At 65.6% G+C, this 57671-nt stretch carries 48 protein-coding genes and 2 pseudogenes (1 of these 50 only partly in view); 20 read left to right on the top strand and 30 right to left on the bottom strand.

Annotated elements, in window-relative coordinates; genetic code table 11:
- Window positions 1-228 precede the first annotated feature (228 nt).
- The 7 genes from cyoE to hmpA all read right to left on the bottom strand — a co-directional run bounded on the left by cyoE (window position 229) and on the right by hmpA (window position 7483).
- The gene (gene cyoE, locus B4I46_RS05755) at window positions 229-1116 is read right to left on the bottom strand and encodes a heme o synthase (protein WP_043864408.1); all 888 of its coding nucleotides are present in this window, start codon (window positions 1114-1116) and stop codon (window positions 229-231) included.
- Window positions 1117-1127: 11 nt separating this feature from the next.
- Window positions 1128-1460 carry a cytochrome o ubiquinol oxidase subunit IV gene (gene cyoD / locus B4I46_RS05750; RefSeq protein ID WP_043864407.1) on the bottom strand — a complete coding sequence of 111 codons (333 nt, stop codon included), beginning with the start codon at window positions 1458-1460 and terminating at the stop codon, window positions 1128-1130.
- A complete protein-coding gene (gene cyoC / locus B4I46_RS05745) occupies window positions 1461-2084 on the bottom strand; it encodes a cytochrome o ubiquinol oxidase subunit III (protein ID WP_043864406.1) in 624 nt (207 codons plus the stop codon).
- Window positions 2085-2087: 3 nt separating this feature from the next.
- Window positions 2088-4106 (bottom strand): cytochrome o ubiquinol oxidase subunit I, encoded by a 2019-nt coding sequence (gene cyoB / locus B4I46_RS05740; protein WP_043864405.1) that lies wholly within the window; start codon window positions 4104-4106, stop codon window positions 2088-2090.
- A 3-nt stretch (window positions 4107-4109) separates the two neighbouring features.
- A complete protein-coding gene (cyoA, locus tag B4I46_RS05735; protein WP_043864404.1) occupies window positions 4110-5051 on the bottom strand; it encodes a ubiquinol oxidase subunit II in 942 nt (313 codons plus the stop codon).
- Window positions 5052-5613: 562 nt separating this feature from the next.
- Window positions 5614-6120: a disulfide bond formation protein B gene (locus B4I46_RS05730; RefSeq protein WP_286898993.1), complete on the bottom strand. Its 507-nt coding sequence runs from the start codon at window positions 6118-6120 to the stop codon at window positions 5614-5616.
- A 181-nt stretch (window positions 6121-6301) separates the two neighbouring features.
- Window positions 6302-7483: an NO-inducible flavohemoprotein gene (gene hmpA / locus B4I46_RS05725; protein WP_054916293.1), complete on the bottom strand. Its 1182-nt coding sequence runs from the start codon at window positions 7481-7483 to the stop codon at window positions 6302-6304.
- 155 nt (window positions 7484-7638) lie between these two features.
- Here hmpA and norR point away from each other — a divergent pair, with 155 nt between their 5' ends.
- From norR to B4I46_RS05705, 4 genes are all read left to right on the top strand, one after another.
- Window positions 7639-9186 carry a nitric oxide reductase transcriptional regulator NorR gene (norR, locus tag B4I46_RS05720; RefSeq protein ID WP_043864401.1) on the top strand — a complete coding sequence of 516 codons (1548 nt, stop codon included), beginning with the start codon at window positions 7639-7641 and terminating at the stop codon, window positions 9184-9186.
- 81 nt (window positions 9187-9267) lie between these two features.
- Window positions 9268-10167, top strand: a complete 900-nt coding sequence (locus tag B4I46_RS05715; protein WP_043864400.1) for a chemotaxis protein — start codon at window positions 9268-9270, stop codon at window positions 10165-10167.
- Window positions 10168-10333: 166 nt separating this feature from the next.
- A complete protein-coding gene (locus B4I46_RS05710; protein WP_286898990.1) occupies window positions 10334-10639 on the top strand; it encodes a hypothetical protein in 306 nt (101 codons plus the stop codon).
- Window positions 10618-11379, top strand: a complete 762-nt coding sequence (locus B4I46_RS05705) for a YkgJ family cysteine cluster protein (protein WP_078479911.1) — start codon at window positions 10618-10620, stop codon at window positions 11377-11379. The genes B4I46_RS05710 and B4I46_RS05705 overlap by 22 nt, the downstream gene beginning before the upstream one ends.
- Window positions 11380-11386: 7 nt before the next feature.
- On the opposite strand, the gene B4I46_RS05700 is transcribed toward B4I46_RS05705, so the two are convergent.
- Both B4I46_RS05700 and B4I46_RS25575 read right to left on the bottom strand, forming a co-directional pair.
- Window positions 11387-12478 (bottom strand): methyl-accepting chemotaxis protein, encoded by a 1092-nt coding sequence (locus B4I46_RS05700; protein ID WP_387517202.1) that lies wholly within the window; start codon window positions 12476-12478, stop codon window positions 11387-11389.
- A gap of 162 nt (window positions 12479-12640) precedes the next feature.
- A pseudogene (locus B4I46_RS25575) lies at window positions 12641-12970 on the bottom strand (PAS domain-containing protein); the annotation flags it as partial.
- 211 nt (window positions 12971-13181) lie between these two features.
- Between B4I46_RS25575 and B4I46_RS05695 the strand changes: the two are divergent.
- The 7 genes from B4I46_RS05695 (at window position 13182) to B4I46_RS05665 (ending at window position 23138) form a co-directional block, all read left to right on the top strand.
- Window positions 13182-14360, top strand: a complete 1179-nt coding sequence (locus B4I46_RS05695) for an efflux RND transporter periplasmic adaptor subunit (protein ID WP_286898988.1) — start codon at window positions 13182-13184, stop codon at window positions 14358-14360.
- Window positions 14357-17458, top strand: coding sequence for a multidrug efflux RND transporter permease subunit (locus B4I46_RS05690; protein ID WP_100632999.1), 3102 nt, complete (start codon window positions 14357-14359; stop codon window positions 17456-17458). The genes B4I46_RS05695 and B4I46_RS05690 overlap by 4 nt, the downstream gene beginning before the upstream one ends.
- A 9-nt stretch (window positions 17459-17467) precedes the next feature.
- Window positions 17468-18142, top strand: a complete 675-nt coding sequence (locus B4I46_RS05685; RefSeq protein WP_043864394.1) for a heavy metal response regulator transcription factor — start codon at window positions 17468-17470, stop codon at window positions 18140-18142.
- The gene (locus tag B4I46_RS05680) at window positions 18117-19499 is read left to right on the top strand and encodes a heavy metal sensor histidine kinase (protein ID WP_100632998.1); all 1383 of its coding nucleotides are present in this window, start codon (window positions 18117-18119) and stop codon (window positions 19497-19499) included. The genes B4I46_RS05685 and B4I46_RS05680 overlap by 26 nt, the downstream gene beginning before the upstream one ends.
- A gap of 208 nt (window positions 19500-19707) precedes the next feature.
- The gene (locus B4I46_RS05675; protein ID WP_043864392.1) at window positions 19708-19929 is read left to right on the top strand and encodes a hypothetical protein; all 222 of its coding nucleotides are present in this window, start codon (window positions 19708-19710) and stop codon (window positions 19927-19929) included.
- 255 nt (window positions 19930-20184) lie between these two features.
- Window positions 20185-21459 (top strand): OprD family porin, encoded by a 1275-nt coding sequence (locus tag B4I46_RS05670; RefSeq protein ID WP_231390716.1) that lies wholly within the window; start codon window positions 20185-20187, stop codon window positions 21457-21459.
- Between the two features lie 176 nt (window positions 21460-21635).
- The gene (locus tag B4I46_RS05665) at window positions 21636-23138 is read left to right on the top strand and encodes a GGDEF domain-containing protein (protein ID WP_058541380.1); all 1503 of its coding nucleotides are present in this window, start codon (window positions 21636-21638) and stop codon (window positions 23136-23138) included.
- On the opposite strand, the gene B4I46_RS05660 is transcribed toward B4I46_RS05665, so the two are convergent.
- A complete protein-coding gene (locus B4I46_RS05660; protein ID WP_043864389.1) occupies window positions 23135-23611 on the bottom strand; it encodes a PA2169 family four-helix-bundle protein in 477 nt (158 codons plus the stop codon). The genes B4I46_RS05665 and B4I46_RS05660 overlap by 4 nt on opposite strands.
- 203 nt (window positions 23612-23814) lie before the next feature.
- Here B4I46_RS05660 and B4I46_RS05655 point away from each other — a divergent pair, with 203 nt between their 5' ends.
- The gene (locus B4I46_RS05655; RefSeq protein ID WP_043864478.1) at window positions 23815-24045 is read left to right on the top strand and encodes a DUF3820 family protein; all 231 of its coding nucleotides are present in this window, start codon (window positions 23815-23817) and stop codon (window positions 24043-24045) included.
- On the opposite strand, the gene B4I46_RS05650 is transcribed toward B4I46_RS05655, so the two are convergent.
- The 3 genes from B4I46_RS05650 to ptsP are packed head-to-tail and all read right to left on the bottom strand — an operon-like array spanning window position 24046 to window position 29596.
- Entirely contained in the window at window positions 24046-25785 is a 1740-nt protein-coding gene (locus tag B4I46_RS05650) for a PTS fructose-like transporter subunit IIB (protein ID WP_286898984.1), read from the bottom strand.
- A complete protein-coding gene (pfkB, locus tag B4I46_RS05645; RefSeq protein WP_286898982.1) occupies window positions 25782-26738 on the bottom strand; it encodes a 1-phosphofructokinase in 957 nt (318 codons plus the stop codon). The genes B4I46_RS05650 and pfkB overlap by 4 nt, the downstream gene beginning before the upstream one ends.
- Entirely contained in the window at window positions 26738-29596 is a 2859-nt protein-coding gene (ptsP, locus tag B4I46_RS05640) for a phosphoenolpyruvate--protein phosphotransferase (RefSeq protein ID WP_286898980.1), read from the bottom strand. Before ptsP ends, pfkB begins: the two co-directional genes overlap by 1 nt.
- Window positions 29597-29880: 284 nt before the next feature.
- On the opposite strand from ptsP, the gene cra reads away from it, so the two are divergent.
- Both cra and B4I46_RS05630 read left to right on the top strand, forming a co-directional pair.
- Window positions 29881-30876, top strand: coding sequence for a catabolite repressor/activator (gene cra / locus B4I46_RS05635; RefSeq protein WP_054916282.1), 996 nt, complete (start codon window positions 29881-29883; stop codon window positions 30874-30876).
- Between the two features lie 2 nt (window positions 30877-30878).
- Window positions 30879-31655, top strand: a complete 777-nt coding sequence (locus B4I46_RS05630; protein ID WP_054916281.1) for a TatD family hydrolase — start codon at window positions 30879-30881, stop codon at window positions 31653-31655.
- A gap of 41 nt (window positions 31656-31696) precedes the next feature.
- Here B4I46_RS05630 and B4I46_RS05625 read toward each other — a convergent pair whose 3' ends face one another.
- From B4I46_RS05625 to B4I46_RS05610, 4 genes are all read right to left on the bottom strand, one after another.
- Window positions 31697-33715: a methyl-accepting chemotaxis protein gene (locus tag B4I46_RS05625; protein WP_054916280.1), complete on the bottom strand. Its 2019-nt coding sequence runs from the start codon at window positions 33713-33715 to the stop codon at window positions 31697-31699.
- 180 nt (window positions 33716-33895) lie between these two features.
- On the bottom strand, window positions 33896-34729 hold the full coding sequence (gene ampE / locus B4I46_RS05620) for a regulatory signaling modulator protein AmpE (protein WP_043864382.1): 834 nt from the start codon (window positions 34727-34729) through the stop codon (window positions 33896-33898).
- On the bottom strand, window positions 34726-35286 hold the full coding sequence (ampD, locus tag B4I46_RS05615) for a 1,6-anhydro-N-acetylmuramyl-L-alanine amidase AmpD (protein WP_043864381.1): 561 nt from the start codon (window positions 35284-35286) through the stop codon (window positions 34726-34728). The genes ampE and ampD overlap by 4 nt, the downstream gene beginning before the upstream one ends.
- 79 nt (window positions 35287-35365) lie before the next feature.
- On the bottom strand, window positions 35366-37537 hold the full coding sequence (locus B4I46_RS05610; RefSeq protein ID WP_286898974.1) for a DUF1631 domain-containing protein: 2172 nt from the start codon (window positions 37535-37537) through the stop codon (window positions 35366-35368).
- A gap of 249 nt (window positions 37538-37786) precedes the next feature.
- On the opposite strand from B4I46_RS05610, the gene nadC reads away from it, so the two are divergent.
- Window positions 37787-38635, top strand: coding sequence for a carboxylating nicotinate-nucleotide diphosphorylase (gene nadC, locus B4I46_RS05605; protein WP_043864379.1), 849 nt, complete (start codon window positions 37787-37789; stop codon window positions 38633-38635).
- 97 nt (window positions 38636-38732) lie between these two features.
- Here nadC and trxB read toward each other — a convergent pair whose 3' ends face one another.
- Entirely contained in the window at window positions 38733-39695 is a 963-nt protein-coding gene (gene trxB, locus B4I46_RS05600; RefSeq protein WP_043864378.1) for a thioredoxin-disulfide reductase, read from the bottom strand.
- 336 nt (window positions 39696-40031) lie between these two features.
- Between trxB and cysZ the strand changes: the two genes are divergently transcribed.
- Complete coding sequence (cysZ, locus tag B4I46_RS05595; RefSeq protein WP_054916276.1) at window positions 40032-40760, top strand: sulfate transporter CysZ; 729 nt, start codon at window positions 40032-40034, stop codon at window positions 40758-40760.
- Window positions 40761-40811: 51 nt separating this feature from the next.
- On the opposite strand, the gene B4I46_RS25570 is transcribed toward cysZ, so the two are convergent.
- Window positions 40812-41222, bottom strand: a complete 411-nt coding sequence (locus B4I46_RS25570; protein ID WP_371917309.1) for a methyl-accepting chemotaxis protein — start codon at window positions 41220-41222, stop codon at window positions 40812-40814.
- A 132-nt stretch (window positions 41223-41354) separates the two neighbouring features.
- A pseudogene (locus B4I46_RS25565) lies at window positions 41355-42038 on the bottom strand (PAS domain-containing protein); the annotation flags it as partial.
- A 265-nt stretch (window positions 42039-42303) separates the two neighbouring features.
- Between B4I46_RS25565 and B4I46_RS05585 the strand changes: the two are divergent.
- Window positions 42304-43524, top strand: coding sequence for a glycosyltransferase family 4 protein (locus B4I46_RS05585; RefSeq protein ID WP_286898971.1), 1221 nt, complete (start codon window positions 42304-42306; stop codon window positions 43522-43524).
- Here the strand turns inward: B4I46_RS05585 and B4I46_RS05580 are convergent.
- The 3 genes from B4I46_RS05580 to B4I46_RS05570 all read right to left on the bottom strand — a co-directional run bounded on the left by B4I46_RS05580 (window position 43493) and on the right by B4I46_RS05570 (window position 45895).
- Window positions 43493-44596, bottom strand: a complete 1104-nt coding sequence (locus B4I46_RS05580; protein ID WP_286898969.1) for an NADH:flavin oxidoreductase — start codon at window positions 44594-44596, stop codon at window positions 43493-43495. The genes B4I46_RS05585 and B4I46_RS05580 overlap by 32 nt on opposite strands.
- 166 nt (window positions 44597-44762) lie before the next feature.
- Window positions 44763-45245 carry a glutathione peroxidase gene (locus B4I46_RS05575; protein ID WP_043864373.1) on the bottom strand — a complete coding sequence of 161 codons (483 nt, stop codon included), beginning with the start codon at window positions 45243-45245 and terminating at the stop codon, window positions 44763-44765.
- Window positions 45246-45409: 164 nt separating this feature from the next.
- Complete coding sequence (locus B4I46_RS05570; protein WP_043864372.1) at window positions 45410-45895, bottom strand: FKBP-type peptidyl-prolyl cis-trans isomerase; 486 nt, start codon at window positions 45893-45895, stop codon at window positions 45410-45412.
- On the opposite strand from B4I46_RS05570, the gene B4I46_RS05565 reads away from it, so the two are divergent.
- From B4I46_RS05565 to B4I46_RS05555, 3 genes are read left to right on the top strand one after another with little or no spacing between them, the layout of a single operon-like run.
- Window positions 45894-46202 carry a DUF3565 domain-containing protein gene (locus B4I46_RS05565; protein WP_043864371.1) on the top strand — a complete coding sequence of 103 codons (309 nt, stop codon included), beginning with the start codon at window positions 45894-45896 and terminating at the stop codon, window positions 46200-46202. The two genes, B4I46_RS05570 and B4I46_RS05565, sit on opposite strands and share 2 nt — an antisense overlap.
- 33 nt (window positions 46203-46235) lie before the next feature.
- The gene (gene pta / locus B4I46_RS05560; protein ID WP_043864370.1) at window positions 46236-48332 is read left to right on the top strand and encodes a phosphate acetyltransferase; all 2097 of its coding nucleotides are present in this window, start codon (window positions 46236-46238) and stop codon (window positions 48330-48332) included.
- 2 nt (window positions 48333-48334) lie between these two features.
- Window positions 48335-49228, top strand: coding sequence for an acyltransferase (locus tag B4I46_RS05555; RefSeq protein ID WP_054916274.1), 894 nt, complete (start codon window positions 48335-48337; stop codon window positions 49226-49228).
- A gap of 74 nt (window positions 49229-49302) precedes the next feature.
- Here the strand turns inward: B4I46_RS05555 and B4I46_RS05550 are convergent, their stop codons facing one another.
- From B4I46_RS05550 to B4I46_RS05520, 7 genes are all read right to left on the bottom strand, one after another.
- Window positions 49303-49995 carry an OmpA family protein gene (locus B4I46_RS05550; protein WP_043864368.1) on the bottom strand — a complete coding sequence of 231 codons (693 nt, stop codon included), beginning with the start codon at window positions 49993-49995 and terminating at the stop codon, window positions 49303-49305.
- Window positions 49996-50188: 193 nt separating this feature from the next.
- Window positions 50189-50695, bottom strand: a complete 507-nt coding sequence (locus tag B4I46_RS05545) for a GNAT family N-acetyltransferase (RefSeq protein WP_054916224.1) — start codon at window positions 50693-50695, stop codon at window positions 50189-50191.
- Window positions 50696-50747: 52 nt separating this feature from the next.
- Window positions 50748-51197, bottom strand: a complete 450-nt coding sequence (locus tag B4I46_RS05540; protein ID WP_286898964.1) for a hypothetical protein — start codon at window positions 51195-51197, stop codon at window positions 50748-50750.
- A gap of 86 nt (window positions 51198-51283) precedes the next feature.
- Entirely contained in the window at window positions 51284-52591 is a 1308-nt protein-coding gene (locus tag B4I46_RS05535) for a carbohydrate porin (protein WP_286898962.1), read from the bottom strand.
- A gap of 156 nt (window positions 52592-52747) precedes the next feature.
- The gene (locus B4I46_RS05530) at window positions 52748-53440 is read right to left on the bottom strand and encodes a sensor histidine kinase (protein WP_054916226.1); all 693 of its coding nucleotides are present in this window, start codon (window positions 53438-53440) and stop codon (window positions 52748-52750) included.
- Window positions 53437-55044 (bottom strand): tetratricopeptide repeat-containing response regulator, encoded by a 1608-nt coding sequence (locus B4I46_RS05525; RefSeq protein ID WP_043864364.1) that lies wholly within the window; start codon window positions 55042-55044, stop codon window positions 53437-53439. The genes B4I46_RS05530 and B4I46_RS05525 overlap by 4 nt, the downstream gene beginning before the upstream one ends.
- Before the next feature lie 251 nt (window positions 55045-55295).
- Window positions 55296-57671 carry the 3' portion of a LuxR C-terminal-related transcriptional regulator gene (locus tag B4I46_RS05520; protein WP_286898958.1) on the bottom strand. It continues 345 nt past the right edge of the window, so the window shows 2376 of its 2721 coding nt (coding positions 346-2721); its start codon lies off the right edge, out of view — the gene reads right to left on this strand; it ends in the stop codon at window positions 55296-55298.

The following is a 57671-nucleotide window of genomic DNA, read 5'->3' as shown; positions in this document are numbered from 1 at the left end:
GCACGGGCGTCCCTGCCCGTCGGCACTTTCCGGGCCATCCATGGCCCTACACCCCACTACACGCGGGCTCCATTCGGCCTCCTGAAGGACGGAAAGATCAAAAGCAAAAGCAAAAGCAAGAGCAAGAGCAAGAGCAAGAGCAAGAGCGGGAGCGGGAGCGAAGCCGTTTCTGAAGGGCAAAAAAAACCCCGGCACCTTTCGGCCCGGGGTCTCTTTCAACACATCAGATCAATGCGCGTAGGTCAGCAGCAGCTCGGTCGGCACCTTGGTGTCCAACGACATCATCACGCTCAACGCAGTGATGGTGAAGATGGAAAACACGAACAGCTTGCGCGCCCACAGGCGATCATCCACAGCCTTGTAGCCGGTCCAGGCCATGTACAACCAGTACATGCCCATCGCCGCCGCAACAGCCATGTAGCTCATGCCGGCATAACCACCGATGGTCAGCATCAGGGTCGCTGCCAGGAACGCCACGATGTACCAGAGGATGTGTTTCTTGGCCACCAGGATGCCACGCTTGACCGGCAGTACCGGAATCGAGGCCGCCAGGTAGTCGTTGAAGCGGAAGATCGCGATCGCATAGGAATGCGGCATCTGCCACAGGCTGAACATCACCAGCAGGGTCAACGCAGCCAGGTCGAAGCTGTTGCTCACGGCGCAGTAGCCGATCACCGGAGGCATGGCACCGGACAGGCTGCCTACCAGGGTGCCGTGCACCGATTTGCGCTTCAGGTACAGGCTGTAGAAACCCACGTAGATGATGAACCCGATCAGGCCGAACAACGCTGCCAGGGCATTGGCCTGCACGTACAGCAGGCCAAGCCCGGCCACCCCGAGCAGGGTGGCGTAGGCCAGCGCGATCTTCAGCGAGACCTGCCCTTGAACCATCACACGGTTCTTGGTGCGCTCCATCTTGATGTCGATGTCACGGTCGATGCAGTTGTTGAACACGCAACCGGACGCCACCACCAGCGAAGTGCCGATCACCGTGGCCAGGAACAGCATGAAGTCCACATGCCCTTGCGCGGCAAGGAAGAAACCGCCTGCCACAGAAAGCACGTTACCGAAAATGATCCCCGGTTTGGTGATTTGGATAAAGTGCTTAAAGGACATGCCGTCTTACCTCACTTCGCCATCATGCTGGTGTGGATGCTGAACATGATCCACAGCGACAGGCCGACCAACAGTGCAATGACCAACCCGGTGAACAGGAAGGCGCTGACGTTCTCACGCTGCTCTGGCGAACGGTCCAGGTGCAGGAAGTAGTACAGGTGCACGACGATCTGGATGACCGCGAAGGCCACCACGATCAGTACGGTCATGTCTTTGGGCAAGGTCGGGTACATCACCAGACCGAACGGGATCAGCGTCAGGATCACCGACAGTACGAAGCCGATTGCGTACGACTTCACGCTGCCGTGGCTGCCCTCGGCGTGCTCGTTATGTGCGTTAGCCATTTACAGAACCCCCAGCAGATAGACAACGGTGAATACGCAGATCCAGACCACGTCCAGGAAGTGCCAGAACAGGCTCAGGCAACCCATGCGGGTCTTGGCCGAACCGGTGATGCCCTTCTTCTGGATCTGGTACATCATCACGGCCATCCAGATCAGACCACCGGTCACGTGCAGACCGTGGGTGCCGACCAGGGCGAAGAAGCCCGACAGGAAGCCGCTGCGCTGCGGGCCGAAGCCTTCGCTGATCAGCAGGTGGAACTCGTTGACTTCCATGACGATGAAGCCAAGGCCGAGCAGGAAGGTGACTGCCAGCCAGGCCAGTACACCGTTCTTGTTGCCCTTGTACATCTGCAGCATGGCGAAGCCGAAGGTGATACTGGAGAACAGCAGCAGCGCGGTTTCAGCCAGTACATACGGCAATTCGAAGATGTCGTGACCCGACGGGCCGCCGGCAAAGTTGCCGGACAGCACCGCGTAGGCTGCGAAGATCGACGCAAACAGGATGCAGTCGGTCATCAGGTACAGCCAGAAACCGAATACGGTCATCTGGCCCGAGTCGTGGTGTTCTTCGTGCCCATGGTCGTGACCATGAGCAGCATCAGCATTGATTACATGACTGGACATTGATTAAACCCGTTCAAACGATTCGACAGGCGCACCGACTGGCGAGCCGGTAGCCAGACCGAGGTGCTTCAGACGCTCACCTTCGATACGTGCCACTTCCTCGGCAGGAACCATGTAGCCCTGGTCGTCACGCGCAGCGTGAGCAACGAAGACAGCGATGGTGCCGATCAGGCCGACCGCGGCCAACCACCAGATGTGCCAGATGGTGGCGAAACCGAAGACGGTCAACAGCGCGCCCATGTACAGACCGGTAGCGGTGTTGTTCGGCATGTGGATCGGTGCGTACTGGGCCGGAGCCTTGTAGGCGATACCGGCGCGCTTGGCTTCGGTCCATGCGTCCAGGCCGACTTTTTCCGGCATGGTGGCGAAGTTGTAGAACGGCGGTGGCGACGAGGTCGACCATTCCAGGGTATGCGCATTCCATGGGTCGCCAGTGACGTCCATGTTGTCCTTGCGATCGCGGATCGACACGTACAGCTGGATCAGCTGGCAGGCGATACCGAACAGGATCAGCACGGCACCGACCACGGCCACGTACAGGTACGGTTCCCAGGCAGGGTTGTCCGAGTGGTTCAGACGACGGGTCATGCCCATGAAGCCCAGTGCGTACAGCGGCATGAAGGCCACGTAGAAACCGGAGATCCAGAACCAGAAGGCAGCCTTGCCCCACTTCTCGTTCAGGGTGAAACCGAAGGCTTTCGGGAACCAGAAGGCGAAGCCGGCAATGTAGCCGAACACCGCACCACCGATGATCACGTTGTGGAAGTGAGCGATCACGAACAGGCTGTTGTGCAGCACGAAGTCAGCACCAGGTACGGCCAGCAGTACGCCGGTCATGCCGCCGATCGAGAAGGTCACCATGAAGCCCAGGGTCCACAGCACTGGCGCGGTGAAGCGCAGACGGCCCTGGTAGATCGTGAACAGCCAGTTGAACAGCTTGACCCCGGTCGGGATCGAAATGAGCATGGTCGCCAGACCGAAGAAGGTGTTGACGCTGGCGCCCGAACCCATGGTGAAGAAGTGGTGCAGCCATACGCCGAAGCCCAGAACCGAGATCGCACCCGAGGCGTAGATCATCGACTTGTGACCGAACAGGCGCTTGCCGGTAAAGGTCGAGATGACTTCCGAGAACACGCCGAACGCCGGCAGGATCAGGATGTACACCTCAGGGTGACCCCATGCCCAGAACAGGTTGACGTACATCATCGGGTTCCCACCAAGCTCGTTGGTGAAAATGTGGAAGTCCAGATAACGGTCAACGGTCAGCAGTGCCAGGGTCGCGGTCAGGATCGGGAACGAAGCCACGATCAGGATGTTGGCCCAGGTGCAGGTCCAGGTGAAGATCGGCATGTCCATCAGCTTCATGCCAGGGGCGCGCATTTTCAGCACGGTGGCCAGGAAGTTGACACCGGTCAGCGTTGTCCCCAATCCGGATATCTGTAGCGCCCAGATGTAGTAGTCGACACCGACCCCAGGGCTGTACTGGATACCCGCCAGCGGTGGATAGGCCACCCAGCCGGTCTTGGCGAACTCGCCCACGCCCAGGGAGATGTTGACCAGCGCAACGCCGGACACCAGCAGCCAGAAGCTCAGGGAGTTGAGGAACGGGAAGGCAACGTCACGTGCACCGATCTGCAGAGGCAGGGCCAGGTTCATCAGGCCGGTGAAGAACGGCATCGCCATGAAGATGATCATGATCACACCGTGAGCGGTGAAGATCTGGTCATAGTGTTCAGGAGGCAGATAGCCCTCGGCGCCGCCAGTGGCCATGGCCAGCTGGGTACGCATCATGATGGCGTCGGCAAAGCCGCGCAGCAGCATGACCATCGCGACGATGATGTACATCACCCCGATCTTCTTGTGGTCGACCGACGTCAGCCACTCGGTCCACAAGTAGGTCCACTTGCGGAAATAGGTGATTGCAGCAACCAACGCGAGACCGCCGAGCGCGATCATGGCGAGGGTCACCATGACTATCGGCTCGTGATACGGGATCGCGTCCAGACTAAGTTTACCGAACATCTTTTACTCCTCTGCCCCAGCAGCTGAATGCATACTCACGTCCATCGCTTCGGCCGCTTCTTTGTGCTCTTTCTTCTCGTGCACCACCGGCTTGCCACGGTTCATGCCCTCGTACTTGTCGACGATGGACTGGAACATGTTTTCCGGGGCCACGCTGTAGAGCGCAACCGGGTTGTTTTCGCTAGGTTTGGCCAGAGCCTCGTAGGTGGCCTTGTCCAGTTGTTGCGGCGACTGCTTGACCTCGTTGACCCACGCCTCGAAATCTTCCTGGGACGTGGCGATCGCCTTGAACTTCATGCCGGTGAAGCCGGCACCGCTGTAGTTGGCGGAGATCCCGTCGAACTCGGCGTTCTGGTTGGCAATCAGGTGCAGCTTGGTGGTCATGCCCGCCATCGCGTAGATCTGGCCGCCCAGGCCCGGGATGAAGAACGAGTTCATCACGGCGTCGGAGGTCACGCGGAAATTGACCGGGGTGTTGGCCGGGAAGACGATCTTGTTGACCGTGGCAATACCCTGTTCCGGGTAGATGAACAGCCATTTCCAGTCCAGCGCGACCACGTCGATCTGCACCGGCTTCACGTCGGAATCCAGTGGACGGTACGGGTCCAGCTTGTGGGTGGAGAGGTAGGTGACATAACCCAGGGCGATGATGATCAGCACCGGGATGGACCATACGGCCACTTCGATCTTGGTCGAGTGCGACCAGTCAGGGGTGTAGGTGGCAGCCTTGTTGGAGGCGCGATACTTCCACGCGAACGCGATCGTCATGAAAATGACAGGAATCACCACCAGCAACATCAGGCCGGTAGCGATCAGGATCAGGTTCCTTTGCTCAATGCCGACCTGGCCCTTCGGGTCGAGCAGGGTCCAGTTGCACCCACTGAGTAAAAGCATGCCTAAAAAGGGCAGAATGCCAAACAGTCTGGGGTAACGCTTTTTACTCATCTCACGACCTCTAGAGCAGCTTGCTTCAATGCAATTTGTGTTTTGGTCGCCAACACTTCGTCCTGCCAAGCGTCAGCATTTATGGGATCGAATACGGTCACGCCGGAATTCAGCTGCGGCTGCTCGGCAGAACCGGTGTGCAACGGTGCTTATTGTTTTGACTTCGTAGGCAATCAGGCCTGTTTACAGACCAATTCCATTTGGTGCGGAAAATCACGGGAGGGGGGTCAGCCCGGCATCGCCGCAGGCGATGCTCGTCAGAGTCACGAAAGGGGCCGGAGCTCCTTTAATCCTGCAACTCGCAAGCGGTGCCGAACGGAAATTGGGGGCGATTGTAGTGACGTAACATGGCCATGACTATGACTTATTGAGCAACAGTCCTTTACAGAAAACGTAACAATAGCGCAGCAAAAATCAATTTCGCGACAGTTTGTCGCACCCCTGGCTGTAGCCCTGAAATGCCCGTACCGCAAGGGTTGGGACTTGATCCAGGTCAACCTGGAGGCGACTTCTTCGGAAAATTCTCAAGCCCTGCGCACTTGCCTCGACACGGGACTTTTGTCTAACGCTGGCGACGGTTGCGGTAGATGCCCAGCGGCACCAGCACGGCGGTCAGCACGAAGGCCAGCAGCGCCCATTGCGCCAGCGACAGCCCCAGCACCGGCGGGTACGGCGTCGAGCAGAAACCATCCACCTGGAACACCAGCGGCAGCACCGAGGCCAGCGGCAGGCCGTCGACGATCGGCTGCAGGGGGTCGATGCCGCAACTGACGGCCGGGTTGGCCAGAATGTAGGCGTGGTTGCCCGCTGCAGCAATGCCGCCGATGGCGCTCAGCACCACCAGGGCCTCGAACAGCGTGAGGCTGCGCCGCCCGGGCATGGCCGCACCGATGAAGGCGAACAGGGCGATGAACAGCAATGCATAGCGCTGCAGGATGCACAGTGGACATGGTGCCTCGCCCAGCACGATCTGCATGTACAGGGCACCGCCGATCAGCGCCAGGCAGATGGCGCCCAGCAGTACCAGAAAGCGCCGTTCCCGATTCAGGCGCTGCGTTAGATCGTTCATTCCCGTTCCCTTCACTAGATAGGTGGCTCAAGCCTGGGCGCAATTCTACACGCCGACCATGACCACAGGGAGTGAAGGTTAAACCGATTAAAAGAAGATTAAGGTCGGCAGCTTAGCCGGCGCCCACAGCACATGCGTGCACCTGCAGGCGCCGGCATTGCCGGCGAACAGGCCCCGGCCCTTACTCGAGTGCTGCCGCCGGCCCGAAGAACTCGTAGCGGCTCTGCTGCTCCGGCACCCCCAGGGCCTTGAGCTGACGCCTGATCGCCGCCATGAAGCCCTTGGGCCCCAGGAAGTACGCGTCCAGGTCACGCTCGACCGGCAGCCACTGCGCCAGTTGATCCTGGCTCAGCAGCCCCACGGCGTCGGCCGGCAGGCTCACCCCGTCATCCTCGGCGTAGCAATAGAAGCGCTTGAGCTGCGGATGACGCGCCGCGCGTTCGTCCACCCAGTCGCGAAACGCATGCACAGCACCGTTGCGCGCGCAATGAATGAAGTGCACCAGGCGACCGCTGGCCAGGGCCGCGTCGAGCATCGCCAGGGTCGGGGTGATCCCTACCCCGCCGCTGATCAGCACCAGCGGCTTGTCGCTGGCGCTCAGGGTGAACTCGCCCGCCGGCGGGAACAGCTCCAGGGTATCGCCCACCTGCAGTTGCTCATGCAGGTAGTTGGACACCTTGCCGCCCGCCTCGCGCTTGACGCTGATGCGGTACTCGCGGCCGTCACCCAGCGCCGACAATGAATAGTTGCGCCGGTGCTCCTGGCCATCGATCTGCACCTTCAGGCCCAGGTACTGGCCGGGCTCGCCCTTGAGGACCGGGCCGCCATCGAGCGGGGCGAAGTGGAACGAGACGATCTCGCTGCTCTCCTGCACCCGCGCCGCCAGCCGGAACGCCCGCGCACCGCGCCAGCCACCCGGCGCCTGGGCCTTCTGCTGGTACAGGCCCTCTTCGGCGCCGATCAGGATATCGGCCAGTTGCTGGTAGGCCGCGCCCCAGGCCGCGATGACCTCGGGGGTGGCGATCTCCTTGCCGAGCACCTCTTCGATGGCACGCAGCAGGCAGGCGCCGACGATCGGGTAATGCTCGGGCAGGATCTGCAGCGCCACGTGCTTGTTGATGATCTGGTTCACCAGGCCGCCCAGTTGCTCGAGCTGGTCGATATGGCGTGCATACATCAGTACGCCATTGGCCAGCGCCCGCGGCTGGTCGCCGCTGGCCTGGTTGGCCTGGTTGAACAACGGACGCACCTCGGGGTATTCGCTGAGCATCAGTTTGTAGAAATGCGTGGTCAGCGCCTCGCCGCCGCTTTCCAGCAGCGGAACGGTGGCTTTGACGATGGCACGATCTTGGGCATTGAGCATGGGTAACTCCCGGGCCTTATGGCTTCTGGATAATCTGCCCGGGTTGTTTCAGCTTTCGTGCCAACTATTAAATCCATATAAATCAATAGCTTGAATATTTTTGAGTCAAATTGACCACAGCCCTGCTAGAGTCATAAAGACTCGAAGGAGTCATCATGACCGCAAAATCCCTGCTTACCGCACTGCTGCCCCTGGTCAGCGACCTGTCTCGCGAGCTGCCCGAACGCGAACGCTACCGTCGCCTGCTCGAAGCCATGCGCGCCCTGTTGCCATGCGACGCCGCCGCGCTGCTGCGCCTGGATGGCGAATGGCTGGTCCCCCTGGCGGTGGACGGCCTGAGCCCCGACACCCTGGGCCGGCGCTTCAAGGTCAGCGAACACCCGCGCTTCGCCGCCCTGCTCAGCCGCAGCGAGCCGACCCGCTTTGCCAGCGACAGCCAGCTGCCCGACCCCTACGACGGCCTGGTCGAGGGCCTGCACCAGCACCTGGAGGTACACGACTGCATGGGCTGCCCGCTGTTCGTCGACGAACGGCCCTGGGGCCTGATCACCCTCGATGCGCTGGCCCCGGAGCGCTTCCAGCAGGTCGAGCTGGACGCCCTGCAGGCCTTCGCCAGCCTGGCCGCCGCCACGGTCAACGTGGCGCAACGTATCGAACGCCTGGCCCTGCGCGCCGAAGACGAACACCAGCGCGCCGAGATCTACCGCCAGGCCAGCGGCCAGCAGCACCAGGAACTGATCGGCCAGAGCAAGGCCCACAAGCACCTGCTCGAAGAGATCCGCCTGGTCGCCGGCAGCGACCTGACCGTACTGGTCACCGGTGAAACCGGAGTCGGCAAGGAGCTGGTGGCCCAGGCCATCCACCAGCAGTCGGCGCGTGCCGACAAGCCGATGATCAGCCTCAACTGTGCCGCCTTGCCCGACACCCTGGTCGAGAGCGAGCTGTTCGGCCATGTGCGCGGCGCCTTCACCGGCGCGGTGGGCGAGCGACGCGGCAAGTTCGAGCTGGCCAACGGCGGCACACTGTTTCTCGACGAAGTGGGCGAACTGTCGCTGGCCGTGCAGGCCAAGTTGCTGCGCGTGCTGCAAAGCGGACAGCTGCAGCGCCTGGGCTCGGACCAGGAGCACCAGGTGGATGTGCGCCTGATTGCCGCCACCAACCGCGACCTGGCCGAGGAAGTGCGTGCCGGGCGCTACCGCGCCGACTTCTACCACCGCCTGAGCGTGTACCCGCTGCGGGTGCCGGCGCTGCGCGAGCGCGGGCGCGACGTGCTGCTGCTCAGTGGCTACTTCCTGGAGCAGAACCGCTCGCGCATGGGCCTGAACAGCCTGCGCCTGAGCAGCGATGCCCAGGCCGCGCTGCTGGCGTACGACTGGCCGGGCAATGTGCGCGAACTGGAGCACCTGATCGGCCGCTCGTCGCTCAAGGCGCTGGGCCAGCACCCCGAGCGGCCGAAGATCCTCACCCTGGAGGCCCGCGACTTCGACCTGCCCGGCGCCGGCCCGGGGGCAGCGCCCAGCGTGGCGGCGCCACTGCCACCACCGCCCGGCACCGACCTGCGCCAGGCCCTGGACCTGTACCAGCGCCAGCTGATCGAGGCCTGCCTGGAGCGCCACCAGCACAACTGGGCCAGTGCCGCGCGCGAGCTGGGCCTGGACCGCGCCAACCTCAGCCGCCTGGCCCGCCGACTGGGGCTACGCTGAAGTGCAGTGGCGGATTAAAGCCTGGCGTGCTCGGGTCGATAACCCGGCAGATCCCTTATTCTCTTTGCCCTGAAGGTGCCTATGGCCTCGCAAAATGCCCGCGCCGACTCGCTGTCGCTGCTGCTGTTCACCCTGCGCAGCGGCAAGCTGATGGCAATCAACCTGCTCAAGGTCAGCGAGATCATCCCTTGCCCGCCCCTGACCAAGCTCCCGGAATCGCACCCGCACGTCAAAGGCGTGGCCACCCTGCGGGGCAACTCGCTGTCGGTCATCGACCTGTCGCGCGCCATCGGCGAGCGCCCGCTGGAAGACCCCAACGGCGGCTGCCTGATCGTCACCGACATCAGCCGCTCCAAGCAGGGCCTGCACGTGCAGGCGGTAAGCCGCATCGTGCATTGCCTGAGTACCGACATCAAGCCGCCGCCCTACGGGTCGAGCAGCAAGGCATTCATCACCGGGGTAACCCAGGTGGACGGCACGCTGGTGCAGGTGCTGGACATCGAAAAGGTCATTCACGGCATTGCGCCGCCGCCGCGTGAAGTGAGCAGCAGCGAGCTGAACCCCGAAGACGCCGCCGTTCTGCAGGCCACCAACATACTGGTGGTCGATGACAGCCATGTGGCACTCCACCAGTCGGTGCTGACCCTGCGCGGCCTGGGGCTGGAATGCCACACCGCCAAGAGCGCCAAGGATGCCATCGACACCCTGCTGGAGCTGCAGGGCACCGACCGGGAGATCAACGTAGTGGTCTCGGACATCGAGATGTCCGAGATGGACGGCTACGCCTTCACCCGCACGCTGCGCGAAACGCCTGACTTCCAGCACCTCTATGTACTGCTGCATACCTCGCTGGACAGCGCGATGAACAGCGAGAAAGCCCGGCTGGCAGGGGCGAACGCGGTGCTGACCAAGTTCTCCTCGCCGGAACTCACCGATTGCCTGATCGTGGCCGCGCGGGCGGTGGCTTTCGCCGAGCGCTGAGCTGGCCCCCTTCGCCGGCAAGGCCGGCTCCTACAGGCACCGCGTACCCTTGTAGGAGCCGGCCTTGCCGGCGAAAAAAACCGGACAAACGCTGAAACGCTCCCGCTCCTGCAAAAACCGATGCTCTGGCATAATCAGCGGCCTCTCCCCTCATGAGCCGCCCATCATGAAAGCCCTCACCTTCGCCCTGCTGGCCCTGTTCAGCCTCGGCGCCCATGCCTCCAGCGACCAGGCCTGGGCCGACCACGAACAAGCCCTGACCAGGGCCTGCCTCGCCGCCAGCCAGTTCAAGGATGCCCGGCCCGCCAGCAAGCCGGCCGAGTTCGACCACCGCGTCGGCTACAGTGCCCTGCTGATCAGCGGCCACTACCCGCAAAAGCACATGAAGAACCAGAAAGGCAGCGAGCTGTGCCTGTTCGACAAGCAGCGCAAGACTGCCTTCATCACCGAATGGACCCCCGCCAAACCGTGACCAGCGCTGCAACCTCACTCCAGTTCGACTGCACCGGCTGTGGCAAATGCTGCAATGGCCACCACGTTCCCCTGACCCTCGACGAAGCGCGCCACTGGGTGGCAGATGGCGGCCAGCTCATCGTGCTGGTGGAGGCCTTTCTGGCCAACGGCCTGGGCCTGCCCGACGCCCAGCGCGAGCACGCCACCCGCCGTGCCTGCGCCGTGCCCTGCGGCAGTACCCAGGCACACGTGGCCATCACCTTCGCCGCGTTCAACCCCGGCGCCTGCCGCAATCTGGATGCCGACAACCTGTGCCGCATCTATGAGCGCCGGCCGCTGGTGTGCCGCATCTACCCGATGGAAATCAACCCGCACATCCCGTTGCGCCCCGACGCCAAGGACTGCCCGACCGAAGCCTGGCAACGCGGTCCGGTACTGATCCACGGCAGCCAACTGATGGACCGCCAACTGGCCGAGCTGATCGAGCGCTCGCGCCAGGCCGACCGCGACGATATCCACGCCAAGGTGCAGATCTGCCAGCAACTGGGCATCACCACCAGCGCGCTCAAGGGCAACGGCTTCACCGCCTACCTGCCCGACACCGGGGCGCTGCACGCCGCCCTGCATGCCCCGGGCAACGCCGCGCTGGCGCCCTGGACCCTGCACGTGGAAAACCCGGCACTGGTCGAGCAACTGCATCAGGCCGGCGCCCGGGTGTGCAGCACATCGGCTGGCCACTACAGCTTCATCGGTTTCTGAGCGGCGCCTAGCGGCGCTGCCAGAACTCCTCGGCCAGGCGCCGGAGGTCTTCGGCCAGGCCGGCCACGTCGCTGGCGTTGGCATGCCCGTGCTGACCGGCCACCACGCTCTCTTCGCTGGCCTGGCGAATGCTGATGATGTTGCGGTTGATGTCTTCGCTGACCAGGCTCTGCTGCTCCACCGCCGCAGCAATCTGCAGGCTCATCTCGCTGATCTGGTTGACCTGCTGGCTGATGCCGTCCAGCGCCACCGCCGCCTGCTGCGCCTGCTCGACGCTCTGCCCGGCATGCTCGCGGCTCTCGTGCATGGCCTGCACCGCATCGCGGGTGCCGCGCTGCAAGGCGCTGATCATGCGCTGGATTTCGCCGGTGGACTCGGCCGTGCGCTTGGCCAGGCCGCGCACCTCATCGGCGACCACCGCAAAGCCACGCCCCTGATCCCCCGCCCGCGCCGCCTCGATGGCCGCGTTCAGTGCCAGCAGGTTGGTCTGCTCGGCGATGCTGTGGATAACCGACAGCACCCCGGAAATTTCCATGCTGTGGCCTTCCAGGGTGTGGATAACCTCGGTGGCAGCGCTCAGTGCGCTGGCCAGTTCGAGGATGCTGCTGCGGCTGCGGTCCACCAGCTGGTGACCATTCTGGGTGGCATCTTCGGCATGCTCGGCGGCCTCCGAAGCCTGCTGGGCATTGCTGGCCACCTCGGCCACGCTGGTGGTCATCTGGTTGATTGCCGCCGCCACCTGATCGGCCTCGCCTTGCTGGCCCAGCGTGGTGGTGTGGCTGTGCTGCAGGTGCTGGGCCAGCTCTGCGGTGTGGCCGGCCAGGCGCTGCGAGGTGTCGCCAATGCGCCCCACCACCGCCCCGATCTGCGCCTCGAGCATCAGCAGGGCGAACTCGATCTGCCCCACGGCGCCCGCCTTGCCGGTATACAGCTGCTGGCTCAACGGGTTGTCGGCAATCGACTGCGCCCGCACCCGTAGTTGTTCCAGTGGGCGCAGCAGCACCGACACCAGCAGCGCACTGAGCCCACCGGCGGCCACCAGCTCCAGCAGCCACTGCCACGGCAGCGTCGGCAACAGCAGGCGGCTGGTGCCCAGCACCACTGCCAGCACCAGGCCTGTGCCCAGCCCCAGTTGCAACGCCAGGCCAGGGCGCGGCAGGCGTTGCCACCAGGGCAACGGGCGCTGCTGGCGCAAGCGTGCATAGCAGCGTTCGGCGGCCTCCACCTGCGCCGGGGTGGGCTTGGTGCGCACCGACTGGTACTCCACCGTCTGGCCCTGGCTGGTGACCGGCGACACGAATGCGCTGACCCAGTAATGGTCGCCATTCTTGCAGCGGTTCTTCACCAGCCCCATCCACGAGCGGCCGGCCTTGAGGGTCTGCCACATCTGCGCAAAGGCCTGGGAAGGCATGTCGGGATGGCGTACCACATGGTGCAACTGGCCAATCAGCTCGTCGCGCTCGAACCCGCTGACCTTGAGAAAATCCTCGTTGGCATAGGTAATGGCGCTGGTCAGATCGGTGGTGGAAAGGATATTCGCGTCACCGGGGTAATCTACATTGCGGCCGGTCACAGGCAGATTGCTCTTCATCGAAAGCGCTCGCGTTTTTATAGGTGGAGGGGCGGCAGGGCGAGAGACTCTACGGGGCAACATTTAGTAAAACCTTGATCCAGCGCAGACTATTGGCACTTGGCCATCTGCCAGCTGACAGCGCTGACAGGTGGGCGTCACACTGCTGACCCCCAGTAGCAGCTATAACCTACTGACAGCCCTCCTTTTTCTGCCCTGGCGCCGTGCACGCATGCGAATTTCCAGCTCTCGAGTGTTTTTTTTCGGCCTGATAGCGTTGCTGCTGGGCCTGGCGCTGTACCTGACTTTCGGTCGCCACACGGCCAGCCAACCGGCCATGCCCGTGGCCACCCCGGTCAGTGTGATCCAGGTGCAGCAGCAGGATGTGCCGCACTACCTCAGCGCCATCGGCGCGGTGCAGTCGCTGCACAGCGTGCAGATCCGCCCCCAGGTGGAGGGCGTGCTGACCCGGATCCTGGTCAAGGAGGGCCAGTCGGTGCAGGCCGGCGACCTGCTGGCCACCCTGGATGACCGCAGCATCCGCGCCAGCCTCGAGCAGGCCCAGGCGCAACTGGGCCAGAGCCAGGCCCAGCAGCAGGTGGCCGAGGTCGACCTCAGGCGCTACCGCCTGCTCAGCGAAGACAATGGCATCTCGCGCCAGACCCTCGACCAGCAGCAGGCGCTCGTCAACCAGCTCAAGGCAAGCATCCTCGGCAACCAGGCAGCGATCGCCGCGGCCAAGGTGCAGTTGTCGTATACCCAGATCCGCTCGCCGGTCACCGGACGGGTGGGCATTCGCAACATCGACGAAGGCAATCTGGTGCGCACCAGCGACGCCCAGGGCCTGTTCAGCGTGACCCAGATCGACCCCATTGCGGTGGAGTTCGCCGTGCCGCAGCAATGGCTGCCGACCCTGCAGGGGCTGGTGGCCGCCGAACCCCCGGCGCCGATCCGTGCCTACCTCGAAGGCAACGGCGACAGCGGCGGCCTGCTGCTGGGTGAAGGGCACCTGAGCCTGATCGACAACCAGATCGCCGCCAACACCGGCACCCTGCGCGCCAAGGCCGCGTTCGACAATGCCCAGGCCCGCCTGTGGCCGGGGCAACTGGTGAGCCTGAAGATCCAGACCAGCATCCAGCGCGATGCGCTGGTGGTGCCCCCCGGCGTGGTGCAGCGGGGCATCGACCAGCACTTCGTGTACCGCGTCGAGGGCAACAAGGTCGCGGTGGTGCCGGTCAAGGTGCTGTATCAGGACAGCAACCTCAACGTGATCAGCGGCGTAGCGGTCAACGACACGCTGGTGGCCGACGGGCAGTCGCGGCTCAGGCCCGGCGCCCGGGTCGAGGTGCTGGCAGCCCCGCCCGCCGCGCCCGTCGGCGACGATGTTGCCGGCAGCGGTGTGCAGCCATGAGCGGGCGCAGCTCGATCAGTGCGTGGTGCATCGACCGCCCGGTGGCCACCCTGCTGCTGACCTTCGCCCTGGTGCTGCTGGGCGTGGTGGCGTTCCCGCAGTTGCCGGTGGCACCGCTGCCCGAGGCGGACTTCCCCACCATTCAGGTCAGCGCGCAGCTGCCCGGCGCCAGCCCCGAGACCATGGCCTCGTCGGTGGCCACCCCGCTGGAGGTGCAGTTCAGCGCCATCCCCGGCATGACCCAGATGACCTCCAGCAGCGCACTGGGCTCCACCAGCCTGATCCTGCAGTTCACCCTCGACAAGAACATCGACACCGCCGCCCAGGAAGTCCAGGCCGCGATCAACACCGCCTCCTCGCGCCTGCCCCAGGACATGCCGAGCCTGCCCACCTGGCGCAAGGTCAACCCGGCCGACAGCCCGGTGCTGATCATGACCGTCAGCTCCGCGCAGATGCCGGCCAACGAACTGAGCGACTACGCCGAAACCCTGCTGGCACGCCAGCTGAGCCAGATCGACGGGGTCGGGCTGGTCAACATCACCGGCCAGCAGCGCCCGGCGATTCGCGTGCAGGCCCAGCCGGAAAAACTCGCCGCCATCGGCCTGACCCTGGCCGACCTGCGCCAGGCCATCCAGCAGACCAGCCTCAACCTGGCCAAGGGCGCGCTGTACGGCGACAGCAGCGTGTCGACCCTGGCCACCAACGACCAGTTGTTCCACCCCGATGAATACGCCCAGCTCATCGTCGCCTACCGCGACGGCGCCCCGGTGCACCTCAAGGACGTGGCCACGGTCATCAACGGCGCCGAAAACGCCTATGTCAAAGCCTGGTCCGGCGACCAGGAAGGCCTCAACCTGGTGGTGTTCCGCCAGCCCGGGGCCAACATCGTCGACACCGTGGACCGGGTCATGCAGGCGCTGCCGCACCTGGAGGAAATGCTCCCGGCATCGGTGCAGGTGTCGGTGCTCAGCGACCGCACCCAGACCATCCGCGCCTCGCTGCACGAGGTGGAGATCACCCTGCTGATCGCCGTGCTGCTGGTGATCGCGGTCATGGCGCTGTTCCTGCGCCAGTGGTCGGCCACGCTGATCGTCTCCAGCGTGCTGGGGGTATCGCTGGTGGCCAGCTTCGCGCTGATGTACCTGTTCGGCTTCAGCCTGAACAACCTGACCCTGGTGGCCATCGTCATCGCCGTGGGGTTTGTGGTGGACGATGCCATCGTGGTGGTGGAAAACATCCACCGGCACCTGGAGGCCGGCGACGACAGCCGCACGGCTGCCCTCAAGGGCGCCGGCGAAATCGGCTTCACCGTGGTCTCGATCAGCTTCTCGCTGGTGGCCGCGTTCATCCCGCTGCTGTTCATGGGGGGCGTGGTGGGGCGGCTGTTCAAGGAGTTCGCCCTCACCGCCACCTCCACCATCCTGATTTCGGTGGTGGTCTCGCTGACCCTGGCGCCGACCCTGTGCGCGCTGTTCATGCGCCGCCCGCAACACCCCGAGCACGCCGCGCCGACCTTCGGCGAGCGCCTGGTGGCCGGTTACGATCGGCTGCTGGTCAGGGCCCTGGCGCACCAGCGGCTGATGCTCGGGCTGTTCTTCGTGACCCTGGCCCTGGCCATCGGCGGCTACGTGGCCATTCCCAAGGGCTTCTTTCCGGTGCAGGACACCGGCTTCATCCTCGGCACCACCGAGGCCGCAGCCGACGTGTCGTACCCGGACATGGTGCGCAAGCACCAGGCGCTGGCGAAGATCATCGAGGCCGACCCTGCGGTACGCGCGTTCTCGCACTCGGTGGGGGTTACCGGCAGCAACCAGACCATCGCCAACGGGCGCTTCTGGATCGCCCTCAAGGACCCTGCCCAGCGCGACGTGTCGGCCAGCGAGTTCATCGACCGGCTGCGCCCCAAGGCCGCCCAGGTGCCGGGCCTGGTGCTGTACCTGCGGGCCGGGCAGGACATCAACCTCAGCTCTGGGCCCAGCCGCAGCCAGTACCAGTACGTGCTCAAGAGCAACGACGGCCCGGCGCTCAACCTGTGGACCCAGCGCCTGACCGAACGCCTGCACGCCAACCCGGCGTTCCGCGACCTGTCCAACGACCTGCAGCTGGGCGCCAGCGTGACCCACATCGACATCGACCGCCAGGCCGCCGCGCGTTTCGGCCTGACCACCGCCGACGTCGACCAGGCGCTGTACGACGCCTTCGGCCAGCGTCAGATCAGCGAGTTCCAGACCGAGACCAACCAGTACAAGGTGATCCTGGAAATCGATGCACGCCAGCGTGGCAAGGCCGAGAGCCTGGCCTACTTCTACCTGCGCTCGCCCCTCAGTGGCGAGATGGTGCCGCTGGCAGCGCTGGCCAAGGTCGCGGCGCCCAGCACCGGGCCGCTGTCGATCAGCCACGACGGGCTGTTCCCGGCCGCCAACCTGTCGTTCAACCTGGCACCGGGGGTGGCCCTGGGCGATGCGGTGAGCATCCTCGAACGCACCCAGCGCGAGCTGGGCATGCCGGCCTCGATCATCGGCACCTTCCAGGGCGCGGCCCAGGCCTTCCAGAGTTCGCTGTCGAGCCAGCCGTGGTTGATCCTGGCCGCGCTGGTGGCGGTGTACATCATTCTGGGGGTGCTCTACGAGAGCTTCGTGCACCCGCTGACCATCATCTCCACCCTGCCTTCGGCGGGCCTTGGCGCACTGGCGCTGCTGTGGCTGATGGGCCAGGACTTCACCATCATGGGCCTGATCGGCGTGGTGCTGCTGATCGGCATCGTCAAGAAGAACGGCATCCTGCTCATCGACTTTGCCCTGGAGGCCCAGCGCCAGCGCGGGCTTGCGCCAGAGGCGGCGATCCACGAGGCGTGCCTGACGCGCTTTCGTCCGATCATCATGACCACCCTGGCCGCCCTGCTGGGCGCGGTGCCACTGATGCTCGGCGCCGGGGCCGGGGCCGAGCTGCGCCAGCCGCTGGGCATCGCGGTGGTGGGCGGGCTGCTGGTCAGCCAGGCGCTGACACTGTTCACCACGCCGGTCATATACTTGGCCCTGGAGCGCCTGTTCCACCGCCGCCGCAACGACCTGCCGGCGGCCCGGCCGATCGAGAACTGAGAGCCGACCATGCGCGTGCTGATTATCGAAGACGAACAGAAGACCGCCGACTACCTGCATCGCGGCCTCACCGAACAAGGCTTTACCGTGGACCTCGCCCCGGACGGCATCGAGGGCCTGCACCTGGCCCTCGAGGGCGACTACTCGGTGATCGTGCTCGACGTGATGCTGCCGGGCCTGGATGGCTACGGCGTACTGCGCGCCCTGCGTGCACGCAAGCAGACGCCGGTGATCATGCTCACCGCCCGCGAGCGCGTCGAAGACCGCATCCGCGGCCTGCGCGAAGGCGCCGACGACTACCTGGGCAAGCCGTTCTCGTTCCTCGAACTGGTGGCGCGCCTGCAGGCGCTGACCCGCCGCAGCGGCGGGCACGAGCCGGTGCAGATCCAGGTCGCGGACCTGTGGGTGGACCTGATCAGCCGCAAGGCCAGCCGCGCCGGCCAGCGCCTGGAACTGACCGCCAAGGAGTTCTCGCTGCTCAGCGTGCTGGCGCGCCGCCAGGGCGAGATCCTGTCCAAGACCGCGATTGCCGAGCTGGTGTGGGACATCAACTTCGACAGCGACGCCAACGTGGTGGAGGTCGCCATCAAGCGCCTGCGCGCCAAGCTCGACGGCCCGTTCGAGACCAAGCTGCTGCACACCATCCGAGGCATGGGCTATGTACTGGAAAGCCGTGCGCACTAACTCCATCGCCCTGCGCCTGAGCCTGCTGTTCAGCCTGGTGGCGCTGGGCGTGTTCCTGCTGATCGGCGGTGCCCTGTACAAACAGGTCGACCGCAGCCTCGACCTGCTGCCGGAGGCCGAGCTGGACGCCCGCTACAGCGTGCTGGAATCGGCGCTGACCCGCTATGGCACCCGGGAGCACTGGGCCAAGATCACCAACAAGCTCAACCTGCTGGGCGAGGAAGACCGGCGTATCCGCTTCTGGGTGGTGAGTGGCGACGCGCACTACGAGTACGGCCAGCCCGACGCCGCGCTACGCGACTTTGCCGCCGGCCCGCTGGGCATGCGCGACCTGCAGCTGGAGGGTCGGCCGTACCCGTACAAGGTGCTGGTGAGCGAGCTGCCGGCGCTAGACCGGCGCCCTGCCCTGCGCTTTCTGCTCGGCATCGATACCGAAACCTTCTGGCACACCCAGCACACCCTGCTGGGGGCATTGATCAGCCTGGCGGTGATCGGCGTGCTGCTGGCCTCGGCCCTGGGCTACTGGGCCGCGCGCATCGGCCTGCGCCCGCTGCGGGCGCTGTCGGCCGAGGCCCAGCAACTGGCGCCACCGCACCTGAGCGCACGCCTGTATGCGGCCGACCTGCCGCCAGAGCTGCAACAGTTTGCCGGCACCTTCAATGCCACCCTGGAGCGGGTCGAGCAGGCCTATTCACGCCTGGAGGGGTTCAATGCCGACGTGGCCCATGAGCTGCGCTCGCCCCTGACCAACCTGATCGGCCAGACCCAGGTGGCGCTGACCCGCGGTCGCAGCGCCGAACATTACTTCGAGGTACTGCAATCGAACCTGGAGGAACTGGAGCGGCTGCGCAGCATCGTCAACGACATGCTGTTCCTGGCCAGTGCCGACCAGGGCAACAAGGCCACCGCGCTGACCAGCAGCTCGCTGGCCGAGGAAGTGGCGACCACCCTGGACTACCTGGACTACATCCTCGAGGACGCCCAGGTACGGGTGCAGGTCAGCGGCGATGCACGGGCGCGCATCGAGAAGGCGCAGTTGCGCCGGGCGCTGATCAACCTGCTCAACAATGCGGTGCAGCACACGGCCCGCCAGCAGGTGATCCAGGTGCATATCGAGCGTCAGGGCGAGCAGGTATGCATTGCCGTGAGCAACCCGGGCCCGGCCATCGAGGCCGTGCACCTGCCTCGCCTGTTCGAGCGCTTCTACCGGGTGGATGCCGCGCGCAGCAACAGCGCCGTGGGCAACCATGGGCTGGGGCTGGCGATCGTCAAGGCGATTGCGCTGATGCATGGCGGCAGCGTGTTTGCCCGCAGCCAGGCGGGGGCCAATACCTTCGGGATTCTGTTGCCGGCCTGAAGCCCCCATCGCGGGTCAAGCCCGCTCCCACAAGGGCCAGCGAACACCCTGTGGGAGCGAGCTTGACCCGCGATGGGCCAAACGCTGCGCTCGACTGTTGCCCGAAATGCAACAGTGCATTGCCCAATCCCCTCTGTTTCAACCCCCCACCGAGGACTATCGTACCCACACCAAATAGATAGCTTGCTATGCAAGAAGGTAGCTTCAAATGTCCAACAGTATGGGTATTGCCAGTATTTTCGTCCTGTCGTCCGTATTGCTCTCGCCCCTGGCCATGGCCGAGGAGTCCCCTGCTTTCGTGGCGCAGTACGCCGCCCGCGCCGCTGCCGCGCAGCAAGGCCGCGAAGCCCTCGCCCAGCAGCAGGACCACGCCAAAAACCTGGAGCAGACCGCGTCCAAAGGTTCTGCGAGTGCCGACAAAGACAGCTGATACGCTGCCTCTGCCTCTCTCCTATTCCCTCGACTGCTGCGCTGGCGACGTGTTCGCCTGCGTGGCCGTCTTTCAAAGCCGCTGCTATCAGCGGCTTTTTTTTGGCCTGGACAAAAGGTTCTGCGGCCAGAGATGTGTCCTCACAAGAAAACACCGCTTCGCACAATAAAAAGCTGCATCCCTCACCTCAAGGAGTCCACACCGGTGATCCACGCGTTTCGCTTGACCCCGCTGTTCGTTGCGCTGGCTGCAACGATGCCCCTGCACGCCCAGGCCGACGAGGCCGAAGGCTTCGTCGAAGGTGCGCACCTCGACGTGCTCAGCCGCAACTACTACCTCAACCGCAACCAGCTGCAGCGCGGCAACCACGACAACCGTGAATGGGGCCAGGGCTTCATCGGCAAGTTCGAGTCCGGGTTCACCCAGGGCACCGTGGGCTTTGGTCTGGATGCCCATGCCATGCTCGGCCTCAAGCTGGACGGCGGTGGCGGTACGGCGGGTTCGAGCATCCTGCCCTACCACTACAAGGACGATGGCGAACTGGGCAAGGCCCCGGATTCGTTCTCCAATGCCGGCGCTGCCATCAAGCTCAAGGCCTTCGACACCGTACTGCGTGCCGGCGACCTGTTCCTGACCAACCCGGTGATCGCCGGTGGCGAGACGCGCATGCTGCCGCAGACCTTCCGCGGCGTCAGCCTGACCAACAACAGCATCGACGGGCTGCAACTGGAAGGCGGCCAGGCCAGCTTCACCAAGCTCTACAACCAGAGCGGCCACAAGCGCATCGGCGCTACCTACGGCAACCTGCCAGATGACCGCGAAAGCCGTCACCTGAACTGGGCCGGCGCAGCCTGGGCACCGGTCGAAGGTTTTACCAGCAGCCTGTACGCCGCCGAACTCAAGGACGTGTGGAACCAGTACTACCTGGACCTGGACTACACCTGGCAGCTCGCCGACGGCGTCAGCCTCAACCCCGGCCTGCACTACTACCACACCCAGGACACCGGCGATGCGCTGCTGGGCAGCATCGACAACAACACCTACAGCCTGCACCTGGCGCTCGGCGTGGGTAACCATACCGTCACTGCGGTGTACCAGCGGGTCAACGGCAACACGCCGTTCGACTACATCACCCTGGGCGACAGCGTGTACCTGGACAACTCGCAGATGTACTCGGACTTCAACGGGCCTGGCGAGCGTTCGTGGAAACTCAAGTACGCCTATGACTTCGCCGGCGTCGGCATGCCCGGCCTGACCACCGCCGTGTCGTACTCGCGCGGCAAGCTGGACCTGAGCAAGGTCGACCCGGCCAGCGCCGGCTACAGCAACTGGTACAGCGCCGACGGCGACAATGCGCGCCACTGGGAACGCGACATGGACCTGGCCTACGTCTTCCAGCAAGGCTCCCTCAAGGACCTCAGCGTGCTGCTGCGCTGGGCCTCGCACCGTGGCAGCCAGGGCTACGCCCAGGTCGACAACGATGTGGACGAATACCGCGTGATCGTCGAGTACCCGCTCAACGTCTTCTGATCCCACCGCCATGCGCGAAAGAGCTTGCAGGATGCAGGCTCTTTTCCTGCAAATAGCCCCAAGATGCCGTACATCAATCGGCACCAGCAACAGCTTGTCCGACAATCTGCACCCGCCTAGAATACCGCCGCCTCGCACCTGCCCTTTCAACGACAGCGGTACGAATCACCTCCATCATGCCTTCGCGCCTTCCGCCCCAGCGCCCGACCCTGTACAGGACTCATCCGGAGTTGATCCTTAACCTGGGCAGTTGCCTGGCGGTTCTGGCCATCATCACCATCGTGACCTTCCTGCTGGTACGCGAAAAAGCCAACGTGGGCCAGGCGGCCGCACGCTCGGCCAGCAATATCGTGCAGTTGATCGACACCGACATCGTGCGCAACGTCGAGCTCTACGACCTGTCGCTGCACGGACTGATCTGGGCCATCCAGCGCCCTGAGCTGGCCAGCGTGGCCGCGCCGCTGCGCCAGCAACTGCTGTTCAACCAGGCCTTCACCGTGCCGTTACGCGGCGACATCCTGTGGCTGGACCGCAACGGCAACGTGGCGGCCGACTCCACAAGCGTGGTGCCACGCAGCGCCAACTTTGCCGACAGCAAGGTGTTCCAGGCCCATCGCGACAACCCGGGCCTGGGCCTGGTCATCAGCCCGCCATTCAAGGCACGCCTGGGCGAGCTGGACTGGTGCATCAGTTTCAGCCGGCGTATCAACGATGCCGATGGGGCCTTCGCCGGTATCGCGTCAGGCGCCCTGCGCCTGGCCTACTTCAGCGAGCTGTTCCAGCGCCTGGACATCGGCCGCGACAGCAGCGTCAACCTGTTCAACAGCGACGGCGTGATGCTCGCCCGCCACCCTTCGCTGCCCAGCGACCCGCTGATCGGCGCCGACTTGTCCGAGCAACCCAACTTCAAGCGCGCAATGGCCCAGGGCAACGGCAGCTTCACCGCGCGTTCGAGCCTGGACGGCAAGCATCGCCTGTACACCTTTTCACGGGTGGACGACCTGCCGCTGCTGGTGGTGGTGGCCTTGTCCACCGACGAGGTCTATGGCTCGTGGCGGCGCACCGCACTGGTGGTCAGTATCGCTACCGGCCTGTTGTGCATCGGCATCCTCTGGCTGTCGTTGCTGCTGGGGCGCGAATTGCGCAGGCGCCACAGCGCCGAGCAGGGCCTGGCCGAACTGGCAGCCACCGACAGCCTCACGGGGCTGGCCAACCGTCGTCAGCTCGACCAGGTACTGCGCCGCGAATGGGCACGTGCCCAGCGCAGCCAGCGCCCGCTGGCGGTACTGATGGTGGATGTGGACCACTTCAAGGCGTTCAATGAACGCCACGGTCACCAGGGCGGAGACGAAGCGCTACGCCAGGTGGCGACGACGATCGCGCACAGCATTCGCCGCCCGGCGGACCTGGCCGCGCGATATGGCGGGGAGGAATTTCTGGTGATCGTGCCCGAGACCGACCTCAACGGCGTGCTGACCCTGGCCGAACGTATCCGCAGCAGCGTCGAGGCACTGCCGCCGTTCGGCGACGACCAGCACCCGGTGACCGTCAGCATTGGCGTGGGCCTGCAGACGCCAGAAGCCCAGCAGGATCTTTCGACCTTGCTGGGCTGTGCGGACGATGCGCTGTATTGCGCCAAGCGCAACGGGCGCAACCGGGTAGAGGTGTACGCCGGTTAGGAACGTGCGCGGGCCGCGTCGCGCAGCACCTTGACCTGGTCATGGTTGCGCTGCACGCCATGGTACTGGCGCTCGACCAGGGCATATGCCGGGTCACTTGCCGGTACATTCAGCTTGGCCAGTTTTTCCAGGGCATCCTTGTAGGCTTTGAGGGCGTGGTCTTCACCGCGCTCCACTTCTTCCAGCACCGCCTTGTCGTCGTTGCTGGTCAGCGAAGACTTGAGGTTGACCCATGCGCGGTGCATGTCACCGCTGAGGCTGGTGGTGGTTTCCGGGTCGCCGCCCAGGGAACGCACGTGCTGCTGCAGATCTGCGGCGGCGCTACGGCATTCGCCTTCACGCTGCAGGAAGAACGCCTTCAGGTCCGGGTTCTTGGCATCCTCGGCAGAAGTCTTGAAGCCCTTCTCGCCATCCTTGCTGTACTCGATGAGGTTGTTCAGAACCGAAATAACGTCTTTGTTCACGTTGGTCATGACAGTGCTCCTTTGCATGAGGGTGGTTGCGTAGTACAGGAGCAGTGTTCATGCCAGCTTTTCTGTAAAAATTAAATCTTTTAAAATCAACAACTTATAAAAATTTTGAACCTTCCCCAAGCAGCGTTTTGCATGAACGGACCTTTGGTCTCGTGCAGATTGCATGTATTGTCGGGCCTTTCCTGCACTGCTGCGCCGAGCCCATGACTCCCGAGACACTCGAACTGCTGGTCACCCGCGAAATGCCCTATGGCAAGTACCAGGGCCGGCTGATCGCCGACCTGCCCGGCCACTACCTCAACTGGTTCGCCCGCCAGGGCTTTCCCAAGGGCGAACTGGGCGGGCTGCTGGCGCTGATGCACGAGGTCGACCACAACGGCCTGGCCGACCTGCTCGAACCGCTGCGCAAGAAGCACCCGCGCCCACGCCCCTGATCAGGCCTTGGCCGGCTCCAGTGCCAGCTCGGCCACGTCCCTGCGCTTGAGCACCGCGTACACCACAGCGGTCAGCAGGCTGCCGGCGGCGATGGCCAGCAGGTACAGCAGGGCGTGGTTGATCGCGTTCGGAATCAGCATCACGAACAGCCCGCCGTGGGGCGACATCAGCTTGCAACCGAAATACATCGACAGCGCGCCGGCCAGTGCACCGCCGACCACGCTGGCGGGGATCACCCGCAGCGGGTCCTTGGCCGCGAACGGGATCGCCCCCTCCGAAATGAAGCACATGCCCAGCACCAGCGCCGCCTTGCCGGCCTCGCGCTCGCTCTGGGCGAACTTGCGTCGCGCCAGGAAGGTGGCGATGCCCAGGCCGATCGGCGGCACCATGCCGGCGGCCATGGTCGCGGCCATCGGCGCCATGCTCTGGTTGGCCAGCAGGCCCACCGAGAAGGCATAGGCGGCCTTGTTCACCGGCCCGCCCAGGTCCACGCACATCATGGCGCCGAGCAGTATGCCCAGCAGCACCGCGTTGGCAGTGCCCATGCTGTCGAGAAAATGCGTCAGGCCATCGAGCATGCCGGCCACCGGCTTGCCCACCACGTAGATCATCACCAGGCCGGTGAACAGGCTGGCCAGCAGCGGGATGATCAGGATCGGCTTGAGACTCTCCAGGCTGCTGGGCAGGCGGACCCAGTGGCTGATCGCCTTGGCCGCGTAGCCGGCCACGAAGCCTGCGACGATGCCGCCGATGAAGCCGGCGCCCAGCGAACTGGCGAGCAGCCCGCCGATCATGCCCGGCGCCAGGCCCGGGCGGTCGGCAATCGAATAGGCGATGTAGCCGGCCAGCAGCGGCACCATCAGCTTGAATGCGGCGTCTTCGCCGATCTGGCGCAGGGCGGCGGCCAGGGTGCCCGGCTCCTTGTAGGCATCGAGCCCGAACATGTATGCCAGGGCGATCAGCAACCCGCCTGCCACCACCATCGGCAACATGAACGACACCCCGGTCAGCAGGTGCTTGTACACCCCAGCCCTTTCACTGCGTGCAGGTGCGGTGCCGGCGCTGCCGGCGGCACGCTCTTCGCGACCTTCGGCCAGCGCCTTGTTCAAGGTGGCCTGGGCCTGCTTGAGGGCCACGCCGGTGCCACAGCGGTAGATGCGCTTGCCGGCGAAGCGCTCGGTGGGCACTTCGATATCGGCGGCCAGCAGTACCACGTCGGCTTCGGCGATGGCCGCGGCGCTCAGCGGGGTGCGTGCCCCCACCGAGCCCTGGGTTTCGACGGCCAGTTGATAACCCAGTTGCCGCGCCGCCTGCTGCAAGGCTTCGGCGGCCATGAAGGTGTGCGCCACCCCGGTTGGGCAGGCAGTGACCGCAACGATCTTCTTCACCGCTCCCGCTGCGGCCGGCGCAGGCGCCACGGCTTCGGGGTGGTGCACCTGGGCCTGTTCGGCGGCCAGGCGCAGAAAGCTCTCCACATCCTGCAGGGCCTGGGCCGGGGTGCTCTGGAACAGGCGTTTGCCGGCAAAGCGCTGCAGGTCGAACGGGCCGGTGCTGATCACCAGCACCCAGTCGGCGGTGGCGATCACTGCCGGCGAAAGCTGGCGCTCGGGATGGTCGGCGTCGTGCACCTCGACACTGGTGCTCCAGCCCTGGCGCTGCGCGGCCGCATCCAGCAGGCGAGCGCTGAGCAGGCTGGACACCTGGCCGTTGGGGCAGGCGGTGACGATGGCGATCTTCATTGTTCACCCTCTTGTCGAGCGTGGGGAATCTGCACCCGGACGGCATCTTCGAGCTGCGCCAGTTGCACGCGGTCGCCGATGCCGAAGCCGATCTGGGTCACGGCCTGGGCGGCAATCGCGGTGGCACGGCGCAAGGTCTGCGCGGCAGGCTCGGCATTGAGCAGGCCGTGCAGCATGCCGGCCAGCAACGAATCGCCCGCGCCCACCGTGCTGGCCACCATCACCTGGGGCGGCAGCGCCTGCAGGGCGCCGTCGCGCCGGAACCAGATCACCCCCTGCTCGCCCTGGGACACCACCACATGCTCGACGCCCTGGTCGATCAACTGGCGGGCAGCGGCCTGCTGCTCGGCAATGCTGTGCAGCGGGCGGCCCAGCGCTTCGGCCAGTTCGTCGGTATTGGGCTTGACCAGCCACGGCGCGCTCTTGAGCCCGGCGATCAAGGCCGCACCACTGCTGTCCAGGATCACCTTCAGGCCCAGCGACTTGAACCACGCCAGCAGCATCTGCAGCCACTGCGGGCTCACACCCGGCGGCAGGCTGCCGGCCACCACCACCGCGTCATGCCCGCTGGCCAGGTGCTGCAGGCGTGCCAGCAGCTCGCCCTGGGCGTTTTCGTCGACCTGCGGGCCCACGCCGTTGATATCGGTGACCCGGCCATCGCCCTCCACCAGCTTGAAGTTGCTGCGGGTTTCGCCGGGCACCCGCACGAAGCAATCGGCAAAGCCGCGACGGGCCATCAGGGCCTCGAAGGGCTGCAGGTTGTCCTGGCCCAGGAAGCCGCCCACCGTCACCGAATGCCCCAGGTCGGCCAGCACCTGCGCCACGTTCAGGCCCTTGCCCGCCGCGTGGCTGTGCTGCGCGTGGCTGCGGTTGACCGCGCCGGGCTGCAGGGTGGCGAGGCTGACGGTAAGGTCCAGCGCCGGGTTGAGGGTCAGTGTGAGTATCCGTGCCATCAATGCATCTCCACCCGTGCGCGCACATCGGCGGCACTGCCCTGCACCAGCGCATCACGCGCCAGTTGCCGGGCCTGTTCAAAATTCAGTTCGCGCACCACCGCCTTGACCTCGGCAATGCTGCGCGCCGCCACGCTCAGTTCATCCACGCCCAGCCCCACCAGCACCGCCACCGCCTGAGGGTCGGCGGCCAGTTCCCCGCAGATGCCCACCCACTTGCCGTGGGCATGCGCGGCGCGCACGGTGATGTCGATCAGCTGCAGCACCGCTGGGTGCAGGCCATCGGCCTGGGCCGACAGGCTCGGGTGGCCGCGGTCGATGGCCAGGGTGTACTGGGTCAGGTCGTTGGTGCCGACGCTGAAGAAGTCCACCTCCGGCGCCAGCACCGGTGCCAGCAGCGCGGCCGAAGGCACCTCGATCATGATGCCCACCTGCAGGTCGCCGACCGGTATCTCCTGGCGCAGGCGCTCGACTATTGCTCGGGCCTGGCGCCACTCCTCCACCTGCCCGACCATCGGGAACATGATGCGCAGCGGTCGCTCGCCCGCCGCGCGCAACAGGGCGCGCAACTGGCTTTCCATGACCTGCGGCCGTTGCAGGGTCAGGCGAATGCCGCGTACCCCCAGAAACGGGTTTTCCTCCTTGGCGATGGGCCAGTAGGGCAACGGCTTGTCGCCGCCCACATCCAGGGTGCGCACCACCAGCGGCCGGCCCTGCAGGCCGTCGAGCACACGGCGGTACTCGGCTTCCTGGGTGGCCTCGTCGGGCACCTGTGGATGGGCCATGAAGATCAGCTCGGTGCGCAGCAGGCCGATGCCTTCCGCGCCCAGGTCGATCACCTGTTCGATACCCGCGCTTTCACCGATGTTGGCGAACACTTCCACGGCATGGCCGTCGCGGGTCACGGCAGGTTCCAGGCGACGCGCCCGGGCCGCCTGCAGGCGCTGTTCGCGCTGCTCGCGCTCGGCCAGGGCGCGCTGCAGCTCATCCGCCGCCGGGGCCACGGTCAGGCGCCCACGCTGGCCGTCCAGCAACAGCTCGGTGCCGGCGGCGATCAGCAGCACCGCCGCGCCGGCCCCCACCACCGCCGGGATGCCCAATGCCCGCGCCACGATCGCGCTGTGCGCGGTGGCGCCACCCCGTGCGGTGAGAATCCCGGCCACCCGCGCCGGATCGAGGCGCGCCACATCGGACGGGCCGACTTCGTCCATCACCAGCACATAGGGCTGTTGCGGCTCCGCCACCTCGGCGGCCCCGCACAGGGTGGCCAGCACACGGCGGCCCACGTCGCGCAGGTCGGCGGCGCGTTCGGCCAGCAGGGCGTCGTGCAAGGCCTCCTGCTGCCGCGCTGCAGCCTCGATCACGGTCATCCAGGCCGCTGGGGCGCTTTCGCCCTGGAGCAGACGCAGCTCGACTTCATCGCCCAGCCCCGGGTCGCTGAGCATTTCCTGGTGAGTGACGAAGATCTCGCGGATGGCCTTGGCCGGGCTGCGCCGGATCAGCGCTTCGAGCTCACTGGCCACGGCGGCCAGGGCACGTTGCAGGCGGTCGCGCTCGATCACCGGCGACTCGCCCCGCAGCGGGTAGTCGAAATGGCGCAGCACCTGCACATGCGCCGGGCCGCAGGCGATGCCCGGCGATGCGGCCACGCCCTGGACCTGCGTGCCCGGCAGCGGCGCGCTCAGCACCGGCTCGAGCACCTGGGGCGCCGCTACCTCGCTCACCGGTGCCAGCGCCTCGACCGCTTCGCCCAGGCCGGCCTGCACCGCCGCCAGCAACGCCGGCAGCGCGCTGTCGGCCACGCTCGGCTCGGCGATGAACTCCAGTACCTGGCCACGGCGTGCGCCCAGGCTCAACAACTTGCTCAGGCTCTTGACCGACACGGCGGCCTCGCCGCTGTCGACCACGCGCACGCGCACCTCGCCCTCGAAGGCCTTGGCAAGTTGCGCCAGCTCCTTGGCCGGGCGCGCATGCAGGCCGTGGGCATTGGCCAGGCCGACGCGAACGCTGGGCCAGTCGGCCGGCAGCTCGCCGCCCAGCACCTCCAGCACCGCACGGCTGCTGGTAGCGCGAAACAGCTCCTGCGCCCGACCTTCGATCAGCAGGGTACACAGGCGTTCGAGCAGGGCCTGGTGAGCCGCGCCCAGGCTGGCCAGGCAGAACAGGCCGTTGAGCGGCTGACCCAGGTAGCGCAGCGGCTGCTGCGGGGTGACGAACGCCAGGCCCGGCTTGCGCACGGTCTGCTCGCTGTGCAGCCACCACAGGCCATCGCCCAGGGGCAGCGCCTCGACCTGCTGCAGCACGGCGGCAAAGCCATTGCCGGCGCAATCGGCGCGGCGCAGCAGGCGGGCGCCACGCCATACCAGCTCTTCGAAATCCTCGGCGGGCACACCCAGGCCGATCATCTGTGCATCCAGTGCCAGCTCCTGCGGCGCCCCCTGCAGCAGCTTGAGCAACGCCTCGGCGCTGCCGGCCCGGCGCAGCGCCTGGGCCAGGTCGGTCTCGCCCAGCGCGCGGGTGAGCAATTGCAGCAGGCGCAGGTGCTCGTCGGAGCGCGCGGCGATGCCGATGGCCAGGTACACGATCTGCCCGTCGCCCCAGTCCACGCCCTCGGGGAACTGCAACAGGCGCACGCCGGTGGCATGCACCAGCTCGCGGGTCTGCGGGGTACCGTGGGGGATGGCGATGCCCTGGCCGAGAAAGGTCGAGCCCTGGGCTTCACGCGCCTGCAGCCCGGCCAGGTAGCCCTCGGCCACCAGCCCGTCGGCCACCAGGCGCTCGGCCAGCAACTGCAGCGCGGCGGTCTTGTCCACGGCCGACTGGCCCATGGAAATCTGCTCTATGGTGAGCTCGAGCATGAACCTCTCCTTTGCAGCGCCGGGCCGGCGCCGAGGTATTGTTGTGAATTTAGCAGCACCCGACACGTCGCAGGGCCGGGCGCAGGCGAAGGCCACGGCAGAAAAATCGCCTGCTGAATCGTTTAACCTAGAATAGCGTGCACGTTACTCGATAACCTGCGAACAATGAAAGCCCCATTTTGTCGGACAATTGCGACAATGGTCGTCTGCGCCGATGCTTCGCAATCGGCGACAATACCCGGTCAGGCTCTGCAGCCAACCCCGGTAATAACAAGGAAAATTCGGTGAAACTCAGCGATATCGCCCGTCTGGCCGGTGTGTCCGTTACCACTGCCAGTTATGTCATCAATGGCAAGGCCGAACAGCAACGCATCAGCAGCAGCACGGTAGAGCGTGTGCGTGCGGTGGTCGAGGCCCATGGCTTCACGCCCAACCCGCAGGCGGCCGGGCTGCGCAGCCGTCACACGCGCACCCTTGGCTTCATCCTGCCAGACCTGGAAAACCCCAGCTATGCGCGCATCGCCAAGCAACTGGAGCAAGGCGCAAGGGCCCAGGGCTACCAGCTGCTGATTGCCAGCAGCGACGACCAGCCCGACAGCGAGCGCCAGTTGCAGCAGCTGTTTCGCGCACGGCGCTGCGACGCCCTGTTCGTCGCCAGTTGCCTGCCCGAAGACGACGACAGCTACCGCACGCTGCAGGCCAACGGCCTGCCGATCATCGGTATCGACCGCAGCCTGGACCCGGCGCAGTTCTGCTCGGTGGTCAGCGACGACGAGCATGCCAGCCTGCACCTGACCCGCAGCCTGCTCGACAGCGCCCCGGCGCATATCGCACTGATTGGCGCACGCCCGGAGCTGAGCGTCAGCCGCGCTCGCGCACGTGGTTTCGACCAGGCCCTGCAAGGCTTCGACGGACGGGCCAGCCAGCACCAGGGCGAAGCCTTCAGCCGCGAGTGCGGGCGCCGCCTGATGAGCGAGCTGCTGGCCGACCTGGGGCGCCTGCCCGACGCACTGGTGACCACCTCCTATGTACTGCTGCAAGGCGTGTTCGATGTGCTGCAGACCCGCCCGCCAGCATCGCGCAGCCTGCACCTGGGCACCTTCGGTGACAACCAGTTGCTGGACTTCCTGCCCCTGCCGGTCAACGCCATGGCCCAGCAGCACGGCCTGATGGCCGAAACCGCCCTGCGCCTGGCGCTGGAGGCGGTGGAGAAGCAGCACTACACGCCGGGTGTGCACGCGGTGGCGCGCACCTTCAAGCAACGCCTCTTCAAGGCCTGACCATGCGCCTGGTAGACACCCACACCCACCTGGACTTTCCCGACTTCGATGCCGACCGCAGCGAAGTGCTGGGGCAGGCGCGCCGCGCCGGGGTCGAGCGCATGGTGGTGCTGGGGGTGTACCAGGACAACTGGCAGCGGGTATGGGAGCTGGTCAAGAGCGATCCGCAGCTGTATGCGGCGTTCGGCCTGCACCCGGTGTACCTGGAACAGCATCGCCCGGAACACCTGCTGGCGCTGGGCGACTGGCTGAGCCGCCTGCGTGGCGACCGGCAGCTGTGCGCGGTGGGCGAGTTCGGCCTGGACTACTACGTGGCCGAGCTGGACCGCGAGCGCCAGCAGGCGCTGTTCGAGGCCCAGTTGCAGCTGGCGGTGGACTTCGACCTGCCGGCGCTGCTGCATGTACGGCGCAGCCATGCCGACGTGATCGCCCGGCTCAAGCGCTTCAAGCTGGCGCGTGGCGGCATCGTGCATGCGTTTGCCGGCAGCTACGAGGAGGCCCGCGAGTACCGCCGCCTCGGGTTCAGGCTGGGGCTGGGCGGTGCGGCCACCTGGCCCCAGGCGCTGCGCCTGCGCAAGGTGCTGCCGCGCCTGGGGCTGGACGGCGTGGTGCTGGAGACCGACTCGCCGGACATGGCCCCGGCGATGTACGCCGGGGTGCGCAACAGCCCTGTGCACCTGCCGCAGATTGCCGTGGCACTGGCTGAGGTGATGGGGGTTGCGCCCCAGGTGCTGGCCGAGGCCAGCACGCGCAATGCCTGCGAGCTGTTTGGCTGGTAATACCGGCCCTGCGCCTTGCCGGCGAAGGGCCCAGCCCTCGCTCAGACCCTGAACGCCCCGATCAACTGCTTCAACTCCATCACCTGCGCCGACAGCTGCCGGCTCGCATCTTCGGTCTGGTGCGCGCCCTCGGTGGTGTGCTCGGCCGCGCGATTGATCTGCACGATGTTCAGGTCGATGTCATGCGCCACCGCCGTCTGCTGCTCCACCGCCGCCGCAATCTGCTGGTTCTGCTCCACGATGCTGCCCATCGCCCCCAGAATGTTGACCAGCGCCTGCTGCACCTGCTGCGACTGCCCCACGGTGCCCGCCGCCATCTGGTGACTGCTGTCCATCGCCCGCACCGCCGCCTCCACCCCACCCTGCAGGCGTGAAATCATCTGGTCGATTTCCTCGGTCGACTGCTGCGTGCGCTTGGCCAGCGTGCGTACCTCGTCGGCCACCACCGCGAAGCCACGCCCCTGCTCCCCGGCCCGCGCCGCCTCGATGGCGGCGTTGAGCGCCAGCAGGTTGGTCTGCCCGGCGATGCTCTTGATCACCTCCAGCACCTGGCTGATCTGCTGGCTGTCGCTGACCAGCTGGTTGATCACCCCCACCGACTGGTCGATTTCGGCCGCCAGCCCGGCAATGCTGCCCTGCTGCGACTCCACCAGCTCGCGCCCGCTGACCGTCTCGCGGTTGACCCCGTGGGCGCTGTTCACGGCTGCCGCAGCGCTGCGAGCCACTTCCTGGGCAGTGGCCGACATCTGGTTCATGGCCGTGGCCACCTGCTCGATCTGCCCGCGCTGGCCGCTCACCGCCTGGTTGCTGCGCGCCGATACCGCATGCACCTGCTCGGCCTGGTGTTCCACCTCGGCCACCGTCTGCCCGACCCGCTCGATCAGGTCATGGATGCGCCGCACCGTGGTGTTGAACACCTCGCCCAGCTCGCCCAGCTCGTCGCGACTGCGGGCCTGGAAGGTCACCGTCATGTCGCCACCGGCCACCTTGTCCATCACCTTGCCCAGGGTACGCAGGGTGCTGCGGGTGGAGGCGTAGAAGCCGCCATACAGGTAGCCGATCAGCATGAACACCGCCGCCAGGGCCAGCACCAGCAGCACCATGTGCTGGCGGTAGTCGCCCAGGCGCGCCTGCAACTGCTGTTCGAGTACCTGCAGGGTGGCGCCATTGAGCAGGTAGGTCTGCTCGATCAGGCCGCTGACCTGCTGGTAGAACGCCGGCCATGGCGCATCGAGGGTATCGGCCATCACTACCTGGTCTTCGAGCAGCTCGCTGGCCTGCTTGAGCGACGCCTGGCTGCTGGCGGCCTGGCTGGCCAGCCGCGGCTCGTCGCCCAGGGCGTCCTGCAGGCGAATGGCGTAGTCGGCCGACAGCTTGTCGAGGCTTTTGAGCAGTTCTTCGAAACGGGTACTGGCCGATGAGTTGAGAAACCCCTGGCCCAGCGAGTAAGCCCCGATTGCGCGGCCTTCACCCAGGGTCTGGGTGACCTGGGCGGTGACCGTGGTCAGCAGCTCGCCCATCTGGCGCACGCCGGCATCGCTGTCCTGGCCAAGGCCCGACTGGCTGACCACCAGCTTGCCAAGCAGCTGCGCCTGCGCCAGCAGGGCGTCGTACAGGGCTGCACGGGTCTGCAGCGAGGAGTCGGCTCGCGCCGCCTCGAGCCCTGCCAGCAACTCGTCGCGCCGGGCGGTGAAGGCCTGCACCTGGGCCGGGTCCTCGGTCATCGGGGCCAGCGCGGCCACGCGCTTTGCCACCTGCTGTTCCAGCGCATCGATGCGCGCCTCCAGGTCGTCGGCCTTGCCGGACTGCCCCAGCACCGCGTTGATCTGCACCAGATTGCCCAGGCTCTCCAGATCACCGCGCACGGCCAGGCTCTCGCTCAGCAGGCCGAGGCTGTGCAGCTCCACACGGGTGGCGTGGAACTTGGCATAGGCGTCGCGCACCAGATAGAAATTGGTGACCAGCATGGGCAGAAAGAACAGCACGCTGATCAGGCTGAACTTCATGCCGAAGCTCAGCCGGTTCATCAATGCGATTGCCGGATACAAGAGGCGCTTCAAGGGTCGTCTCCTTTCGATTTCTTATTGTTTTCTGCGCAATAGCACTAGGCCACTGGCGATCGTCAGCAGCCTCTGTATAGCGCATATCGAAGGGAAGTTTTGTAACTTAAGGTTAACCACCAGCGGCGGCGCCCTGTAGGAACGAGCCGCCGTTGCGGCAGCCCGTTTACACGTCGTGAGTCAGCCGAGCACGGTCCACAGGGCAAAGCCCGCGTACCAGAGCACTGCGGCACGCAGCAGCAGTTCCCACAGGCTGTCGAGCCCGGTCAGGCCTTGCGGGCCGGCCTCGACGTCGGCGGGAATCTCCGCCGCTGCCGTGCCCGCCTGCTCCACCAGGCGCGGCGCGCCGATGTGCCAGTTGAGCAGTTCGTGCAGCATCATGCGGCTGACCGCCACAAAGTTGCCCACCAGTGCAAAACTGGCGGCCAGTACCCGCACCGGCGCCCAGTCGAAGGCGTGGCGCAACTGCCGGGCGCGTTCCTGTACCGCCGGGTTGCCGGCCCGCTCGCCCGTCAGCGCCAGCAGCCGGTAAGCCAGCGCTGCAGCCGGGCCCAGCAGCACATACCAGAAGATCACCGCAAAGAAGCTCTGGTAGGCCTGCCACAGCAGGTGCCCCTGCACCTTCTGGATCAGGCCCTGGCTGTCGTCGGCCGTCACCCCCAGGTCGCGCTCGGCCACGTGCACGGCCGCCTGTTCATCGCCGCGTCGCCAGGCATCGCGAAACGGCCCCAGCGCCGCCTTCACATCGCCCCGGCCCAGGCTGTAGATCAGCACCAGCAGGTGCACCGGCAGGGCCAGCAGACCATAGGCGACCGGGTCGAGCACGTGCAGCAGCAGCGCCAGTACCACTACTGGCAACAGCACCAGAATGCCCAGCACCCACCAGGGGTCGGCCTTGGGCCTGCGCTCCAGGCGGGCCAGTTCGGTGAGAAAAAAGCCGTCGCGTTGCAGGCGCTGGCGCAGCGCCGAGAACTTCTCGACCCACAGCACCAGCAGTAACACCAGAAAACTCATGATCTGTCCTCGTTGACGTGCAGGCTGGCGCGATAGCGTTCCCAGTCGAACGCCGGCCCCGGGTCGGTCTTGCGCCCCGGCGCAATGTCGCTGTGGCCGCGGATTCGCCCCGCGATGGGCCAGGCAGCCTGCAGTTGCAGGGTCAAGTGTTGCAGGGCAGTGTACTGGGCGTCTGTGAACGGCGTCTGATCGGTGCCTTCGAGTTCGATGCCCACGGAAAAGTCGTTGCAGCCCTCGCGGCCCTCGAAGCGCGATACCCCGGCATGCCAGGCCCGGTCCAGGCACGAGACGAACTGGGTGACCCTGCCGTCACGCTCGATCAGAAAGTGCGCCGATACACGCAGGTCCTTGATCTGCTCGAAAAACGCATGCTCGGCGATGGGCAGGCGGTTCTGGAAGAACGCCTGCACCTTGCCGGTGCCGAACTGTCCGGGCGGCAGGCTGATGTTGTGGATCACCAGCAGGCTGATGGCTTCGCCCTCGGGGCGCGCGTTGAAGTTGGGGGAAGGGCAATGGGTGACGCCAGCGACCCAGCCAGTAGCGTGGTCAAGTTGCATAGAAGATCCTGAAGCATGAGGGCTCTGGCGCAGTATGCCCCGAGGAATCGACGGTTGTATCGTTAAAAAGTGCGGGCGCTCAGGGTTGGCGCTGGCGCAGTTGGCTGACCACCGAACCCAGTGCACGTTCGAACAGCTGGGTGGCATCGAGCAGGCGTACCTGGCCCTGGCTCAACGCCCCGGCAAGCCCCTGCTGCGACCATTCGCGCAGCTTGCGCCCGGTACGGTCGACGAACACATAGGTGTGGGTGCTGTCGATGATCGCGATCAGCTTGCCGCGCACCGGCTCGTCATCCTCGTCGCGCAGCTCGATCCAGGCCCCCGGGCGCAGGTCGCGCACCTGGTGCAGCGCCGGGTCGTCGTCGGGCAGGCTGGAGCACAGCCCGCCCGCCGCCACCGACTCCGGCCCCAGCAGCACGATCCGATCACGCACCAGCACCCGCTCGATACGCGCCTGGCCGGGGTGCCCTGCCCCTTCCACAGCCTGCAGGTGCAGCGCTTCGAGCTGGGCGAAGAACTCGCTGGTGGCAAAGGGATCGTAGGCAACCCGGGTCAACCCTTCGCGCAGGGCCTTGAGCAGGCCCGGCACCTGCTCCAGCAGCCGTGCACGGTCGTCGCCTGTGTGTGACTCGACGCTCCAGAGCAACAGGTCCATGTTGGCCAGCGCGTCCTGCCACTGGGTCGAACCCCGCCCATGCTTGAGGCAGGCCAGCAGCACCTGGCTCCAGGCCTGCTCGATCACCCGTACCACGCCTTGCGGCAGGCACTTGCCGAGCAGGCGCAGGTTGAGTTCGCTTTCTACCTGCTGGCGCGCCAGCACGGTGCGTGCCCGGCCCTCTTCGGCATCGCGGGTGCGCTGTTCGAGCAACTCGGTACGGCGGCGCTCATCGGCACTGAAAGCAAGGAACTCGGCCAGCAGCTCGGCGAAGATCTGCGGGTCGTCGGCAAAATCGGTGAGCAGGCGCTGCACGATGGCCTCGACCCGCAGGTACAGCTCGTCGCGCTGCACGTCATCACGCGCGCCCCAGCCCATCGCCACTGCGGCAATCTCGTCGAGCAGACGGCGCGCCGGGTGGGTGGCGCGGCTGAAGAAGCTCTTGTCGAGCAGCGCCACCTTGAGCATCGGGATCTGCAGGCGTGCGATCAACTGGCGCAGCGAATGCGGCAGGTTGCGATCGCCTAGGATGAAGTCGAAGAGCATGGCGATCAGGTTGATCACATCCTCATCGATCACCTCGACCCTGCGGTACTTGCCGCTTTGCACGCTGGCCCGGGTCAGCAGTTGCTCCAGCTGGTGGCGCAGGTCGAAGTCCTGCACCTCCCCCGCTGCCGGCACGAACTGCTGCAGGTGCGAGAGCAGGCGCAGCAGATCCTGCCTGCTGATCGGCTGCACCCGGTCATAGGGCTCCAGGCGCGGGGCCACCCGACCGCGCACCGGGGACAACAGCACCTGCAGCGAGGCGAAGGCAGCCTGCGCCCCGGCATCGGCCATCAGCGGGGCTGGCTTGACCTCCGGATCGCCGGCCGGGTGCGCCGGTTCGGCCGCCGGGGTGCGCCAGCCCGGCGCGCTCTTGAGGTCGGGCAGGATCCCGGTGGCGCTCAACAGCTGGTTGGCTTCGCCGTACAACTGGCCGACGTCGCACAGCACGTAACGCTCGAACAGCTTGAGCAGTATCAGCTTGACCTTGATGCCCACGCCCAGGCTGCGCCCGGCCTGCAGAAAGTACTCGCACAGCAGCGCCGGCCCCAGCGGGTTGGCGCGATCGTCCAGGCGCTGGCTGATCAGACTGTTCATGCGCAGGGTCAGTTGGCCGAGGGCGAAGCCGTCACGCGTGGCCACGCGGGCCACCATCGTCTCCACGGCCTGGGCCCGCTCACGCGCATCGTCGGCCATCAGCGCCTGCCTGTCGTAGCCACGGCGCGCCAACGGCGCGGTCGGGTCGTTGCCGGCAATATCGATGAAGGCGTCATAGAACAGGTCGAGGAAGGCACGCTCGATGCTCTTGCGCTTGAGGCGCAGGTCGCGCATCGCTTCGAAGAACAGGCTGCGGTCATGGTTGTCGGCGGCCGTGTCGGCCATTTCGAAGAGCGTGTCGTCGGCGTTGTCGAACAGCCCCTGCAGCGCCTGGCGCAGGTGCTGCGCTGCCTTGTCGCGCACTTGCAGCAGGATGACCGGCAGACGAGCGAACGGCGTGCGTGACGCCTGATCGGTGGCCGCCTTGAACGGCACCACCTTCCCGTCATTGGGCATCCCGGTCTCCTTGCTGGGTTGGCTACGAAGTGAATTGAATGGCTGTCAAAGTCATGACGCCAATTACAAGGCGCGCATTATCTGGCAAAAACGCGCGGCCTGCCAGCGAACTGTGCAGTACGTTTCGGCCAGCCTGTGGATAGACCGCCATGGGGCGCAAATGCTCATTTGCTGCGACCAAAGGCGGATTGCTGCACGCCCGCCCCGGGCTGCCCTATAATCGCGGCCACCTAGCTTGTGGAGCCCACCATGCCGAATCTACGCCTCGCCGACCTGACCGCCGAAATCGAAGCCAACGTGCGCCGTGCGTTGCTCGAGGATGTCGGCAACGGCGACATCACCGCCCAGCTGATTCCTGCCGAGCGCCTGGCCAAGGCCACCATCATTACCCGCGACGACTGCGTGATCAGCGGCACGGCCTGGGTGGACGCGGTGTTTCGTCAGCTCGACCCGCGGGTGGCGGTGCACTGGCAGGTCAAGGACGGCGACCGGGCCACGGCCAATCAGGCACTGTTCCACCTGGAAGGGCCGGCCCGCTCGCTGCTGACCGGCGAGCGCAGCGCGCTGAACTTTTTGCAGCTGCTGTCGGGGGTGGCCACCCATGCGCGGCACCTGGCCGACCTGGTGACCGATACCCAGGTCAAGCTGCTGGATACGCGCAAGACCCTGCCGGGCCTGCGCCTGGCGCAGAAGTACGCAGTGACCTGCGGCGGCTGCCACAATCATCGCATCGGCCTGTACGACGCGTTTCTGATCAAGGAAAACCACATTGCCGCCAGCGGCGGGATTGCCGAAGCGATCGCTGCGGCGCGCCGCATTGCGCCGGGCAAGCCGGTGGAAATCGAGGTGGAGAGCCTGGATGAACTGCAGCAGGCCCTGGAGGCCGGGGCCGACATCGTCATGCTCGACGAGCTGAACCTGGACGAAATGCGCGAGGCGGTGCGCCTCAATGCCGGCAAGGCCAAGCTGGAAGCCAGCGGCGGGATCAGCGAAAGCACGTTGCGCGCAATTGCCGAGACGGGGGTGGACTACATCTCGATCGGGGCAATGACCAAGGATGTGAAGGCAGTGGACCTGTCGATGCGCCTGAGCCTTTGAAAGCATCGCGGGTCAAGCCCGCTCCCACAGGGACAGCAGTGATCCCTGTGGGAGCGGGCTTGACCCGCGAAGGGCTGCGAAGCAGCCCCAACAGTCCTCAGAACGAAGCGTTCTGCAGGCCGTCCAGGTAACGCTCGACATCCAGTGCCGCCATGCAGCCGGCACCGGCCGAGGTGATTGCCTGGCGGTACACGTGGTCGGCCACGTCGCCGGCGGCGAATACGCCCTCGATGCTGGTGGCGGTGGCATTGCCGTCACGCCCGCCGTTGACCACCATGTAGCCATCCTTGAGCGCCAGCTGGCCTTCGAACAGCGAGGTGTTGGGGGTGTGACCGATGGCGATGAACACGCCGTCGACCTTCACTTCATCGAAGCTGCCGTCGTTGTTCTTCAGGCGCGCACCGGTCACACCCATGTTGTCGCCCAGCACCTCGTCCAGAGTGGCGTTGAGCTTGAGCTCGATCTTGCCTTCGGCCACGCGGGCGTGCAGCTTGTCGATCAGGATCTTCTCGGCGCGGAAGGTCTCGCGGCGGTGCACCAGGGTCACCTTGCTGGCGATGTTGGCCAGGTACAGGGCTTCCTCGACGGCAGTGTTGCCACCACCGACCACGGCCACCGGCTTGTTGCGGTAGAAGAACCCGTCACAGGTCGCGCAGGCCGAAACGCCCTTGCCCATGAACGCCTCTTCCGACGGCAGGCCCAGGTAGCGCGCGCTGGCGCCGGTGGCGATGATCAGTGCGTCGCAGGTGTAGGTGGCGCTGTCGCCCTTGAGGGTGAACGGCTTGTTGGCCAGGTCCACGGCGTTGATGTGGTCGAACACCACTTCGGTCTCGAAACGCTCGGCATGCTCCTGCATGCGCTGCATCAGCGCAGGGCCGGTCAGGCCATGTGCATCGCCCGGCCAGTTGTCGACTTCGGTGGTGGTGGTCAGCTGGCCGCCAGCCTGCATGCCGGTGATCAGCAGCGGCTTGAGGTTGGCACGGGCCGCGTACACGGCGGCGCTGTAACCGGCAGGGCCGGAACCGAGAATGATCACTCGCGAATGACGAACTTCAGACATGAAACGCTCCTGTCGAGCTGGCGAGCCAGCCACATGACGCCGGGGGCACCGGCTGGAATAAAAAAGAACCCGCGAAGCACTTGGGGAAGGCTATTGGCCGCAGGTTCTGGAAACCGTGAAATTGGTGCGACTGTAACGAGGAGGCAGAGATTAAGGAAATATCCTTAGACAATCCACCTTATAGACGACCTCTATTCACCTGCCGAGCACCGGCCGCTTTGCCTATTAAATGATCGACAGGGTTTTGTTACCGGGGGTTGCGCGCATTTCGCCGCGCTTTCGCCCAGGCGTCAAACTCGGTAAGGTCGGCGCGTTTACCACCGCTCGGAGCCTTTTATGCAAGCCCCTGTCCTGTCTGGCCCCCAATACCTGCGCGAGGGCCTGAAACTGGTCCTGAGCCCGGGCCTGCGCCTGTTCGTACTGCTGCCGCTGGCGGTCAACCTGCTGCTGTTCGTGGGCCTGATCTATTTTGCCGGTCACCAGTTCAGCCTGTGGGTGGACTCGCTGATTCCGACCCTGCCGGGCTGGCTGAGCTTTCTCAACTATGTGCTGTGGCCGCTGTTCGTGGTGCTGGTGGTGCTGATGGTGTTCTTCACCTTCACCATGCTGGCCAACATCATCGCGGCACCATTCAACGGTTTTCTGGCCGAAAAGGTCGAGGTGGTGGTACGTGGCACCGACCCGTTCCCGGCCTTCAGCTGGGGCGAACTGGCCGCCATGGTGCCGCGCACCCTGAGCCGCGAACTGCGCAAGCTGGGCTACTTCGTGCCGCGCGCCCTGGCGCTGTTCATCCTGTCGTGGATCCCGGTGGTCAACATCGTGGCCGCGCCGCTGTGGCTGCTGTTCGGTGTCTGGATGATGGCCATCCAGTACATCGACTACCCGGCGGACAACAACAAGATGAGCTGGCAGGACATGCTCGCCTGGCTGCGCGCCAAGCGCTGGCAGAGCCTGGGCTTTGGCGGCTCGGTGTACCTGGTGCTGCTGATCCCGTTCGTGAACATCGTGATGATGCCTGCCGCCATCGCCGGTGCCACGCTGTTCTGGGTGCGCGAACGCGGCTGACGGTTGCCGGGGCGACGGTGGCGACGGTGCAAGGCCGCCGCCACCGCGCCGTCAGGGCGCCAGCTGGTTGGAGAACTGGCCGACCGCGTCCACCACCTTCTGCGCCCCGTCCTGAATCTCGACGATCACCGTGCCGGTCTGCCCGGCCAGCGACAGGCCCTCTTCGGCCTGGCGCTTGCTGTTGTCGATGATGTCGACCGCCGCCTTGGCCAACTGGGCGTTCTGCTGCACCACCCGGGCGATTTCCTCGGTGGCGCTGCTGGTGCGCGAGGCCAGTTGCCGCACCTCGTCGGCCACCACTGCAAAACCCCGGCCCTGCTCGCCGGCACGCGCGGCTTCGATGGCCGCATTGAGCGCCAGCAGGTTGGTCTGCCCGGCAATGTCGCTGATGGTCTTGATGATCGAACCGATCACCTGGGACTGCTTGTCCAGCGCCTCGATGCCGTCGGCGGCCTGCTGCATGTACGTCTCCAGGCCACGCATGACCTCGACCGTCTGGGTCACCACCTCGGTGGCGCGACGTGCACTGGAGTCGGTGTCCAGGGACGTGGTGTAGGCGATGTCGGCGGCGTGGGCCACCGCCGCTTCCTGGTTGACCTGGTCGGTGATCACGGTGGCGAACTTGACCACCTTGTACAGCACGTCATGGGCGTCGATGATCGGGTTGTACGACGCCTCCAGCCAGACCACGCGGCCATGGGCATCGATGCGCTTGAAGCGCTCGGCCACGAACTCGCCACGGCGCAGTTTTTCCCAGAACTGCTGGTAATGCGCCGAGTTGTACTCTTCCGGCTCGCAGAACATGCGGTGGTGCTTGCCGCGCACCTGCTCCAGGGAGTAGCCCATGGTCTTGAGGAAGCGGTCGTTGGCAGCCAGCACCTCGCCATTGAGGTTGAACTCGATCACTGCCGTGGAGCGCATCAGGGCCTTGATCAGGCTCTCGTGCTCGCGTGACGTCTCGATGGTGCGGGTCAGGTCGCTGGAGTGCAGGGTGAAGTAGCGCAGGCGCCCGTCACTGCCCTTGACCGGCTGCAGGATCGAGCGCAGCCAGGCTTCCTCGCCGCTGCCGCGCAGCAGGCGAAACGCGCCGTTGAGGTGCTCGCCGCGATTGATCGCCTGCTTCATGCGCTGGTAGAAATCCAGCGGCTTCACATGCGCCGGCACGATCTCTTCGATGTTGCGGCCCAGCAGCTGCTGGCTGCTGTAGCGCATCTCTTTCTCGAAGTTGCCGTTGACCGCTTCGATGCGGCCCTGGGGGTCCAGTTGCAGCACCAGCATCTCGCTGTCCAGGCTGCACTTGACCTGCTCCATGGTCATCAGCTCTTCGCGCAGCCTGGCATTTTCTTGTTTCAGTTTGCTGTTGAACATCACCGCTCCTGGAGCGAAAGTCTCATTCGAATGCAACTTCATCGGCTGGCGATGCGGCATTCTTGAGGCGCTGGCCAAGCTTATTTTCACAGCGCAAAAGCGCCAATGATCGGGCGTCATGTATCCGTCATTTTGCTGTCATCCGGGCGCAATCGGCACCTCGGAAAATCCTCCCATGACCAGTCCCGCCGCCCTGCACATAACCCTTGTCAGCGAAACCTTCCCACCCGAAATCAATGGCGTGGCCAACACCCTTGGCCGCCTGCACGAAGGCCTGCGCCTGCGCGGCCACCGGGTGGAGCTGGTGCGCCCGCGCCAGGCCGGCGATGCCGCCGGCCCTGCGCAGGCCGACCTGCTGCTGTGCCGCGGCTGGCCCCTGCCCGGCTACCCCGGCCTGCAGTGGGGGCAGGTGTCGATGCACAAGCTGCTGCGCCGCTGGCGCCGCGACCGCCCGGACGTGCTGTACATCGCCACCGAGGGGCCACTGGGCCTGAGTGCACTGCGGGCGGCGCGGCGCCTGGGCATCGCGGTGGTCAGCGGCTTTCACACCAACTTCCAGCAGTACTCCGGCCAGTACGGCTTCGGCCTGCTCACGCGGCTGGTCACCCGTTACCTGCGCGGCTTCCACCATCGCTGCCACAGCACCCTGGTGCCCAGCGTCAGCCAGCGCCTGGAGCTGCAGCGGCGCGGCTTCGAACGCCTGACCCTGCTGTCGCGCGGGGTCGACAGCAGCCTGTTCAACCCGGCCCGGCGCCGCCAGAGCTTGCGCGACCAGTGGGGCCTTGGGCCCGACGACATCGCCCTGCTGCATGTGGGGCGCCTGGCCACCGAGAAGAACCTGGGCCTGCTCGGCCAGTGCCTGGACGCCCTGCGCAAGGCCTACCCCCTGCGCAACCTGCGCCTGATCGTGGTGGGGGACGGCCCGCAGCGCGGCGCACTCGAGCAGCAGTTGCCAGGTGCCGTGTTCTGCGGGGTACAGCGCGGCGAATGCCTGGCCGAACACTACGCCTCGGGGGATATCTTCCTGTTCCCGAGCCTGACCGAAACCTTCGGCAACGTGGTGCTGGAGGCGCTGGCCTCCGGCCTTGGGGTGGTGGCCTACGACGAGGCCGCAGCAGCCCAGCACATTCGTCATGGGCACAGTGGCGCACTGGCCATGCCGGGAGATGCAGAGGCCTTCATCGATGCCGCCAGCTGGCTGCTGGAAGACAGCGAGACCTTGCGCCGGGTGCGCCTCAATGCCCGCCAGCATGCCAGCCGCCAGGGCTGGCCGGCCATCGTCGAACAGTTCGAGGCGCACCTGCGCGGCGCCTGCGAACAGGCACCGGCACCGTCTCAGCGCCGCCTCGATGCGGCGCTGCTGGTCAAGCCAGGCTCGTCAGCGCCTCGCGGCTGAACGGCAGGATGTCCTGCTCGCGCCCCTCACGCACCTTGGCCGCCCACTGGGCATCCACCAGCAAGGCACGCCCTACGGCCACCAGGTCGAACTCCTGGTCGCCCAGGCGCTGCAGCAGTTTCTCTAGGCTGGCCGGTTGCGCCACCTTGTCGGTGTCGACCATGAACTGCAGAAACTCCCCATCCAGGCCCACGCTGCCCACGGTGATGGTGGGCTTGCCGGTGAGCAGGCGGGTCCAGCCAGCCAGGTTCAGGTCCGAGCCTTCGAACTCAGGCTCCCAGAAGCGACGCGTGGAGCAGTGGAAGATATCCACGCCGGCGTCGGCCAGCGGGCGCAGGAACTCGCCCAGCGCCTCGGCGTTGTCGACCAGGCGGGCGCTGTAGTCCTGCTGCTTCCATTGCGAGAAGCGCAGGATGATCGGAAAGTCCGAGCCTACGGCGGCGCGTACCGCCTGCACCAGCTCGATGGCAAAGCGCGAGCGGCCGGCCAGGTCGCCGCCGTACTCATCGCTGCGCTGGTTGCTCGCGGCCCAGAAGAACTGGTCGATCAGGTAGCCGTGTGCGCCGTGGATCTCGACGCCATCCATGCCGATGGCCTTGGCATCGCGGGCAGCCTGGGCGAACGCCTCGATCACGTCGCGGATGTCGGCATGACTCATGCCGTGCACCACCACCTGGCCATCCTTGAGTTTTTCGCTGGGGCCGTAACCCGGCACGCTGGCGTCCGGCTCGGTACCCAGGCGGCGCACGCTGCCCACGTGCCACAGTTGCGGCACGATCCTGCCGCCTTCGGCGTGCACGGCATCGACGACCTTCTTCCAGCCCGCCAGGGCATCTTCACCATGAAAGCGCGGCACGTTGGGGTAACCGTTGGCGGCCGGGTGGTCGACGGTAGTGCCTTCGGTGATGATCAGGCCGACATCGGCAGCGGCGCGGCGGCGGTAATACTCGACCACCTGCGCATGAGGCACACCGCCGGGGCAGAAGGTTCGGGTCATCGGTGCCATGACCACACGGGTCGGCAGCTCGAGGGCGCCCAGCTTGAAGGGGGTGAACAGGGCTTGAGCAGGCATTCGGCGCTCCTGGGAAAGGGATGGCGCCTGAGCATAGGGCGGGATTGTCGCTGACCCCAGTACTATTGATAGCGGTGATCGGGGTGGATTTTTCGCCGGCAAGGCCGGCTCCTGCATACGACGGTGCATCCATTGCAGGAGCCGGCCTTGCCGGCGAAGGGGCACGTCAGGCCAAGGCTTTCTCGATAGCCTGCACCACCGTGGCATCATCCGGCGCAGTACGCGGCGCAAAGCGCGCCAGCACGCGGCCGTCCTTGCCTACCAGAAACTTCTCGAAGTTCCAGGTGATATCCCCCGGGAACTCGGCGCCTTCACCGGCCAGCAGGCGGTACAGCTGATGCCGCTCCGGGCCGTTGACCTCCAGCTTGCTGCCCAGCGGGAAACTCACCCCGTAGTTCAGGCTGCAGAACTGGGCGATCTCCTGCTCGCTGCCCGGCTCCTGCCCGGCAAACTGGTTGCACGGCAGGCCCAGCACGCTGAAGCCCTTGTCCTTGTAATGCTGGTAGAGATTCTCCAGCGCCGCATATTGCGGGGTCAGGCCACATTTGGAGGCGACATTGACCACCAGCACCACCTGCCCCTTGAACGGCGCCAATGGCAACTCCTGGCCATCCAGCGCCTGCAATTTCAGGTCGTGAAATGCACTCATGACGTACTCCCCTTTCCAGTTCCCGGCCAGTTACCGGCATCGGTCCCGGCTGGCGCAACAAATGCTGCCCACTAAAAAAGCGCCCGGCCAAGCCGTCTGCCTCCTGGGAGAACACGACAGACTTGCCCGGGCGCCTTAGCGACCTTCTGAGCTTAGCGCAGAAATCAGTGCTGATGGCCACCTTCGCCATGCACGTGACCATGGGCGATTTCTTCTTCGCTGGCATCACGCACGGCAACGACCTTGACCTTGAAGTTCAGGCGCTGGCCAGCCAGTGGGTGGTTGCCGTCGACGGTCACGTCGTCGCCGTCCAGGTCACGGATGGTCACGATCTGCATCTGGCCATCAGGCGCGGACGCGTGGAACTGCATGCCCACTTCCAGCTCGTCGACACCTTCGAACATGCTGCGGTTCAGGGTGCTGACCAGTTCGGCCAGGTATTCGCCGTAGGCGTCTTCCGGCTCGATGGCAACGTCCAGCTCGGCGCCGGTATCCTTGCCTTCCAGGGCTTTTTCCAGGCCCGGAATGATGTTGCCTGCACCGTGCAGGTAAACCAGCGGCGCGCCGCCGTTGGAGCTATCGATGACCTCACCAGCGTCGTTGGTCAGGGTATAGTCGATGGAGACAGCCTTGTTGGCGGCGATCGGCATGGGGCGAGACCTTTTGCATAAGAATGTAGAACGAACAAGTGTAACCAACGCATCGCCTGAAAGCGAACGCAACCCGGACAAACGGGAAGCCGCTTTTCCCAGCCGGGTGCTGGGTTTTCATCAGGACGAGCATGGCCACTGGGTGGTCGAACTGTCGTGCGGGCATACCCAGCACCTGCGCCACGAACCGCCGTGGCAGTCGCGTGGCTGGGTGCTGGACGCAGACCTGCGCCAGCAACGAATCGGCCAGCCATTTGCCTGCGGCTGGTGCGCTCAGGGGGTCGATAGCGCTACCCTTGGCAATTGATTCTTTTGCAACAGCTCACTTCGAGAAGCTCGCATGCAGACATTTTTCATCGCGCCGACCGACTTTGGTGTCGGCCTGACCTCCATCAGCCTGGGCCTGGTGCGCACCCTGGAACGCGCCGGACTCAAGGTCGGCTTCTTCAAGCCGATCGCCCAGCCCCACCCCGGCGACACCGGCCCGGAACGCTCCACCGAACTGGTCGCCCGCACCCACGGCCTCAAGCCGCCGCAACCGCTGAGCCTGGCGCATGTGGAACGCATGCTCGGCGATGGCCAGCTGGACGAACTGCTCGAAGAGATCATCACCCTGTACCAGCAGGCCTGCATCGGCAAGGACGTGCTGGTGGTCGAGGGCATGGTGCCGACCCGCCATGCCAGCTACGCCGCACGGGTCAACCTGCACCTGGCCAAGAGCCTGGACGCCGAGGTGATCCTGGTGTCGGCGCCGGAAAACGACGTGCTGGCCGAGCTGTCGGGCCGTGTCGAGCTGCAGGCCCAGCTGTTCGGCGGCCCGCGCGACCCCAAGGTGCTGGGCGTGATCCTCAACAAGGTGCGCAGCGACGAACCGATGGACACCTTCGCCAGCCGCCTGCAGGAGCATTCGCCCCTGCTGCGCAGCGGCGAGTTCCGCCTGCTGGGCTGCATCCCGTTCCAGGCCGGGCTCAACGACCCGCGCACCCGCGACGTGGCCGAGCTGCTCGGTGCCCAGGTACTCAACGCCGGCGACTACGAAACCCGGCGCATGAACAAGATCATCATCTGCGCCCGCACCGTGGCCAACACCGTGCCGCTGCTCAAGCCCGGCACGCTGGTGGTGACCCCGGGTGATCGCGACGACATCATCCTGGCCGTCAGCCTGGCGGCGATCAACGGTGTGCCACTGGCCGGCCTGCTGCTGACCAGCGACAGCAAGCCCGACCCGCGCATCCTCGAACTGTGCCAGGGCGCCCTGCTGGCCGGCCTGCCGGTGCTGTCGGTGAGTACCGGCTCCTACGACACCGCCAACCAGCTGAACCAGTTGAACAAGGAAATCCCGGTGGACGACCGCGAGCGCGCGGAGATCATCACCGACTTCGTGGCCAGCCACCTGGATGCCGACTGGCTCAACCAGCGCTGCGGCACCCCGCGCGAGATGCGCCTGTCGCCTGCGGTGTTCCGCTACCAGCTGATCCAGCGTGCCCAGCAGGCCAACAAGCGCATCGTGCTGCCCGAAGGCGCCGAGCCGATGACCGTGCAGGCTGCCGCCATCTGCCAGGCCCGCGGCATCGCCCGCTGCGTGCTGCTGGCCAGGCCCGAGGACGTACAGGCAGTGGCCCGCGCCCAGGGCATCAGCCTGCCCGAGGGGCTGGAGATTCTGGACCCGGACCTGATCCGCGAGCGCTACGTCGAGCCTATGGTCAGCCTGCGCAAGAGCAAGAGCCTGAACGCGCCGATGGCCGAGCAACAGCTCGAAGACCCGGTGGTGATCGGCACCATGATGCTGGCCCTGGACGAGGTCGACGGCCTGGTCTCGGGCCTGGTGCACTCCACCGCCAACACCATCCGCCCGGCCCTGCAACTGATCAAGACCGCCCCCGGCTGCAGCCTGGTGTCGTCGGTGTTCTTCATGCTGTTCCCCGAGCAGGTGCTGGTGTATGGCGACTGCGTGATGAACCCGCACCCCACTGCCGGCGAGCTGGCCGAAATTGCCCTGCAAAGCGCCGATTCGGCCGAAGCCTTCGGCATTACCCCGCGGGTGGCGATGATCAGCTATTCCAGTGGCGATTCGGCCAGCGGCGAAGAGGTCGAGAAGGTGCGCGAGGCCACCCTGCTGGCCCAGGAAACCCAGCGTGGCCTGCAGATCGATGGGCCGTTGCAGTACGACGCCGCCGCCAACCAGGACATCGCCCGCCAGCTGGCGCCCAACAGCAAGGTGGCCGGACGCGCAACGGTGTTCGTGTTCCCCGACCTGAACACCGGCAACACCACCCACAAGGCCGTGCAGCGCAGCGCCGATTGCGTGAGCCTGGGGCCGATGCTGCAGGGCCTGCGCAAGCCGGTCAACGACCTGCCGCGTGGCGCCCAGGTCGACGACATCGTCTACACCATTGCCCTGACCGCGATTCAGGCCAACCGCTCGCTGGATAACTGACCATGCTCGCTTTTCTGCCCGCGCCCGTGCGCGGAGTCATCGGCTCGCTGCTGCTGGCCGCCAACACCATCCTGTGCTGCACACCGCTGTTCATCGTCAGCCTGTTCAAGCTGTGCCTGCCCTTTGCCGCCGCGCAGCGCGTCACCGACGAACTGATGCGGCACATCCACGAAGCCTGGATCAGCAACAACAAGGGCTGGATGAACCTGGTCGGGCGCACCCGCTGGGACATCGAGGGGCTGGCCGGGCTGGACTACCAGCACAGCTACCTGGTGACCAGCAACCACCAGAGCTGGGTGGACATCATGGTGCTGCAATACGTGCTCAACCGGCGCATCCGACCGCTCAAGTTCTTCCTCAAGCAGGTGCTGATCTGGGTGCCGGTGATCGGCCTGGCCTGGTGGGCGCTGGGCTTTCCGTTCATGAAGCGCTACAGCAAGGCCTACCTGGCCAAGCACCCAGAAAAACAGGGCAAGGACCTGCAGACCACGCGCCGTACCTGCGCCAGGTTCCGTGGCAAGCCCACGGCGATCTTCAACTTTGCCGAAGGCACGCGTTTCACCCCCGCCAAGCATGCCGAACAGGGTTCGCCGTTCCGGCACCTGCTCAAACCCAAGGCGGGCGGCATTGCCTTCGTGCTGGATGCGATGGGCGAGCAACTGGAGTCGATCATCAACGTGACGATCCATTACCCGCAGGGCACACCGGGCTTCTGGGACCTGCTGTGCGGGCGAGTGGCGCGGGTGGAGGTGACGTTCGAGGCGCTGGCGATTCCCAAGGAATTTCTGGGACGCAGCTACGACCAGGATGAAGCCTACAGGCTGGCGTTCCAGCAGTGGATCAACCGGTTGTGGGAAGAGAAGGATGAACGGCTGGAGCGGATGCGCCAGCAGTGAGCCCTTCGCCGGCAAGGCCGGCTCCTACAACGGCGTGAGCCCCCTGTAGGAGCCAGCATTGCTGGCGAAAAGATTTACTGGTACTGCTGCCCAGGAATCGGCTTGAGGTTCACCTCCACCCGACGGTTCTGCGCACGCCCGTTGGCATCGGCGTTGCTCGCGATCGGCTGGTCCGGGCCCAGGCCACGCGCACTCACGCGCGAAGGGTCGACGCCCTGGGAGGTCAGGTAGGTGCTCACGGCCTGTGCACGACGCTGCGACAGGTCCATGTTGTGCTGGCGACTGCCGGTGCTGTCGGTGAAACCGACCACTTCGATGGTGTTCTGGTTGAACTGCTTGAACGAGTTGGCCAGGTTGTTCAGCGGCGCGTAGAAGCTTGGTGCAATGCTCGCCGAGTCGGTGGCGAAGGTGATGTTGCCCGGCATGATCAGCTTGATCTGGTCGCCTTGACGCTGCACTTCGACACCGGTGTTGGCCATGCTCTCGCGCAGTGCCGCTTCCTGGCGGTCGGCGTAGTAGCCGTAGCCGGCGGCGGCGGCGCCCACCGCGGCGGCGCCGATCAACGCACCCTTGCCACGGTTGTTGTGGTCGATGGCGGCACCGGCAACGGCACCGGCCAATGCGCCCAGGCCGCCGTACTTGGCGGTCTTGCTCATCCCGGTGGAGCCTTGCGCCTGGCCCTGGTTGTCATAGGGGTTCTGACTGGCGCAGCCAGTCATCAGGGCAGCAGCAGTAGCGACGATAATCAGACGACGCATGGTGAACATGGACAAGCTCCTACAGAATTCGTGTATGCAGCGGACCGACGGCGGTTCCCTGCCAGGCTTGGAACGCGAGCTGCGATAAAAATTCCCTCGGAGCAAACTGTAGTTCATTGCAGGAGCCCTGGTTTTTGCAATGCGCACCCTTGCTGGTCAAAGGCACCAGGCACCACCGTGTCGGACCAGGCTATCAGCGGCCTCAGTGCATGACCGCCCGCGTAATCAAAAAGCTCAGCAACTCGCCCTCATCATCCAGTTCGATGGCCTGCACCGGCCGTGGCAGGTTGTCGAGTACGCTGCGCCAGAACGCCTGTGAGGTTTCATCCTGGTCATAGAAGCGCACCAGCCAGTCCCCTTCCCCACTCATCAGCACCTGGGTAGCCAATGCCTGGCCGATGCCCTTGCGCCGGTAGCGCTTGAGAATGAACAGGTCGGCCAGCTCCTGTGCGTCCAGCCCTGCCAGTTCGCTGCGCTCGACCAGCAGGAAGCCGGCGATGTAGCCATCGACCAGGATCAGGTTGGCGCTCCACTGCGGCTCCTGCCAGTAGCGGGCCAGGTGCTCGTCGTGGATGTAGAAACGGCCGTCCACCTCGACGTCTTCCTGCTCCCAGTCCGAGGACTCGTAGGCATAGAACTGGTAGAGGTTGCGGATCAGCTCGATGTGTTCAGGGCCGGTCGGGATCAGTTCGACGGTGAGTTCACTCATGGCTACGGCAGGGGCTCGATGAAAAAGAGCGCGCAGTCAGCCACGATTCGCGTCACAACTCAACCCATTCGCCCTGCGAGTAGACGCTGAACCGGTTCGACTCGGAAAGCTGCATGGTGTAGGACGATTGCACGTGGTGGATCTGCCCGCCGTCGCCGAGCAGGCGTACTTCGGCACCGCAGATGAAGTTCGCATCGCGGTCCGGGCCCATCGATGCGCAAGAGACTGTGGAGACTTCTATGCGGCCCAGCACCTTGATCGGCGACGTCATCCGGCCACTGGCGTGAAGCTTGCGGGTGAAGTCAGCCATGGCGTCTTGCACCTGGCCCTGGGTCGGCATCCAATCGGGGCAGACATAATCGTCACCGCTGCAACTCTTGTCCGAGGCCGCAGGGGCGGCGTAGGTGAAAACCGGGAAGAAGAACAGAGCGAGGGCAAGCAGTGAAGTGCGAAGCATGAAGGCGAGGCCATCCTGGGCGATCTGGGCGCGGGATGATGTCATGCACCCCTCTTCGCCAGCAAGGCTGGCTCCTACAGTCCTGTGCAGGGGTCAGCCTCCCGGCGAACAAGCGCATCGCGCTCACTCCATCAGAACTGCACCTTCACCTGTACGCCGGCCAGCAACGCGTCCTGGGTGTCCTTGCCGGAAAATGCACCCGGCTCCATCACGTACTGCACGCTCGGGCGCACCGTCAGCCAGCGGGTTACCTGGGCGGTGTAGCTCAGTTCCACCAACTGCTCGCCCAAGTCCAGGTTGCTGACACTCTGCGCCTGGGCCAGGTCGCCACCGCGCTCCAGGTTGGCGATCTGTACATCGCGGCTGCGCGAGTTGAACACCGCACGGCCGTACGCCAACCCCACGTTGTCATGCTCGCGCGAAGCGAACGGTCGGCTCAGCACCGCACCGGCCGCGTACCAGTGCGAGAACGGCGAAGTGGCCGTGTCGGTATCGGTGGCCTGCGCGAACAGGCGCACGTTGCGCCCCCGGGTCGAATCCGAACGCCATACCATCTGGTCGACCAGGATATAGGCACCGTGACGCCCCGCCGCCTTGCTGTCGGGCTGGCCGATGCGCGCAGTGTCGGAGGTGTCGTAATACCAGCCGAACTTGTACTGCCCGTCATAGGTAGCCAGGTTGTTGTAGATCAGCTCCACCGGCAGGATGGCCCCGGTGGTGCCGCTGGAGGTCAGGTCGAAGGCCTTGGACGAGGCGCTGTTGGTCTCGGGGTTCACGTTGAACCAGGCGGTCTGCACCGTCCACTCGGGGCTGATGCGGTATTTCAGCTCCATGCCCCAGTGCGCCGTGGGGTAGTTGCCCCAGCCACTGCCACCGGACATGCTCAGCGGGTGCGCGCAGAAACCTGCGTTGACGAAGTTGGTGAGGATGCCCATGCCGCCGAAGTCATTGCCCATGGCCATCCAGCCGAGCTTGACGTTCAGGTCGTCGGTGAACAGGCTGCGCGCATAGCTCAGTTCGCTCAGGCGCGTGTACAGCCCGCCGTAGACCTCCTGCACCGGCAGCCGGTTGCCCACCAGGTCTTGCGAGGCGCTGTTGCCGCGCCGGTCATTGATCGTCAGCTGGACCGTGCCTGCATCCGCCTCGCCCAGCAATGTCTCGAGGTCGAAGGTGGCGCCCAGGCGGACCTGCTGCGCATAGCGCGCACCGTGCTTGAGGCCACCGCTGACCAGGCCCATGGTTTCCGACACATATTCGCCGGTGAGCTTGACGCCGCTCGCCTCCAGGCGTGAGCGGCTGCCGCCCCAGTCGCCGGTCAGGGTCGGGCTGTCGACAAGGGTGTCGAATGCATCGGCCTGCACCGCACACGCCAGCAGGCTGGAAGAAAGGCCCACGGCAAACGCGAGGGGGCTGAACGGAAAACGCGAAAAGAGGCTCAAACGGCCCTCCCGAAAGACAATAGATCACCACCCGGTCAGCGACGAAGGCGCGAACCGGGACACAAGAAATGCAGGTGGCCTATGTTACGGGATTTTATGTACTAACCGTTTAATTTGTAGACTTTGGTGCAACGCCCTGGCCGACCGGCGGCTGGCTCAGGGCAGGTACAGCTGGAACAGGCCGCCGCCCAGGGCACCGCCATTGGCGATCTCGATGCGCCCGCGCACACCGTTGCGCTCGTGCAGCGCAGCAATGCGTTCAGCGAAGTACAGGCCCAACCCGGTGCTGCCGGTGTGCAGGTTGATGCCCTGCACGTAGTCGGCCTGACGGTCGATCATGCCCTGTGGATAACCCGGGCCGTCGTCATTGATGCTCAGCACCAGTTGCTCGCCCTGCTCCGCCACCGTGACCAGCAAGGCGTGCCCGGCATAGCGGATGGCGTTGTTGATCACGTTGGAGATCACCGAACCGACCAGCTCGCGGTCGAAGAAGCCTAGCGGGTTGAAGGCATCGATCTCGTAGCGCGCAATGATCTCGCGGCTGTCGATGATCGGCTGATTGGAGGCCAGCAGGCCGCCGATGAAGTCGTCCAGGTCATGGTAGTCGGGGCACATGGGCAACTGATTGACCCCGAGTTTGTACAGCCCCAGTAGCTGCACGAGCATGCCGTTGAGGTGCGCGAACTCGTGCTCCACCACCGCCTGCTCCGGGCCTTGCGCCTGGGCGGCCGGCAGGCGCGACAGCCACTGGCTGTGCGCCTGCATCAGCATCGCCAGGGAGTTCTTCATGTCGTGTACGGTGGAGGCGATCACCGTGGAAAAATCCAGCCCCTGGGAATCGTTGCTCATGAGCCCACCGCCCGGATACGCAGTTTTCGATAGCGCTCGTAGCGCGGATCGGTATTGGGAATGCCCGCCACCTTGGCCAGGCACGCGCGGCATTCCTCCAGCGCGGCGCTCGAGGGGTTTTCCCCGGCCATGCGCAGCAGCGCCTGGGCAGTGTTCAGCGCAATGCTGATGTTCTTGGGCTGCAACGCCAGCGCGCGCCGGAACTGCTCCAGCGCCTCGCCGACCTTGCCGGCCTGATAGCTGCGCACGCCCTGGCGGTTGAGGTCGACGGCTTCGTTGCCGGCGCCCAGAATCGTCGGATCGTCGGTCAGCTTGGCGATGCTCTGCATCACGCTCGCGTCGTCACCGTAGACTTCCACGCAGTTCTTGAGGATGGCCGTGCCCGCCGCCTCCTGGCCCAGTTGCTGCAACTGCGCAGCCACTGCCAGGGCGGTTTCGGCCGAGAAAAACTGGTCCATGTTCTCCAGCCGCGCAACCGCCGCCTCGGTGAGCTTGGCGGCCGTCTCGGCATCGCCCGCCTGCGCCAGGCCGGTGGCCTTGATCAAGCGCGCACGTACCTGCAGGCCCTGGTCGTCGGTGTACTCCTTGGCCACATCGCCCAGCACCTGATTCAGCTCCACGCGTGTGCGTGCATCCAGGCCGTTGCCCACGTTCTTCTGGATCAGCGCCTGGGCCAGGCCCAGGTTGCTTTCAGGGTCTTTGAAACGCGAATTCTGGCCCTGGCTCACGGCCTGGCGATAGGCCCGCGACGAGGTGTCGAAGTCGGCGTTGCCCAGGGCCAGCTTGCCCAGTTGCATCTGCCGGCGGACCGCCAGCGGCGACAGGCGTACGGCCTCTTCGAGCACCGACTGGGCACGGCGGGTTTCACCTGCGGCAGCCAGCACGTCGGCCAAGCCGTCGTACAGGCCGGGCATCATCGAAAACGCCTTGATCGCCTGTTCGTAGATTTCCTTGGCCTGGACGGCCTGGCCGCGCTTGAACAGCAGCTTGCCCAGCGCCGCGTACGCCCACGGCGTAGGGCGGTTGGCCAGGATCGCCTTGAGAAAGCGCTCCAGCTCCTCATGCCGGTTGAGGGCGCCCAGGGCGTCGGCACGGTAGCGCAGGCACAGCGGCGCAAAGCGCGGGTCCTGCTTGCACAGGTTGTCGCAGGCCAGCAGCACTTCGGCCGGTCGGCCACGGTCCAGCGCCTGCAAGATAGGCTTGAGCAGGGTCTTGCGCTGTACCAGCTTGTCCAGGCGCTGGGTCAGCCCCAGGCGGTTGAAGGGCTTGGTCAGGTAGGCGTCCGGCTCGTGCTCCAGGGCACTGAGCACCACCGCCTGGCTGCTCTCGGCCGTCACCATGACAAAGATCGCCTCGTGGCTGATCAGCTTGTCGATCATCAGGTCTTCCAGCACCTGCTGGCCGTTCTTCTTGCCGTCGCCCAGGTGGAAGTCGTGCAGGATGAAGTCATAGCGCTTCTGCCCGCACATGCGAATCGCCGTCTCGCCGCTCTCGGCGGTATCGACGTCGCGGATACCCATTTCCCGCAACATCGAACGCACGGACGTGCGGAAGTCGGTGAAGTCATCGACGATCAGAAAACTTTTTTGGCTATACACCAACATCCACAAAACCTGACTTGGAAGAAAGAAGAGCGGCGCCAAGGCGCCTACAGGGACAGGCTCGGCTTCAGGACGCAAGCAGCGCGACGATCATCGCCAGCGCATGCTGCTTGGCAAGCAACGTCAACGGCTGCAGGCCTCGGAAAGGCTATCGGCAGCACGTGCACTTTGCTTGAGGCGCCGCAAGCATGCGGCATGAAGCCAACGCGCCAAGCGTGATGGCGCGATGCCATCATACTTGGCCGACTGCCGTGCTACAACAGGCCCAGCGCCTTGGCCCGGGCGACCGCCTGGGTGCGCCGCTCGACGCCGAGCTTGCTGTTGATGTGGCTGGCGTGGGTCTTGACGGTGTGCAACGAAATGAACAGTTGCTCGCTGATCTGCTGGTTGGAGCACCCCAGCGCGATCAGCTTGAGCACCGACATCTCTCGCGCACTCAGGGCCTCGGTGCCCGCCCCGGGGGCCGGCGGGGTATCAACCATCGGCAACAGCGACAGCAGGCGCGCCTGCACCGGCCCCGCCGGCTGGGCCAGCAACTGCTCGCGCATCCACTCGGGGTGATCTTCCAGCAGCCGCTGGAAGGGTTGCAGCACGCCCCCCTGCGCGACCTCCAGGGCCTGGGGCAGCAACACCACGGCCGCCTCTGCAGCACCGCTCGCCAGCAACAGGCCGATATGCTGACACACCGCGGTGGTGCCGAGCAGCTGGCCGCCATTGCTGCGCCCGTGCTCGGTCAGCGCCTGCAGGCGTTGTGCGGCCTGTGCGGTACGCCCCTGGGCCTGTTCCAGCAGGGCCTGCTGCAGTTCGATGTGCAAAGGCAGCAGCGGATGGAACTCCGGTGCGGCGGCGGCACGTTCGCCACCGTAGGTCTGGCCCAGGCGCAGCAGCCAGGATTCGGCCAGGTCCATGCGCCCCTGGGCCAGCCACAGCTCGCATTTGACCAGGGTGATCATGGCCAGGTAGAACACCGGCGGCACGTCCCAGATATGCATCAGGCGCTCGGCCTCGGCCAGCTCGCAGAAGGCCTCGGTAAAACGCCCCTCGCGTCCGTCCAGGGTGGCCAGCACGCAATGCCCGATCAGCACGCTGATGTCGCGACAGGCACGCGCTTCCACCAGCCCGGCGCGCAAGCGCGCACGCCCTTCCTGGGGCTGCAGCCCGGCGACCAGCAGGTAGCCTTCGTACAGCGCCAGGCGCGCACGCGCCGCGTACAGGCGCTGGGCCGACAGCCCTTGCAGGCGTTGCAGGCCGTGGCGCACCTCCTCCATCGAACGCAGGACCTCGCCACGGGCATGCAGCACCCGCGCGCGATCGTAGTGGGCCAGGGCCTCGAACAACGGGTTGCCGACCCGCCGTGCCAGCTCCAGCGCCTCGCGGTTCCAGCCACGGGCGTGCCAGAAATCGCCCTCGGCGATGGCCAGGTTGGACAACGTGGACAGGCACATCAGGCGCTGGCCGTAGCGCTTGGTGGGCAGGCTGCGCAGCGCCTGCTGGCAGTACGAACGGGTTTTCAGACGATCGCCGCGACCGCGGGCGATGATTCCGCTCAGGGCCAGCCATTGCGCCAGCATGGACTTCTGCGCCGTGGCCGAAGGCGCCGGCAGGAACCGGCTGAGGTGGCTGACCAGTTCCTCGGCCGCGTCCAGCTGGCAGGCCAGCCCCAGCGCCCAGCTGTACAGCACGATCAGGCGCGGGGTGCTGATCAGCAGGCTGTCGGGCAGGTCCATCTTCCAGCGCAGCAGCATGCCGACGTTCTGTTCGGCCAGCAGTTGCTCTTCGGACAGGTTCTGCACCAGGTTGGCCGCCACGTCCAGGTGACCGGCGCGCAGGGCCTGCTCCACCGCCTCGTCGAGCAGGCCCTGGGCGTGGAACCAGCGGCACGCGCGCAGGTGCAGGCTGGCCAGCGGCTGGCTGGCCTGGCGGGTGCGCAGCAGGTCGGAGAACAGGTGGTGATAACGCAGCCATTGACCCTGCTCGTCCAGCGGTACCAGAAACACCTGGTGTGCCTTCAGGTAACGCAGTATCTGCGCGCTGTCGTGGCTTTCGCGCAGTGCATCGCACAGGTCGGCACAAAAACGCTCCTGGCAGGCGGTGTCGTAGAGAAACGCCTGCACCTCGGGCGGCAGGCAGTCGATGACTTCTTCGAGCAGGTAGTCGCGGATCAGCCCCTCGCCGCCATGCAGGGCGTGGGGCAAGGCGCTGTCGACCCCCGCCTCGGAGGCGGCCAGCAGCCAGAAGCGCAGGCCGGCGACCCAGCCGTCGCTGCGTTGAATCAGGTTGTCCAGGGCCTGGCCACGCAGCGTGGTGGGGTGCTGGTCGAGCACGGCCAGGGATTCCTCGGGGCTCAGGCGCAGGTCCTGTTCGGTGAGTTCGAGCAACTGCTGCGACAGGCGCAGGCGCGCCAGGTGCCAGTCGGGACGCTGGCGGCTGGTGACCAGCAGCACCAGGCCAGGCGGCAAATGATTGAGGAAGAACTGCAGGCAGCGGTCGAGCACCGGGCCCTGGGCCAGATGGTAGTCATCGAGCACCAGCAGCAGCGGGTTCTGCGGGTGCAGGTGCAGGGCCAGTTCGTCGAGCAGGCTGTCGAGCCACTCCTCGAAGGCAAAAGGCTGGTGCCGCTGGCGCATCTT

This window comes from Pseudomonas sp. UBA7500, from assembly GCF_002478435.1.
Taxonomy (GTDB): domain Bacteria; phylum Pseudomonadota; class Gammaproteobacteria; order Pseudomonadales; family Pseudomonadaceae; genus Aquipseudomonas; species Aquipseudomonas palmensis.
The sequence above is the reverse complement of the archived record's forward strand: the minus strand, read 5'-3'. Positions and strand labels throughout refer to the sequence as shown.

Bases quoted from the DNA above. Each gene is read 5' to 3' on its own strand.
- B4I46_RS05680 (WP_100632998.1), top strand. From the start codon at position 18,117: ATGTACTGGAAAGCCGTGCGCACTAACTCCATCGCCCTGCGCCTGAGC.
- cyoD (WP_043864407.1), bottom strand. From the start codon at position 1,460: ATGGCTAACGCACATAACGAGCACGCCGAGGGCAGCCACGGCAGCGTG.
- trxB (WP_043864378.1), bottom strand. From the start codon at position 39,695: ATGTCTGAAGTTCGTCATTCGCGAGTGATCATTCTCGGTTCCGGCCCT.
- ampE (WP_043864382.1), bottom strand. From the start codon at position 34,729: ATGAGTTTTCTGGTGTTACTGCTGGTGCTGTGGGTCGAGAAGTTCTCG.
- B4I46_RS05565 (WP_043864371.1), top strand. From the start codon at position 45,894: ATGGGGCGAGACCTTTTGCATAAGAATGTAGAACGAACAAGTGTAACC.
- norR (WP_043864401.1), top strand. From the start codon at position 7,639: ATGACCGCAAAATCCCTGCTTACCGCACTGCTGCCCCTGGTCAGCGAC.
- B4I46_RS05730 (WP_286898993.1), bottom strand. From the start codon at position 6,120: ATGAACGATCTAACGCAGCGCCTGAATCGGGAACGGCGCTTTCTGGTA.
- B4I46_RS05585 (WP_286898971.1), top strand. From the start codon at position 42,304: ATGACCAGTCCCGCCGCCCTGCACATAACCCTTGTCAGCGAAACCTTC.
- B4I46_RS05650 (WP_286898984.1), bottom strand. From the start codon at position 25,785: ATGAAGATCGCCATCGTCACCGCCTGCCCCAACGGCCAGGTGTCCAGC.
- B4I46_RS05610 (WP_286898974.1), bottom strand. From the start codon at position 37,537: ATGCCCAATGACGGGAAGGTGGTGCCGTTCAAGGCGGCCACCGATCAG.
- B4I46_RS05715 (WP_043864400.1), top strand. From the start codon at position 9,268: ATGGCCTCGCAAAATGCCCGCGCCGACTCGCTGTCGCTGCTGCTGTTC.
- cyoE (WP_043864408.1), bottom strand. From the start codon at position 1,116: ATGTCCTTTAAGCACTTTATCCAAATCACCAAACCGGGGATCATTTTC.
- B4I46_RS05690 (WP_100632999.1), top strand. From the start codon at position 14,357: ATGAGCGGGCGCAGCTCGATCAGTGCGTGGTGCATCGACCGCCCGGTG.
- B4I46_RS05710 (WP_286898990.1), top strand. From the start codon at position 10,334: ATGAAAGCCCTCACCTTCGCCCTGCTGGCCCTGTTCAGCCTCGGCGCC.
- cyoC (WP_043864406.1), bottom strand. From the start codon at position 2,084: ATGTCCAGTCATGTAATCAATGCTGATGCTGCTCATGGTCACGACCAT.
- pta (WP_043864370.1), top strand. From the start codon at position 46,236: ATGCAGACATTTTTCATCGCGCCGACCGACTTTGGTGTCGGCCTGACC.
- B4I46_RS05580 (WP_286898969.1), bottom strand. From the start codon at position 44,596: ATGCCTGCTCAAGCCCTGTTCACCCCCTTCAAGCTGGGCGCCCTCGAG.
- B4I46_RS05555 (WP_054916274.1), top strand. From the start codon at position 48,335: ATGCTCGCTTTTCTGCCCGCGCCCGTGCGCGGAGTCATCGGCTCGCTG.
- hmpA (WP_054916293.1), bottom strand. From the start codon at position 7,483: ATGCTCAATGCCCAAGATCGTGCCATCGTCAAAGCCACCGTTCCGCTG.
- B4I46_RS05530 (WP_054916226.1), bottom strand. From the start codon at position 53,440: ATGAGCAACGATTCCCAGGGGCTGGATTTTTCCACGGTGATCGCCTCC.
- B4I46_RS05660 (WP_043864389.1), bottom strand. From the start codon at position 23,611: ATGACCAACGTGAACAAAGACGTTATTTCGGTTCTGAACAACCTCATC.
- B4I46_RS05675 (WP_043864392.1), top strand. From the start codon at position 19,708: ATGTCCAACAGTATGGGTATTGCCAGTATTTTCGTCCTGTCGTCCGTA.
- pfkB (WP_286898982.1), bottom strand. From the start codon at position 26,738: ATGGCACGGATACTCACACTGACCCTCAACCCGGCGCTGGACCTTACC.
- B4I46_RS05665 (WP_058541380.1), top strand. From the start codon at position 21,636: ATGCCTTCGCGCCTTCCGCCCCAGCGCCCGACCCTGTACAGGACTCAT.
- B4I46_RS05540 (WP_286898964.1), bottom strand. From the start codon at position 51,197: ATGACATCATCCCGCGCCCAGATCGCCCAGGATGGCCTCGCCTTCATG.
- B4I46_RS05550 (WP_043864368.1), bottom strand. From the start codon at position 49,995: ATGTTCACCATGCGTCGTCTGATTATCGTCGCTACTGCTGCTGCCCTG.
- B4I46_RS05630 (WP_054916281.1), top strand. From the start codon at position 30,879: ATGCGCCTGGTAGACACCCACACCCACCTGGACTTTCCCGACTTCGAT.
- ptsP (WP_286898980.1), bottom strand. From the start codon at position 29,596: ATGCTCGAGCTCACCATAGAGCAGATTTCCATGGGCCAGTCGGCCGTG.
- B4I46_RS05570 (WP_043864372.1), bottom strand. From the start codon at position 45,895: ATGCCGATCGCCGCCAACAAGGCTGTCTCCATCGACTATACCCTGACC.
- B4I46_RS25570 (WP_371917309.1), bottom strand. From the start codon at position 41,222: ATGCAGCAGGCCGCCGACGGCATCGAGGCGCTGGACAAGCAGTCCCAG.
- B4I46_RS05695 (WP_286898988.1), top strand. From the start codon at position 13,182: ATGCGAATTTCCAGCTCTCGAGTGTTTTTTTTCGGCCTGATAGCGTTG.
- B4I46_RS05685 (WP_043864394.1), top strand. From the start codon at position 17,468: ATGCGCGTGCTGATTATCGAAGACGAACAGAAGACCGCCGACTACCTG.
- B4I46_RS05525 (WP_043864364.1), bottom strand. From the start codon at position 55,044: ATGTTGGTGTATAGCCAAAAAAGTTTTCTGATCGTCGATGACTTCACC.
- B4I46_RS05655 (WP_043864478.1), top strand. From the start codon at position 23,815: ATGACTCCCGAGACACTCGAACTGCTGGTCACCCGCGAAATGCCCTAT.
- cyoB (WP_043864405.1), bottom strand. From the start codon at position 4,106: ATGTTCGGTAAACTTAGTCTGGACGCGATCCCGTATCACGAGCCGATA.
- cysZ (WP_054916276.1), top strand. From the start codon at position 40,032: ATGCAAGCCCCTGTCCTGTCTGGCCCCCAATACCTGCGCGAGGGCCTG.
- ampD (WP_043864381.1), bottom strand. From the start codon at position 35,286: ATGCAACTTGACCACGCTACTGGCTGGGTCGCTGGCGTCACCCATTGC.
- nadC (WP_043864379.1), top strand. From the start codon at position 37,787: ATGCCGAATCTACGCCTCGCCGACCTGACCGCCGAAATCGAAGCCAAC.
- B4I46_RS05670 (WP_231390716.1), top strand. From the start codon at position 20,185: ATGCCCCTGCACGCCCAGGCCGACGAGGCCGAAGGCTTCGTCGAAGGT.
- cyoA (WP_043864404.1), bottom strand. From the start codon at position 5,051: ATGAGTAAAAAGCGTTACCCCAGACTGTTTGGCATTCTGCCCTTTTTA.
- B4I46_RS05545 (WP_054916224.1), bottom strand. From the start codon at position 50,695: ATGAGTGAACTCACCGTCGAACTGATCCCGACCGGCCCTGAACACATC.
- B4I46_RS05575 (WP_043864373.1), bottom strand. From the start codon at position 45,245: ATGAGTGCATTTCACGACCTGAAATTGCAGGCGCTGGATGGCCAGGAG.
- B4I46_RS05705 (WP_078479911.1), top strand. From the start codon at position 10,618: ATGGACCCCCGCCAAACCGTGACCAGCGCTGCAACCTCACTCCAGTTC.